Genomic DNA, 57,671 nt, shown 5'->3' on the forward strand with positions numbered 1-57,671 from the left:
CAAGATGAGATTTCCCAGTATGTAAGACCCCTTGAAGACGACGAGGTTGATAGGTTGGGGGTGGAAGTGCAGCAATGCATGGAGCTGACCAATACTAATCGGTCGAGGGCTTATCCAAGATTCTAAACACGCGATGATTCGTTTCGGATTCAGTTTTCAGGTGATTGACAGCCTGCACGTTTGGTGATGATGGCGGAGGGGTTCCACACGTACCCATCCCGAACACGACCGTTAAGCCCTCCAGCGCCGATGGTACTTGGACCGCAGGGTCCTGGGAGAGTAGGACGTTGCCAAGCGAAACGTAAGACTAGCCACTCCTTGAGAGTGGCGACTATTCCCTGATAGCTCAGTTGGTAGAGCACTCGACTGTTAATCGAGTTGTCACAGGTTCGAGTCCTGTTCGGGGAGCCATATGGAGAGGTGTCCGAGTTGGCCGAAGGAGCACGATTGGAAATCGTGTAGGCGTCACAAGCGTCTCGAGGGTTCGAATCCCTCTCTCTCCGCCATATGTTTCTTCTAATACTATAAGTAAGGCCCGTTGGTCAAGGGGTTAAGACACCTCCCTTTCACGGAGGTAACAGGGGTTCGAATCCCCTACGGGTCATATCTTTACTGCATTACTCGCAATATTGATTGTACATAGAAGTTGATAAGTTTGACATTAACTTGAAAATAATGATACAATCAGAATTGTGTCCTATGGAGACTTAGCTCAGCTGGGAGAGCATCTGCCTTACAAGCAGAGGGTCGGGGGTTCGATCCCCTCAGTCTCCACCATCTATACTTTCTTTTGACGACGCGGGGTGGAGCAGTCCGGTAGCTCGTCGGGCTCATAACCCGAAGGTCACAGGTTCAAATCCTGTCCCCGCAATAAATGGAACCGTGGTGTAGGGGTTAACATGCCTGCCTGTCACGCAGGAGATCGCGGGTTCAAATCCCGTCGGTTCCGCCATCTTTATCTTGTATCTTCTCGGCTACTGGATTGAATATGAGTAGAGAGTCGACACTGTAGCATGCAATACTAAGGCTCGGTAGCTCAGTCGGTAGAGCAGAGGACTGAAAATCCTCGTGTCGGCGGTTCGATTCCGTCCCGAGCCACCATTTTTATCTTACACTTGCCGGTGTAGCTCAGTTGGTAGAGCAACTGACTTGTAATCAGTAGGTCGGGGGTTCAAATCCTCTCGCCGGCACCATTTTTTCTTTCTTTCATATGGAGGCTTAGCGAAGTGGCCAAACGCAGCAGACTGTAAATCTGTTCTCTCTGAGTTCGGTGGTTCGAATCCATCAGCCTCCACCAGTTTTATAGGGGCATAGTTTAAAGGTAGAACAGCGGTCTCCAAAACCGTTAGTGTGGGTTCAATTCCTGCTGCCCCTGCCATATTTTAATTTATAGTATTTTGGCGGTCGTGGCGAAGGGGTTAACGCATCGGACTGTGACTCCGACATTCGCGGGTTCAATTCCCGTCGATCGCCCTTTTTTTATAGGGGATTAGCCAAGCGGTAAGGCAACGGACTTTGACTCCGTCACGCACAGGTTCGAATCCTGTATCCCCTGCCATTATTTCTATCGTGCGGACGTGGCTCAGCGGTAGAGCATCGCCTTGCCAAGGCGAGGGTCGCGGGTTCGATTCCCGTCGTCCGCTCCATTTCAATTTTATATGGCGCCATAGCCAAGTGGTAAGGCACAGCTCTGCAAAAGCTTTATCCCCAGTTCGAATCTGGGTGGCGCCTCCAGTATTTTATTAAGCGCCCTTAGCTCAGCTGGATAGAGCGTTTGACTACGAATCAAAAGGCCAGGAGTTCGAATCTCTTAGGGCGCGTATCTTTTCAATCATAAGCTCATTAGTTCATGAAGAAGTTCATGTACTAATGAGCTTTTTTGTTATATTGATTTTGTTTGTATATGGATATCATTTTAGTATTGATTGGATTCAAGTGGGATTTGAGTTGTATTGGTTCGTAGCTAGAATGTTCCCATATACTCCCCGTCTAAGGTCTAGGTTAAAATACCATCCCCGGTCCATTTTGCAATGCCATTGTTTTCTTTAGAATGTAGTTATAAGGCAAACGAGTATTGAGGGAGGTGAGTACAGTGAATATCAATCGAAATAGTGTTACAGCTGTCGGGCTGATCGTAATCGGGGCGTTGATTGTATTCGGAAAGTTCTTTCCCGTTTTACATAGTCTGATGGGGCATCTGATCGGATTGCTTTTCCCAATCGCACTGATCGCACTTGGTTATTATGCGCTTCAAAGTGGACGTAAGGTTCTTGGTTCCGTACTGGCAATCATTGGAGCATGTATTCTTTTCTCAAAGCTTTCGTTTCTGATTGGACCGGTTCTCGGTATTGCTCTTGTTGTTGGTGGTATCTATATGCTCAAGAATCGTCATCAAACGTACTAGTCTACAACTTTTTCGTTTGAAAACAGCTAGATACAGATTCAAAACAATAGCTTCCATATTAAAAGTAAATAGGATCATCTATTGCAGATAAGATTGTATATGAAAGATAAGGTCTTTATTTTAGATGAGGTTATCATTTTAGCTGGAGTTATTAGTTTAGATAGATTCATTATTGTAGATAAAGTCATATATAGTATCAAAGTATCAAAGTATCAAAGTATCAAAGGTAAGCTAAGTAGCACCTACAAAATTGCTGGAAAAGGTTTGCTTCAATCATTATCCATTTATGCATTACAGTAAGGGAGGGAGATTGTACCCATGAACATGTTCAAACGTATACGGGATATTACCGTAGCGACTTTAAATGAAAAGCTGGAACAAAGTCAGGACCCGGTTCGCTTGATTGATCAGTTTTTGCTGGATACTCGTCAGGAGATCTCGGAGGCAGAGCAGCTGCACAGCAGTATTTCGCATCATACTCGCCAGCTGAAGCATCATGTGGAAAAAGCATCTGCGATGCGTCAGAAGCGTGAGGAGCAAGCGATGTTGGCTCTGAAAGCGGAAGAGGAAGAACTGGCACGCATGGCTTTACAGGAAAAGGTCATGTATGAGGAAAAGGAAAACCAGTACAATGATCTGTTGGATAAAAATAAAGAAGCACTGAATGAGATCGAATATCAGCTGAATACGCTGAAATCAGAATATCAAATCGTATACAGCAAACGTGAGTATTACCATGCTCGTATGGAAACTCTTCGTTTGCAGCAGCAGATGAATCGTCGTTTTGGAAACGGTGGCGGCAATATGCCTTCCTTCAATCGACTGGAAGATCGCATCTCTGATTGGGAGCTTGAAGCCAAAGCTGTTCGTGACGTACGCCAAATGGACAGCTATCCATCCGGTGGCTCCGATCCTGCTAGTGCGATTGCATTGGACGCTGAGCTGGAGCGCTTGAGACGCAAGCTTGATCAGCAGCGAGAGGAGGGTTGAGTATGCGACCGAAGTTATACCGGTCGAGCAATGACCGGATGTTATCCGGCTTGACGGGCGGGTTGGGGCATTATTTTCAAATCAACCCGACACTGCTGCGGATACTGCTGATTTTGAGTATTCCTTTTACAGGTGGTACGACGGTATTGATCTATCTGATTGCGATCTTTGTAGTACCGAAGGAGCCGCCGATATATCGTCCGTTTGATTTTGGACCAGGTGCGCATGATCCTCGTTTTGAACAGGATCGTTATGCCGGTGAGCGTCATACGTACGGCGGCTACTGGGGGACTTCCCAAAATGCTTATGAGCCGGATATGTACGATGAACCGCATAAAAGCAATACGCGTTATTTTGGGAAAAATCGTCCGCCCTATGAACAGCCGGAGCCAGTCAACAAGGCAACTGCCGATCTGGACTCTATGATGAAAAATATCGAAACCAAAGCACTTCGTAAGGAAGTTGAAGAACTTCGCAAAAAAATTGCTCAATACGAGAAGGGAGAACAATAACATGGGAGTATTTAAAAGACTGAAAGATATGACAAAGGCATCGGTGAATGAAATGCTGGATAAGGTGGAAGATCCGATTGTGATGCTGAACCAGTATCTGCGTGATATGGAAGCTGAGATTCATCAATCTGAGGTAACGGTAGCGAAACAAATGGCGAACGAGCGCCGTATGAAACAGCGTTTGGAAGAAGCAGGTCGCATGGCAGTACAACGTGAAAGCCAAGCAACTGCAGCACTGAAAAGCGGACAGGAAGAAGTGGCACGTCGTCTGCTGGAAGAAAAGCTGTACTTTGATCAGAAGTATGTAGAATACGGTGATATGCATGCACAGGCGAAAGAGCAAGTTGCTGGTTTGATGACACAGCTGCATGAAATGAAAGACGAATTCTATAAAATGCGTAATAAACGCAATGAGCTGGTATCCCGTGCTCAAATGGCAAAAGCGAAAAAACAAATGGCTAAAGTTAGCTCTGTTGATTCCTTGAACCGCGGTAGCGCATCGCTTGGATTCAGCCGTATGGAAGAGAAAATTATGCAAATGGAAGCTGAAGCAGATGTACTTCGCGCTCCTTACAATGGTTCGGGTTACAATACCCCGTACATCAGCGCGGAACAGGCTGAAAAGCAACTGAAAGTAGATGAGCAGCTGAATCTGCTGAAAAGCAAACTAGCAGGTCCTTCTACACCGAAAACCATCGAATCCAGTGCACGACCAGCTGACGAATCGACTCATTAATTCTCGGATGGAATATTGGGACGTCATATGAGTTCAGAACAACCGTCAACAATTTGCAAGGTAATATGAGTTCAAGACGCTGTCATAATATGATATAGTTAGTTAGGTTAAGCCATACAGCGTGTGTGTGATGCATGCAGTATGGCTTTTCCACTACTTGCCTAGGATGGGCGGTAAAGGAGGGGTGACATGAACAGAAAAAGAGATGCGATTGCGGTAGTGTTGATCGGATTAGGGATGTTGATTTTGCTAGGACCATTTTTTGGATTTTTTACGATTGTCGCTCTTCTTTTGCTGCTGATCGGGGTATTTGGATTGCGTAGAGGCAAAATGAAGCAGGGTTATATTTGTCTGTCGATTGGAACAGGTCTGCTATTGCTGGATCATTTGGCATTGGTGCTAGGCATCGTACTGATCTCACTGGGATGGTTTTATTTCCGGGCAAATAAGGCGCACCGTGGGCAGAAGCATCATGCGAAGCAGAACTTTATTAATACGTCGCAGCACAATCGTGATCCATGGCTTATGCGTAGTAGTAGTTCGTGGCATGCGATTGGCGATATTGATTACGATCTATCGCTGGCGATGGCAGAAGATGCGGAGACGGTATTGTATTTTCAGGGGATCATTGGTGATCTTGATTTTACAATTCCAGAGGAGTATGGTGTGGAGATTGAGGCGCATGTGCTATTTGGGCAGATTGGATTTGATCCAGATCGGCGTTCGGGTATAGAACGTAGACAGGGGATTATGAACCGAGTGCAGTGGACATCGGCGAACTATGGCAGCAGTGTACAGCGGGTGAAGCTGGTTGTATTTTATGTGGCGGGTGACTTGAATATTCGCTTGTCGGCATAAGCAGTCTATAGTCGAAGTGAGTTTGGAGTGAAAGTAAGACGTTATCATTCATCCGTTGTATGCGTCTTATTATAGATAGGATAAAGTTTGAGTTTGCCAGAGATGGCTGAGTTGTAAACGTAGACCTGTACTGTACATGTACATCGGATATTCATGTGGCGATGCTAGAGTATAGGTCCGTATGCGATCCATGGAAAGTTGTGGCAAGATGCAATTAAGCCGATGCCGGGACGGAGGGATACATAGATGACAAAACGAAAATCTGCTGACATGATTGTTCGCAGTATGAGTGAAGGGGTGCTATTGGCAGTCCTTTTATTGATTGTAGTAATGTATGTGTTATATACGTCCGGGCATCTGGATATGGAGGATTCGTGGGAAGCATGGTTGCGAACGAGCATTGCGCTATGTATTCCGGTGATGGTGATCGGGGCGTTGTTTGGATTGTATCATTCGCTGCGACTCAAGATGCGCATTGATAAACTGCGAGAGACGCTGCTGATGTGGGAAAAGGGAAGCTGGTCGCAAACGGCGCCAGAATGGGGTAGCGATGAGTGGACGCGGCTCGGAGAGCAGATGGATCGCATCGGTAAAAAGTGGGGCGATCAGATTTCCAGTTTACAGCGTTTATCTACCAATAATGCACAGCTTGCCGAACAGGCGCGGGTGTCAGCGATTATTGAGGAGCGGCAGCGGCTGGCACGCGAGCTTCATGATGCGGTGTCTCAGCAGCTGTTTGCTATTTCGATGACAGCAACTGCGGTTGGTCGTACGTTTGACAAGGACCCGGATCGGGCGAAGCGGCAGGTGCAGCTGATTGAAGAAATGTCATCAGTAGCGCAATCAGAGATGCGGGCGTTGCTGCTGCATTTACGACCGGTGTACTTGGAAGGAAAACGATTGTATCAAGGGATCAGCGAGCTGGTACAGGAGCTGCAAACGAAGATTCCGATGGATATTGTGCTAGATATGGATGAGGAGCTCCGACTCGTCAAAGGGGTGGAAAATCATTTGTTCCGTATTGTGCAGGAAGCATTATCCAATACGCTTCGGCATTCCAAAGCGAACCGAATGGAGATTCGGATTGTGCAAAAGGTGGACGCAGTGCGGGTAACGCTGCGCGACGATGGTGTAGGCTTTGAGCTGGATGATACGAAGCAGACGTCCTATGGGCTGTCTACGATGCGTGAGCGTGTGAATGAGGTAGGTGGTACGATTCAATATATTACGGCACCGGGCAAAGGAACACGGATTGAGATTGTTGTGCCGATCGTGACATTACACACAGAAGAAAGCGGGTGGGCATAATAAGATGGATAACAGTGAACTGATCAAGGTGCTGCTGGTGGATGATCATGAGATGGTGCGTATCGGTCTGGCAGCAGTGCTCGATACGGAGGACGGAATCGAGGTTGTTGGCGAGGCGAGCAACGGCAATGACGGTATACGCTTGGCACAGGAGTACCATCCAGACGTTGTGCTAATGGATCTAGTGATGGATGGGATGGACGGGATCGAAGCAACACGTAAGGTACTAGAAATCAATCCGAACTGTAAGGTGATCGTGCTGACCAGCTATCTGGACGATGAGAAAATGTATCCGGTGATCGAGGCGGGTGCCTTTAGTTATTTGCTCAAAACATCGCGTGCGAGTGAAATTGCTGATGCGATTCGTGCAGCGGTGCGTGGTCAATCGGTACTGGAATCGCAAGTGGCTTCCAAAATGATGAGCCGTTTTCGTGAGCCAGCTGAACGTGCATTGCATGAACAGTTGACCGAGCGGGAGATGGATGTACTGCGTCTATTGGCGCAAGGAAAGTCCAATCAGGATATTGCCGATGATCTGATTATCGGGATCAAAACGGTGAAATTCCATGTGACCAATCTGCTCGCCAAGCTAGGGGTAGAGGATCGAACGCAGGCAGCGATTTATGCGTATAAAAATGGACTGGCGGAATGATGTAAGTAACAACGATGGATCATTCATATTTATATAATAGAAAACCGGCACTGTGTAGTTGCCGGTTTTTTGCTATATGAGATGATAAATGGCGTAAACGGTATCAATTTTAATTTTAACAGGTATAAGTACTTTTGATAGGTGGTCAGATGGTATAGAATCGGGTAATTATGGTAAAATACGATTGCCCAAGCATTGCGTATACAGAGCCATATATAGCGCTGTAGCGGAAGAGTTGGGCTGACCAGCTTATTCTCTGGAAATGGATGATGAGATTACTGGTTACAATGGCATCATGAGCACCACATCATTGTCGTGATTTTTGTACAGTACAGCAGCACCTTGTTCATTCTGCGGTAAAACAAAAATTTACATAGAAAGTGGAGGAGCCATGACGGACAATCAAACTTTGGAATCATTGCAGGCGCCTAGCGCAGTATTTTTCATTTTCGGAGCTACCGGTGATCTGGCGAGTCGTAAATTATTTCCGGCGATCTACAGTTTGTATCGTGAAGGTAAGTTGGCGGAGGATTTTGCTGTTATTGGAGTGGCGCGTCGTCCGCGTACAAATGAGGAATTCCGCGTGAATGTGCGGGATTCGATTGATGAGTTTTGCCGATATAAAGTGCGGCAGGATGAGGATTGGGATAACTTTGCGCAGCATTTTGAATATAAATCATTAGATATTAATAATGTAGACGGGTTCCGCGAGCTGAATCAGCAGACGGAAGCATTGGAAAGCAAATTCAGCATTCCGGGCAATCGTCTATTCTTCTTGGCATTGGCACCGGAGCTGTTCGGCAGCGTATCGACCAATCTGCGGGATGGTGGAATGCTGGATGCGGATGGCTGGAACCGGTTGGTGATCGAGAAGCCGTTTGGTTATGATCTGGAATCGGCACGTAAGCTGAACGGTGAGATTACAGAAGTATTTAAAGAGGATGAGATTTTCCGTATTGACCATTATCTCGGTAAAGAGATGGTGCAGAATATTGAGGTGATACGCTTCGGTAATGCGTTCTTTGAGCCGCTGTGGAACAATCAGCATATTGCCAATGTGCAGATTACGCTGAGTGAAACGGTCGGAGTAGAGGAGCGCGGCGGGTATTACGATCATTCCGGTGCCTTGCGCGATATGGGTCAAAACCATATGCTGCAAATGCTAGCGATGATCGCAATGGAGCCGCCAAGTCGTCTGATGGCAGAAGATATTCACGATGAAAAGGTGAAAGTGCTACGTTCCCTGCGACCGTATCTGAATCCAGAGGAAGTTGACAAAAACGTCGTTCGCGCTCAGTATACTGCTGGCGAGTCCAAAGGCAAAGCATTGCCGGGTTATCGGGAAGAGGATAAAGTAGATCCAAACTCGACGACAGAGACGTATTTTGCAGCGCGTCTGTTTGTGGATAGCTTCCGCTGGGCGGGGGTACCGTTCTATATTCGTACAGGGAAACGTCTGCCGGTGAAAACGACAGAGATCATCGTCGAGTTCAAGCGGACACCGACCAATGTATATCTCGGTCAGCGTCATAATCTAGAGCCGAATCTGCTCGTAATTCGAGTGAATCCGATGGAAGGCATTTATGTCAAAATCAATGCCAAAAAGCCCGGCTCTGACTCCGAAATCCAGCCGCTGGCGATGGAATTCTGCCAAAGCTGCATGATCGGCATCAATTCGCCGGAAGCGTATGAGCGTCTGCTGGAGGATGCAGCACAAGGCGATTCCACCTACTTTACCCGTTGGGATGAAGTAGCGGCGGCGTGGAGCTTTATCGATCATATCGACAATGCGTGGAAACAGCATCCAGAGGATGTCAAATCATACCCTGCTGGTTCGTGGGGACCTATGGAGACCCATCAGCTGTTGGAGCAGGATGGCTTCCACTGGTGGCCGGTCAACGGTCAGGATGAGGACGATGTGGTTTGGGTAGCGAACAGTCGGTAAAAGAGGATGGACACTGCTCGCCGCATCACGTACAATAAATACAGCGATTTTTAACGATAAAACACTCTTGTGATTGCCATTCATAAGAGTGTTTTTGCTGTGGATATGTTACAATGAGAGCAGTCTATTTAAGCGATGAAGGGAAAATGAACATGAGTAAAACGATAGATACAGAATTGCAGCGTGAAGTCGATAAACGCAGAACGTTTGCAATTATTTCTCACCCGGATGCGGGTAAAACAACACTGACGGAAAAGCTGCTGTTATTCGGGGGCGCGATTCGTCTTGCAGGTACGGTCAAAGCGCGTAAAGCGAGCAAGCACGCGACCAGTGACTGGATGGAAATTGAGAAGCAGCGCGGAATCTCGGTTACGTCTTCCGTGATGCAGTTTGACTATAATGGACACCGGATTAATATTTTGGATACGCCGGGTCACCAAGATTTCAGTGAAGATACGTATCGTACGCTGACTGCTGCTGATGCGGCTGTCATGCTGATCGACGTGGCAAAGGGTGTCGAGGCGCAAACGATCAAGCTGTTCAAAGTCTGTGCGCAGCGTGGTATTCCGATCTTTACCTTTATTAATAAACTCGACCGTGAAGGTCAAAGCCCGTTCGACCTGATGGAAGAATTGGAGCAGGTACTGGGTATTCGCTCGGTTCCGATGAACTGGCCGATCGGTATGGGACGCGAATTGTGCGGCGTATACGACCGGATGAAAACGCAGGTGGAGCTGTTCCAAGGCGACGACCATTCCACGATTGAAGTACGCAAAGTGGAAGATTACCGCGATCCGCTGATCAAGGAAATGGCAGGCGAGTTTCTGTATGAGCAGCTGAGCCAAGATATTGAGCTGCTGGACGTAGCAGGTGATCCATTTGACTACGAAAAAGTGATGCGCGGCGAATTGACGCCGATCTTCTTCGGTAGTGCGATCAATAACTTTGGACTACAGACATTCCTTGAAAACTTCTTGGAGTTGGCACCAAAACCAGAACCGCGTCGTAGCACAGAGGGTCTGATCGAGCCAACAAATGAGAAGTTCAGTGGATATGTATTCAAAATCCAAGCCAACATGAACCCGGCTCACCGCGACCGCATCGCGTTCCTGCGTATTGTGTCTGGTAAGTTTCAGCGCGGTATGAGCGTGAAGCACGTTCGTGTCGGCAAAGATATTAAACTGGCGCAGCCGCAGCAATTTTTGGCACAGGATCGGGATATTGTCGAGGATGCGTATCCGGGCGATATTATCGGTTTGTTCGATCCGGGCATTTTCCGCATCGGCGATTCACTGAGTCAGGGCGGTAGCATTACGTTCGACGAGCTGCCAACCTTCTCGCCGGAGATCTTTGCTAAAGTGACAGCGAAAAATGCACTGAAATATAAACAGTACCAAAAAGGTCTGGATCAACTGACTGAGGAAGGTACCATTCAAGTCTTCAACGCAGTCAGCTTTGACGATATTATTCTCGGTGTTGTTGGTCAGCTGCAATTTGAAGTATTCGAATATCGGATGAAAAATGAGTATGGTGTAGATGTGCAATTGCAGCGCATGCCGTTCCAATTTGCCCGTTGGATCGTAGCGGACAATCTGGACCCATCCAAATTCCGCATCAACTCCACGCTGGTGAAGGACAAAAAAGGAAACTACGTTGTTCTGTTTGAAAACGAGTATGCGATGAGAACGGCGATGGAGAAAAATCCAGATGCGCAGTTCCTGCAAACTGCACCGTAAACGGTTGGCTGTCTGTACAATATGGAAATGTAGAAGTAGCATGTAAAACGTAAATCAAGCGAGTCTCTTATAAGTAGTTGTTTTGTTGAAACAAAGTACTCTACATGTAGAGAGCATTCTTTTGGAATATGAGGGATACAATACAATCGCAGATTGTCTGGCAGCATGCAGCAGTGCACTGGCCTGCCGGGCAATCTGCTTTTTATTTTGAACAATGGTGGAGGTACAATATGGGCAGAAAGCAATATGCCGTCATCGGAATCGGACGCTTCGGTTCCAGTATTGCCAAAACGCTGAGCGAAATGGGCTTCGACGTACTAGCGATTGATTCAGACGAACATCGTGTACAGGAAGTATCAGCGATTGTCACACAGGCAGTAGTGGCAGATTCGACAGATGAAGAAGCGCTGCGTGCTATTGGGCTACGTAACTTTGACGTAGTGGTTGTGGCGATTGGGGAGGACATCCAGTCGAGTATCCTGACGACCCTGATCCTCAAGGAAATGGAGATTCCGACGATTCTCGTCAAGGCGCAAAACGATCTGCATGCCAAAGTCGTGCAGCGGATTGGCGCCGACAAAGTGATTTTCCCAGAGCGCGATATGGGTGTGCGGGTCGCGCATCATCTGACCTCGCCAAATGTGCTGGACTATATCGAGCTGTCTGACGACTACAGCATCGTAGAGATGCTTGCATCCGAAGCGATGGTCGGTCAGAACCTGATCGAACTGAATATCCGTGCGCGCTATAGCTGCAACGTAATGGCGATCAAGCGCAACAATCATATGAATATTGCACCCGCACCACAGGAGCGTCTGGAAAAAGACGACATCCTCGTCATCGTCGGACAGAAACACGATCTCATCAAAATGGAAATGGATATGGAGAGCTAAATGGAGATACTATCAACCCAAAATGCCCGTGTGAAGGAATGGGCGCAACTGCTGGAAAAGAAGCACCGCGACAAGCAGGAGAAATTTATTATCGAAGGCATTCATCTGGTCAGCGAAGCGCTACGTAGTGACTGGGATATTCAATATATTGTGTATGATACGGAAAAAGGCATTCCGGCGGAGCTGAAGGAAGACATCTCTGCTTACTCCGGCGGCGCCCAGTATGTGGCGGTATCGCAAGCGGTGCTGGAGAAATGCACCGATACGAAGACCCCACAGCCAGTGTTTGCGATTGTGTATAAGCGCAATGCACTGTTATCGACGTTGCTGGCGGATGCGCAGGGTATTGTAATGGTGCTGGATGGTGTGCAGGACCCCGGGAATGTAGGTACGATCATTCGCAGCGCGGACGCATCTGGAGCGAAGGGGATTGTACTGGGGAAAGGCTGTGCCGATCTGTATAATCCGAAGACGATCCGTTCGACGATGGGTTCGCTGTTTCATTTGCCGGTGTTGGAGAGTGATCTGACAGAAGTATTGCCAGCGGCGAGGGAGCAAGGTGCACGGTTGATTAGTACATCGCTGCAAGGAAGTACGTCGTGTTATGAGTATGACTTCCGTAGTGGAGCTTGGATTGTGATCGGGAACGAGGGAAAAGGGATTTCCGAGCAGATGGCGGCGCTGGTGGAGGAGCATGTGCTGATTCCGATGCAGGGGCAGGCGGAGTCGCTGAATGCGGCGATGGCTTCGACGGTGTTGTTGTTTGAGGCGATGCGGCAGCGGGGAGTTTGAGATTTTTAGTTGTGATCGATTAGATGTGTAGAAGTAGATATGTATACACTGGAGAAATGAGCATGATAATATGCTTGTTTCTTCAGGTATAGACATCAAATTTCTTTTAATGCGAAATAGGTGGGTTTTATAATGAGAAAATGGATAGAGGTAGTTTTCTTTATAGTGTGTATATGTGTTTGGTACATAGTTGGGAAGTATCTGCTGTTTGCTCATATTCAACTGTCTTCAATGTTGTATCAAAGTATGCTGGAAGTTGTGTATTTGTTTGTTGGTATGATTGTATCTTTGGTAGCTGTGAGCTGGATAAGTAGGAAAAATAAGATAATGAATAAAAATCCATCTGAGAGGGCAGATGACAATGGGAGATATTAAATTATTTCGATTAGTTGATAACGGAGTTGAAGAATTAATTGGATATACTATTGCTGTAGAAAAGTCCTTGCAAACTTTGATGGAGTGTAATTTGGAAGCCCTAATCGGTGTACGTTTCTTGGCATCAGAATATTCCACTGGAAAGCGGCATGGTGGGCGTATAGATACACTGGGACTTGACGAAAATAACTCTCCTGTCATTATTGAATATAAAAGAGCAACGAATGAGAATGTGATTAATCAAGGATTATATTATTTAGATTGGTTGATGGATCATCAGGCAGAATTTAAGTTGCTTGTTATGGATCGGTTAGGTGTAGAAGTATCTAAGGATATCGATTGGATTGCTCCACGCTTATTGTGCATAGCTGGCGGATTTACTAAATATGATGAGCATGCGGTGCAACAGATCAATCGTAATATTGAGTTGTATACATATAAAAAATATGGAGAAGAGCTATTGATGCTAGATTTAGTAAATGCTACAACAGCAAATGCTTCTATTGAACGTGATATGAGTATGGAGTCGAGAGCAATATATAAAACGGTATCTGATTACCTTTTGCAGGCTAGTCCTGAGTTAGTGGATTGGTTTGAAGAATTAAAGGCTTACATGATAGCGCTTGGCGACGATGTACAAGTCAATACGTTGAAATATTATGTTGCTTTTAAAAGAATCAAGAATTTTGCATGTGTTGAAATCCATCCGCAGACCAAAAGGATTAGTGTATACTTGAAAGTTAATCCAGACTCGATTGAACTGGAGAGTGGATTTACTAGAGATGTTCGTAAAATTGGACACTTTGGTACTGGAGATTTGGAAGTCACGATTGGAAATTTGGAACAACTTGAAAAGACTAAGAAGTTGATACAGCAGAGTTATGAATTAAGTTGAAAATGATTTATAAATAGGAAGTGGCTCTTCAGATAGGATTGTCTGTATAGAGCTACTTTTTTTATAATTTAAATGAATAGGTTAATATAAATATATTAATGTAGATTTATTTGTAAAGCGTGCAGTATGTCACGATAAAGTTAAGAATAAAATAATGAATATAAACTTTTAATTATAGGAGAATACCAATGACCTTACCAATAGAACTCCAAAATATTTTCCTTCACAGACAAAAATCATATAAAATGGTTCTCATCCTCGTACTGATCGACGAAATGCGTGCCACCCGAGAACGCGAAGTATCCATGACGCGGATCAAAGAGCGTTTTTTGGAATATTTTCAGAAGCGGGAAGCACGGAGTATGCCTGTAGATGCGCCGCCGTCGCGGATTGCGTTTCGGTGGGCGGATATGCCGGTGAAGCGGGTGCAGTATGTGGTGGATACGCCGATTGATGCGTTGTCGTCGATTCTGGACTATCCTAGCTCCGGCTACACGATCGGTTTCAAGCCGGAGCTATACAGTCAGCTGAATCCGGCGGTATTGGATGAATTGTACCACTATACCCTCGACGAGCTGGATACGTACTATGCTCCACCACAGTCAGACTTTTCACTGCGGGAGGATTTGCTCAACATCATCGGCAACTATCTGCTTGCCAAGCAGCAGCCATTAACGGGGCATCCGCTGGCGAAGTATGTGCGGAGGGAGATTCCGCAGCATTTACGTTCGCTACCATTTGTGCATAATCATTTTAAGGTGCAGGGATCGGTAGGCAGTGGTAGTAATTGGGCGACGATTCCTTGGATTGCGGTGATGTATCCGCAGTTGACGGATACGATTCAGCGTGGGGTGTATGTGGCGTATTTGTTTTCGGCGGATATGAAGCGGTTGTATTTGACGTTGAACCAAGGGTTGAATGAAGCACGCAGCCATTTGGGGCGCAGTGAGAGTCATACGTACTTACAGGAGCGGGCGCAAGTCATTCGGGAGAAGTTGCCAGCAGGGCGGATGAAGCTAGCGGACGATATTGATCTGGGTGACGGACGGCTAGGGGATGATTACCAGACGTCGACGATTGCTTATTTTGCATATGATACGGAGCGTTTGCCGGACAATGAACAGTTGGTAACGGATCTGTGGGATGCGATGGATAGTTATATGTTCTACATTGAGAGTACGGCGATTACGCCGAATACGGTATGGACGACGCAGGTACCGGATGATGATAGCGGTGAGGTGTATACGCCACGACTGCGTGACCGGGATGTATCTGGGGTGTTGGAACAAGTGCATGAGCATATTGCAGCAAATGGTTTTTATTTTCCAGAGCGGCTTACGTATAACTTCTATTTGTCGCTGAAAACGCGACCTTTTGTTATTTTGGCGGGAATCTCTGGCACGGGAAAGACGCGGCTGGTGCGGCTATTTGCGGAAGCGGTTGGAGCGACGACGGAGAATGGACAGTTTACGCTGATTCCGGTGCGTCCAGATTGGAGTGATCCAGCGGAGTTGATTGGATATCGCGATCTGTCGGGTATGTTTCAGCCGGGACCATTGACGTTGGTCATTCGTGAGGCTTCGCGTCCAGAGAATCGGAAGAAGCCTTATTTTGTATGTCTGGATGAGATGAATCTGGCACGAGTGGAGCATTATTTTAGCGATATGATGAGCTTGCTGGAAACGCAGAAATGGCGGCAGGAGAGTGAACATCTGTATTCTTCGCTGGAGCGGTGGCAGGAGTATGTGTACAGCGAGGACAATGCTAATGCTAGCGGGACGCATGCAGGTCGTGCGGATTCGGGTGCTGGTGTAGCAGGTCATATTAGTATGGATGCGCAGCGAAACCGGAAAGCGCGCATAGGAGATGGACAGGATACAACTAAACGTTCCGGGTTGACAGATGGGCAATCTGGGCGCGTTTCTGATGATGGGTCTGGGTTGGCAGATGGGCAATCTGGGCGTGCTTCTGATGATGAACCTAGGTTGACGGATGAACATCATGGGAATGGGGATGATCCGAGGTCTGGTTCAAACTTGGGAGATGAGCGTCATGAGCGTATGAATACGGATCGTTCTGGTTATGTGGATGAGGCAAATGGTGAGACGGAGCAAGGCTCGGTTCATATGAGCAATCGCAATGGACAGCCATCGCGTAATACCAGTCCGACAGCTGGAAACCGAAACCGTACCGATGGTGCAAGGCAACAGCCATCTGCTCCTACCAAAGGTGAGCGTCGAATTGTCACTGATCCGCTGATTGCTGCTGGGATGCTGCAATTGGAGGAAGACCGCGTGATGTACGGGCATCTGGGTATCCCAGACAATGTGTATATTGTCGGTACGGTAAATATGGACGAGACGACGTACCCGTTTAGCAAGCGGGTATTGGATCGGGCGAATACGATTGAGTTTCACCATATTGATCTGATGCAGCTGCCGGACGACACGGTAAATGATGGGCAAACGGTAGAAGTGGTGCCTGTGGAGCAAGGCTTTTTGCGTAGTGATTACTTGCAATTGAAGGATGCCATTGGGGAGTACCGCGAACTGGTAGTACGTACGACGGAGCGGTTGGTACAGGTAAATGCAGTGCTGGAACGTATTCATGCGCATGTAGGTTACCGGATTCGGGATGCGATCTGCTTTTATGCGGTATATAATGAGCGCTTTGGGCTGATGTCTGAGGAAGAGGCGTTCGATCTGCAATTGCTGCAAAAGATTTTGCCGCGTATTCAGGGGAGTCAAATGGCAGTGCGTCGGGCATTGGTGCGTCTGCTGGAATGGTGTCTGAAGGGCAATGTGCGTGTACCGTCGCCGCTGGAGGATGATGAGAATTTCTGGGACAGCTGGGAAGCGGGGAATACGCCACCGGAAGCGGATTATCCAGAGAGTGCGCGTAAGCTGGTGTATATGATTCGTCGATTGGACGAGGATGGGTTTACGTCGTATTGGGTACATTGATGAATTGCGTTTGAAAATATACATGTTAAAGGGGGTGTAATGATGAATCCAGAACAAACGGTGCGGCTGCTGGAAGTGGGAACGAGTATCGGGAATCTGTACATTGAGGGGCGACCGTATCACCCGGCGGTGGAGACGCTGGAATTGCATCGGGAGCAGGGGAAATGGATTGATGCCCATCTAAAATGTGTATCGCTATCGTCGGATGTGCAGGTGCATTATGTCTATGTGTTTTCGCCGCTGGAAGGTCGGTTGGTGGAGTGGAATGCGCATACGCCGGTATGGCCATGCTTTTATGAGCAGCAGAATTATGAATTTGTGTATGAAAAGGCAGATGGAATCAAGCAGCGTGTTCACTTTTACCATGCGAATCGGTATTTGCGGGAAGCGGTTAGTGAAAAGGGGAGTCGGCTACTGTCGGGGCTGCTGAACTTTCGCAATGAAGTGGGCTTCAGCGAATTAGAGCTGCGTGCGGGTGGGGAGCGGTTGCTTTCGCTCGAATTGGAAGTATTTCCGTCCAAAATTGACTACCGTGACGATTATGCCATGCTGCTACAGGATGTGAATCGGCAGGTGTACAATCTAAGCTTTGATTTTCTGAAACGAACGTATCAATCGGTGTCGCTGCGTCATAGTGAGCGGCAGAGTTTGACGGAGTTTTTCTCAATTATCTCGCATTTGTTTGAACAGATGGAGCGGGCGATGGAGCGGATTGGCAGGCAGCCCCATCACCGAATGGAGAAGGAATTGGAGATGCGTAAGGCAGCACTTGCAAAGCGTCCGGGTCGCCGGAATAGCGATTATCTCGCCAAGCATCCGCAGTATTTGGAGAACGTAAATGCTGGCAGAATAGTGAAGGATGACAGGGCGGCACAGGATGGGAGAAGAGTAGAGGGCGGCAGAGATCTACAAGACCATCGTGGCATTCGTAGCAGTCATCCGATTACTCCTGCACGCGGTACGATCCAGATCGGCAGCGAAGCGTATCGTCCGACACGGCTGCTCGATACGGTCAAGCATCTGTCATATGATACGGCGGAGAATCGCTTATTGCGCTGGATGCTGGAACGAATCATGGGCAAGCTGGTGCAGCTGCGAGATCAGTATGTACAGCTTAGTAAACCCGGCAATTTCCGCAGTCGCAGCTATGACGAGCATTTTGCCATGCAGGTGAATCAGATGATTCGACGGATGGAGCAGATGCTAGGTGCGGAATGGTTGCAGACACTGACCCCGATGCGTAGCATGAGCATTAGTCTGGTGATGCAGATGGCGCCGGGGTATCGGGAGATGTATCGGTACTATTTAACTTTGCTGAAAGGGCTGTCGATTCAGAGCGATGTACTGCGATTATCAATGAAAGAAATCTCCGAGCTGTATGAATATTGGTGCTTCCTCAAGCTTAACGAGCTGATGGCGAACAAATACCAGTTGGTGCAGCAGGATGTGATCCGGCTCAATCATGCGGGATTGTTCGTGACACTGGATACAGGAAAGCAGTCGCGTATGCAGTATCGTCATCCACGCACAGGCGAAACCTTCGTATTGTACTATAATCGTTCGTCACAGCAGCGCTGGTCCCCAACACTTGCCCAGCGACCGGATAATGTGCTGTCCTTACGCAAATGGGATGCAGGATTGGAAAAGGAGTACAATTTTATTTTCGATGCTAAGTATAAGCTGGATGTAGCGGAGCAAGGATCGGAGTATCATCGGCGGTATGGATTGCCGGGACCGCAGGAGGACGATATAAATACAATGCACCGGTATCGGGATGCGATTGTGCATCTGGCAGAAGAGCAGTCTGCCGAAGAGCATCGTTTGCGATATGAGCGTAGTATGTACGGTGCGTATGTGCTGTTTCCGTATGGAAATGAGCAGCAGTATACGCAGCATCACTTCTATAAAAGTGTGCGTAAAATCAATGTCGGTGCCTTACCATTTCTACCCAATGCGACGTCGCTGGTTGAGCAATTTCTGGATGAACTGATTGCGGACAGCCCAGAACAGGCATACGAGCGGGCAACGGTGCCGCAGCGGACGGACGAATATTATACGGATAAGATGCAGCAGCGTCAGCGTAATATGCTGGTCGGATCAGTGCGCGGACAAGAGCAGGTGGAGCTAGCGTTAGAGCACCGATTTTATCATGTACCGCTGCGAAATCTAGGCGATGCACAGCAGGTGACGTCCGTGGAATATGTAGCGATGTATCAATCGAAGCGGGTATTTGGTGCAGAGCAGGCGGGGATTCATTATTATGGACGTGTGACAGGCTGGCAGATTATGCCGCGCGGGCAGATTGCCGAATTACCGCGTAACGAGCGCCGAGACGGGCAGCTGTATGTAAAATTTACTGTGGAAACGTGGCAGCAGTTGGAACGAGCCATTGTGCCGGGTGGACAGGGGATTTATACGCTGCTGTATACGAGCAAGTATATGTTCGACCGTGCGCAGGAGTTAGCGGAGCTACGGCTGAACGATGAACAGCAGCTTCGTGAATGGCGGGAGAAGCGTCGTCAAGGTCGTGTAAAAGTGACGTTGGATCAGCATTATGTGGATCAGGCGGAGCAGGTACTGGATATTACGGTGCAGCCGTCCACAGAGCAGAAGTGATGTACGCTGTGTTATGACCTACCATCATTGAAAAGACGCAATCATCGAAAGATAGATTCAGCATGAGTTTGAACGATTCGTGACAGATGCTTCGTATTAGCAGCTTGGGTAGCCCATTTATGTCTATATGTTGTAACCACAATGTCCTTAACGCGTAATAAAGGTAATTCAATAGTATCTTTATGGGCGGTGGAGGGATTAGATGAAGCATTTTTTGGGAAAAGGGCGTATCATTCGCTGGATTGAGGTTATTGTCGTCTGGATCGTGTTGGCACGAATCTTTGGCGTGATGTCGCATATGGCATTTTTCGGAATTGGTCTGATGGCGCAGCTACTCATGTACCAGATGTATGAGCAGCAAAAAGAAAGCAAGGGCGATACGCGGGTGAAGCGCTTTTGGTTAGCAGGCTTGACCGGATTGGTAACACTAGCGAGCGCAGTGAATGCGTTCTGGGCAGAGTATGATGCGTGGTGGTTCAAGACATTTATGGTGCTGTTCTGGTTGTTTTGCAGCTATGGAGCCTTGCGTATGTACCGGGAAACGAGCAAGCTGTCTACGGGTAAAGGGAAGGCAGCTATTGGACGAGCAAAGTAATCAAAGTAATGGTCTTGGGCGACTATAGGCTGCGCAGTGATACCACACTCTCGTATAATCCAATACATTGGCTAAATAGAAAAAAACGATACCTTACTCTCCTATGATCTAATAAATTTGCTAAATAAAATAACATAAGTGTATTCCAAACCGGCTGTATATAAGCCGGTTTTTTCATGTGTTTTGCGACAGCGACAGAGGAGTTGGATGGGAGTGTGGTGTATTCTTTCGTTTGTAGAACGTAGATTGTGCCTTGCGTAGCATCCAAGCTGTGAACTATGAAGCCGTGGAACATAATGTATAGACGAATTAAGTACGTTACCTATCTCTACCGTCAGCTATCTGCGAATAGAGAGCTGGCTATGTTAAAATAAATACACCTAATGCCGCCAGAGAAGCGGAACAGAATACAAGGAAGGAGTGAAACGGTATGAATATCGTATATACGATCCTGCAGGGGGTCGGGATGATCTTTATCGTTATCGCTATTTTTGTGATCATTACGTTGATCCATCTATGGAGGCGCAAAAATAATCGGTAATCACTGCCCAACCTATCGGGACATTTTGATCCATCAGCCACTGAGTTAGCTTTATCGGATACAAAGATAGCTTATCAGCCCTCTTGAAAAGTGTGAAAACGCGTTGTAAAGTGCTATATCATCTATGATTCCCTCTTCCCATCTTCTGGAACTTTATATTCATTTTATGGTAAAAATATATTAAATTGGTTATAGAATGGATATACTGACGAAGGTAACACAAGGTACTGCATTATCACCCGTTACCCATCAGCGAAGTATAGCAATAACGTCAGTTTGCAAGATGGATCAAACGGGAAAACCATGCAAAGGGGAATGGGAATCATGTGGAGGCACAACGTAAAAAAATGGACAGCAGGAGCGGCAACGATGGTGCTTGCTTTCTCACTTACAGCAGGCTCATGGTCAGCACCGGCGTATGCGGCAACAACACCAGTTCAGCAGCATGGACAATTAAAAATTTCGAGCGGTAAGCTGGTGGATGCCAGTGGCAAAGTCGTACAGCTGCGTGGAGTCAGCTCGCATGGAATACAATGGTATGGCGATTATGTAAACAAGGATACGATGAAATGGTTGCGCGATGACTGGGGCATCTCGGTATTTCGGGTAGCCATGTATACAGCGGAAAACGGATACATTTCCAATCCGGCATTGGCAAACAAGGTCAAAGAAGCCGTTGCAGCGGCGAAGGATCTGGGCGTGTATATTATCATCGACTGGCATATTCTGTCGGATAACGATCCGAATATTTACAAAACACAGGCAAAAAGCTTTTTCAGTGAGATGGCGGGATCTTACGGCAATCTGCCCAATGTGATCTATGAAATTGCCAATGAGCCGAACGGCAATGTGAATTGGAATAATCAGATTCGTCCGTACGCGCTGGATGTCACACAAAGTATCCGTGCCAAAGACCCGGATAATGTGATCATTGTCGGTACAGGCACATGGAGTCAGGATATTCACGATGCGGCTGACAACCAATTGCCAGATGCCAATACGATGTATGCGCTACATTTCTACGCGGGTACGCATGGACAATCGCTGCGTGATCGGATCGATTATGCGCGTGGCAAAGGGGCGGCTATTTTCGTTACTGAATGGGGTACGAGTGATGCGTCTGGTAACGGCGGACCGTTTCTGACCGAATCGAAGACGTGGCTCGACTTCCTCAATAGCCGCAATATTAGCTGGGTAAACTGGTCGCTGTCAGATAAAGGAGAAGCCTCCGCTGCGCTGACATCGGGAGCCAGTACAACTGGCGGCTGGACCGATGCCAATCTGACGACTTCCGGCAAATTTGTGCGACAGCAGATCAAGGCAGGTAGCACTAGTACAAGCGGAAGTACAACAACGCCGGGAACGGACAATGGCGGTGGAACCACGACACCTGATCCGAGTACAGGCGGAGGCAGTACAACGCCAACCCAGCCGGACACACCTTCCACGGGTACAGGTTCACTATCCCTGCAATTCCGCAGTGGCGACAACAATCCATCTGACAATGCGATCCGCCCAGTGTTCAATATTCAAAATACCGGGAGTGCGGCGGTCAAGCTGAGTGATGTGAAGGTACGGTATTATTTTAATAATGATGGCAAATCCGGTGACCAGACGTATATCGACTGGGCGAGCGTTGGCGCATCCAATGTGAGCGCGGCATCCAAAGCATGGAGTGGTAACGCGCTGGCAAATCGGTATGTAGAATTCTCGTTTGGCAGCGGAGCGGGTAGCATTCCAGCGGGCGGACAAAGTGGAGAAGTACAGGCACGCATTCATCCGTCGGACTGGAGCAACTTTGACGAGACAAACGATTACTCGTACAACAATGGAAGTACGTCATTTGCCAAATGGAACAAGGTAACGGTGTATCAGCAGGGTAAGCTGGTATGGGGGACGGAGCCGAAGTGATGGAGTATTGCGGGATGACCGTGAGAATCCGATTATTTTGAAAATGAGCAATGAGCAATGATAGCTTTAAAAAAGAGTATGTGCTGATGATGACACATACTCTTTTTTGGCTATAATGATTACGAAAGGTACGAATACATAGGCAGGTGATAGTGATGCAAGAGAATCTACAACGATTAATACATGCTGTGAACAACGGCAAAATGAGAGGTTATGAAGATTATCTCGATCTTCCTGCGTCTTCTGACAAATCTATGGCTACGTCCAAACAATGGATACAGTATGCGATCCAGAAAAGAAAGGAGCGGTACATAGCGTATTATTTTCAGATTGATGTCAATGACTTGTCTATTTATGAAGATGTGGCAATCGAAGAACAAAATGAATATAGCCAGTTGAAGGAAGCGCTGGAATATCTGGTTGAGAAAGGTGCCGATCTAACCAAATTCGCTCCGTTTAAAGGGCAGCGTCCTTTTTAAGATAGAAGTAATACGAAGAAGATTTTATGAGAATATCGTCTATTATTGATCCTCAAATAAAATCGTAATCGAAAAGTATACATAAATGAAAAAAGGCATATACCGTATCATAAGGTATATGCCTTTGTATTCAACTATGATGGATCAAGCCATTATCTCATCCAACATATCTCACTTCACGAACACACTATCTTCCACTGCAACTGACTCAAAAGCTCTGACCTGAGGTGAGTTTGCCGTTCCAGAAGTATAGATAGTTATGCGGGTAAATCCATTGCTCATACACCAATCCAGCGGACTGATAGGTATTGCGGTCGGAAGGCATTCCCCAAGACAGAACCACTTGCTGTGGCGTCATGCCCGCAGATACGCGGTTGTTGCTAATGCTGTTCCATACGGCTTCGCTCCATTTGTATACCGAGCGCGGATTGGTGCCGAACAGGCAGCTGCTGAGCATTTTGCTAACATCGTAGTTGGTATGCAGCGTAACGGCGACTTTGTTGCCATTGGCTTTGCGCAATACCACACTGATCTTGTTATCGTCGCTAATCTGGAAAGAAACAAAGGTTAGTTTTTCCAGATGCTTGAGTCCGGTTCCATTAAACTCACGATTGTCGAACCAGACATTTTTGCCACGCAGAATATTCTGCATTTGCGTTAACGAAGCATCCAATACAAAATCAAACGCTTCGTAGTTGGAGTTTGTATGAATCTCCTCACCGCCAGAATTGCGAGCAGTCACATAAAAGATAGTGCTACTTGGATCGTAATAAACGTTGGTGATCCAGTATGCTCCATTTTCATGAGCAGGGTACATTTTCTGACCGATCAGTGGTCCCATACCTGAGGGAAGCTGACTGATGTTGGTGAGAATTTTGGAGGATTCGGCTTTGCCCTCGTCGGTTGTCCAGAGGAACAGCGCATATGCGCTGGACGCGTATTTGCCATCCAGATCGCTAATAGATAGCAGAGTTTTGTACTGTACATACGTTGTGCCATTGTACGCAAAGGAATTGGTATTGTTGATAGTGACATTACCGCGGCTACCGGTCAAACTAAGCGGGCTGCCGTAGTTGATGGTGATGCCCGGAATACGGGTGATTGTTTTGACTGGGATGTACAGGGTATTGCTGTTCATAAACTGGACTTTCTGGGTGGGCGGTACAATTTGCAGCTCGCCATTGATATAAAGCGAGACAGAGCTGTATGTATTGCCTTTGGTTGAAGCTGCGTTGACGGACAATGCTAGACCGGTGGACAGAACGAGCAGCAATGCGACTGCACATACTAGTTTGACCAGCGGATGAACCGATAAACGTGCGGACATGGAATGTTCCCCTTTTCTCTATAATCTCTCTATGGAATGGCAGGAAAATCAAAGTAAGTGATTCACCTTCCATTCCTAATATCGGAAAATATGTTGAGATCATGAAGATGAGAACGCCTACTGAATAGAATGTTCATGTCCGGTCGTCCGGTTCTTAGCATAGTTGGGGAGTATTCATGACGGCATAAGAATCCACTTCTTCCATGCTGAGAATTACAGTGCTGCCGTACGTAGTGCAGCGCTGATCATCGACGGAACGACGGAGCCGTGATTTTCATCAGCATATTCACGAAAGCGTACATGCAGTCCGTACTCATGCAGCGGCTGTAATCGTTCTGCTAACGCTGCGGCATGTTGCAGCATATGAAAAGGCGGCGTATTTTCCAGTGCACCCAGCGCGATGAATAGATGATGTTCCTCGTTCGCATTCTTGATATATTCAGTGAAAATCTGTTCTTCCTCGGCAATGAGCGGCTGTCCCCAATGCAGCGAAGGGCTAGCAGCGACATAATTCCGAAACGATTGCGGCGCAGTGAACAGCGTATGCAGGGTGAACAATCCACCAAAGGAATGACCCAGCAGCGTCTGACGATCCACGTCCACTAGCTGGCGTCGTTCCACCTCTGGCTTCAATACCTCCTGAATAAATCGCAAAAATTCATCTGCTCCGCCATGTAGAGCCCACGGCTGACCATCGCGGGAAGGAGGCAGATGCTCTGCGGGAACAGGCAGGGTATAGTCGTAATGACGCTCCGGTGAATTGGGCAATTCAGATGGATAGCCGATGCCAATAATGATAGAGGCGATCACATCCGTTTTCTGCGTACGTCGCGATTGGGCTCGTTCAGCTGCCAGTAATGGAGCGAAGATGGCATGACCATCCAATGTGTAGATGATCGGGTAGCCTCTTTCAGTTGGTGGCAGATCAGGAATGGACATCAGAATGCGATACTTGCGACCAGTAGCAGAGGTGAGATCGAATTGAGTCGTTCCACGTAAACAAAATTCACTTTCTGGTGCTTGAGGATGTGCGGCGATCTGTTGGCTATGGGGAAACGATGAGTTCATAAGTATTCTCCTTGTCTATAGATGGAAATGAGAGGGACGCTGTGTAGTAGAGCAAAGGATTGGATACAGCTTCTTGTACGTTTTGCCTTGATCATACAAATTTGTCGCTTTGCCGACCATGCACAATATTCCGTGTGATTCATGGACAAATGTTGAAAAAAGAGTCGTATTCGTTGACGTGCTGGGTTGGAACGGGGTAGAGTGAGGAAGTATATTGAGAATTATTATCATTTGATTATATTGTAGATGAGCTATGGATTCTGTATGAGCAATATAGTAAGGAAGATATTGTTTATTATAAAAAATGAATGGCGGTTGTATAGCGAGATGAATCTTCTCGTATGTGCCATCCATATCGATAGACTGCCCGGCTATTGCATCAATGACCAGATCAACATAGAGGAGAGATACGCCATGAATACTATTGCGGAATGGAAACGGAACAATCCTTCATCGTCAGCAACAACATCGCAGACATCATCTGTGCCACAACCGCTGTACGGCTCCATATTGTCAGCGCTGGACACGCTGAGCTTTCGACTGCGTAATGTGGAGAAGGTACGCAAAACCGGTGACTTTCATCTACCACAGCAATATGCGTCCAGTCATACCCTGCTGATCATTGCCGAGGGTGAAGGTATTCTGACACGGGAGCAGGAACGGCTGCGGGTGCAAGGGCAAAGTGTACACTGGTTCGTACCGGGTAGCACGTTGGGACTACGCTCGTCTGGTCGTAAAGGGATGAGTGTATATTTGCTCCGTTTTGACTGTTATGTGGAGCACGGGCAGGAGTTGAAGCTGCTAGGTTTGTCGGCATATACGGCGATGTCTGCTGGTGAACATTCATATGAAAAGCACGATCATGGCGGTTATCCGATCGCTGGTTCATGGCTGTTACCAATATGTCAGTCGATCCATGAGCAATGGATGAGCGGTGAGCATGGAAGTCGTACGCGTGCAGTCAGTTTGTTTTTGCAATTGTTGTGCGATCTACGAGAGCAGGAACATGTGCCAGAAGGCGATGCTAGTGTGCAGCTGCAACGGACGCGCGCGTATATTGAGCAGCATTATCGGGAACCGTTGACGCTGGAGCAGCTTGCCGAGATGGCGGGACTCAGCCGGAATTATTATGTCAGTCTGTTCAAAAAGCATTACGGGGAAAGTGTCGTTCACTATATGACCCGTCTGCGTATGGAGCAGGCGCGCCGCCTGATGGCGAATCCTGAGCTGCGACTGCGCGATATTGCGCATGAGGTTGGGTATCATGATGAGTTTTATTTTAGCCGTAAATTCAAGCAGGAAACAGGCATCACGCCATCTGCCTATATCCGCAATCGGACCCGCAAAATCGCTTCCTACGATCCGATCATTACAGGGTATCTACTGGCACTGGATGTTATTCCATACGCCGCACCGCTTCATCCGAAATGGACGGCTCATGATGAAAAGCGGCATGCTGCCGATATTCCGGTTCATTTGAAGGTACAGCGTGCAACCATGCAATGGGAGAGCAATCTTGCTATATTGCGGCGCTGTCATCCAGAGCTGATTATCGCACCAGAACACATTTCACCAGAAGAAAAGCAGCATTTGCAGCAAATCGCCGAGGTGCATTATATCGACTGCGCCAGCCCTATGTGGAAGCAGCAGCTGCGGGAATTGGGGCATAAGCTAGGGCAGGATGCAGAGGCGGAAAGCTGGCTGGCGCAATATGATCAGCAATGTGGTCAGGTGCTTGAGAAGATGAGAGCAGGCAAGGCAGCAGCGAAAACAAGGCTGGATCAAGCCGAGGTAGTGGGAGAGCAGCAACAAGGAATGAAAGAGAACCAAGCAGTAATACGAGAGAAGCAACAAGGAGTACAAAACAACCAAGAAGGAATAAAAGGGAAACAACTCGTATCTGGAAATGCCAACGCCATACAAAGCAATATCGCGCCAGCGTATGAGCAAGGGGAGACGGTTGTTTTTGTCCGATATTGGAAAGGGAATTTCTATTCGTGTTATTCATGTGAAGCCGCCCATATGCTGCGTAATGATCTGCATGTACATCTGGCTCGCTTGCTGCCACAGCATATGGCGGATCATGAGATCAATCGGAGAGATGAGGCAGAGGATAAGAGGAATGAGAGAGACGATTGGGAGGATGAAAATACGCCGATCCCCTCTTCTATGCTGGCAACGGTTGATCCCGACCGCTTGTTGTTGCTCATTTGTCAGGAAAGTCAGACGCTACAACAGTGGAAGGAGCTAGAGACGCAGCCAGAATGGTTGAATTTGCGTGCGGTGCAGCGAGATCAAGTGCATGTACTGCATTCTGATCCGTGGCGTGACCGTTCGCCGGAAGCGTACAAACGAATGGTGGACGATGCAGGCAATATCTTTTGCGGATCCCGTTGATCTATCCATGTTGATCTATAAATGAAAGAAGCAGCAACCCGCGCCATTCATCCATAAGCCATCGTTGCAGCAGATATTGAGGGAAGGGCATAAGCTGTTACAGGTTGCAGACGTGCGGAAGCATTGGGCAAGCGATAGGGCATGGAGCATATTCAGGTGGTTAGACTGAACATCGTCCATGCCTTTTGCGAATATTGTCCATGTTCGGATAACGGTATCCATACTATCATTTTATTGAGAATGATTATCAAGTGGGATGGATATCGAAAGGGGAGCCATATTGTGATGAATAGACAAACCAAGACGGCAGGAGGGGAGCGCAATGTTTTGCGTTCCTGTACTGCCATTTGTATACTGGCGTTAACGATGGTACTGTCATCTGCCTGTGGCAATAGTAATAACGCTACCAGCAGTGAAGGTACAGGCGGTACATCATCTGCAAGCGGTGCAACAAACAACTCTGTACAGGGCGAACAGCAAACGATCACCTATCTGGGCAAAGAATACACTGTTCCTGCCAAAGCAGAGCGTATCGTAATTACCGGTTCCATGGAAGCGATGGAGGATGCGCTGATGCTGGATGTGCATCCGACAGGGGCGATTACGTATCGGGGCAGTTTCCCAGAAAAATTCGCTTCCATTACCGATCAGGCAAAATCAATCGGGGAGAAAACAGAGCCGAACTTTGAGACGATTTTGTCGTTGAAGCCGGATGTGATTCTTGGTACGACCAAATTCGATGCGCCTGTGATGGAGCAGCTGAACAAGATTGCACCAACGATTGCGGTATCGCATATTTCGGATAATTGGAAGGATAACCTGAAGCTGATGGGTCAGCTGACTGGTAAGCAGGAGCAGGCGGAAACTGCCATTTCTCAATACGATCAGGATGTGAAAACAGCTCAAAGCGAACTAGGTGCCAAATTGAAGGACAAAACGGTACTGGCGGTACGTATCCGTCAGGGCGCAGTCTGTGTCTATCCGTCGAATGTATTCGTCAATGCAGCGCTGTACGAGGATCTGGGGCTGAAGGTACCAGATATTATCCAGCAAGCGAAAGCGCAGCAGGAAATCTCTGTCGAACAGCTGGCACAGGTGAATCCAGATGATCTGTTTATTCAGTTCTCTGAGGATGAGAATGCCGATACGCCGAATGCACTGCAAGACCTGCAAAACAATCCGATTCTGAGCAAAATGAAAGCATTTCAGAACGGTCATGTGTATGTGAACGTAATTGATCCATTGTCCGAAGGCGGTCCGGCATGGAGCCGTGACCAATTCGTGCAGGCAGCTGTGAAGGAATTGTCCAAATAATGAGTATATTCACTGGCGGAATCCGAAGCTGGCTTCCGCTGCTGTTCATCGTGGGCGTACCGGTTTCGGCTACGCTCACGATTGCTATATCCATCCTGTATGGAGCCAACGATATCGATCTGTCGACAGTGGTGCAGGCGCTGTTTCATTTCGATGAAAATGATATCACGCACCAGATCATCGTGCATTCGCGGCTGCCGCGTGCACTTGGTGCGCTATGTATTGGCGCTTTTCTAGCGGTATCGGGAGCGATCATGCAGGGCATGACTCGTAACTACCTCGCTTCGCCATCGATTATGGGTGTGTCGGATGGCTCGGTGATGGCGATTACGTTATGTATGATTATGCTGCCCGGTGCAACGTCGTTAACGATGGTTGTTTACTCGCTGGTTGGCTCGGCGATTGGGGCGGGGATTGTATTTGGACTGGCGTGGCTACTGCCCAATGGTACGTCGCCCGTACGGATGGCAATTCTAGGTACGATCATCGGTACCTTTCTGAGCGGCGTGGCGGAAGCAGCGGCAACGTATTTTCAGGTGTCGCAATCGGTTAGCTTCTGGTATAACGCTAGGCTCAACCAAATTGATCCGATGATGCTGAAGCTGATTCTTCCATTCGCACTAGTAGGCTTGTTGATGGCGCTGATGCTCGCACGGTATATTACAGTGCTGTCGATGGGCGACGAGATTGCCGCTGGGCTTGGACAACGAACAACTGTGATTAAGGCATTGTCGATGCTGGCAGTTGTGATTCTGACTGGCTGCTCAGTAGCGTTGGCGGGAAAAATCGCCTTTGTCGGCTTATTAGTGCCGCATACAACGCGTTATCTGGTCGGCACGGATTACCGCAAAGTCATACCGTGCGCTGCTTGGCTGGGTGGACTATTTCTCTGCTGGTGCGATTTGATCAGCCGCTGGCTGAATGCGCCGTTCGAGACACCAATAGGTGTCGTCACCGCGCTGTTCGGTGTTCCGTTCTTCCTGTATCTGATTCGTCGGAAAGGAGGCAAAGCACATGAAGCTTCCTGAAGCGGAGATGTTCCCAATTCATCGGCGCATTTGGTTAGTCGCGCCATTACTGCTGTTGATTACGCTTGCTGTCGTGTATATCAGCGTCACCAACGGCACATTCGATATGACCGTTGGCGATGTGGTTCGCACACTGCTGCGTATCGATGCCACTCGCGAGTATGATCTGGTTGTATTCGATTTTCGACTACCGCGTATTGTACTGGCGCTACTAACTGGCTTCGGGCTAGGCATGGCAGGGGCGGTAATTCAAGGCGTTACCCGCAATGGTCTTGCTGATCCAGGGATGCTAGGGATTAACGCTGGTGCGAGTATGGCGGTTGTGCTGTTTATGCTAGTATTTAGCCAGACACTGAATCTGACTGGCTGGCTCGCTTACATGGCAATGCCATTGTTCGGTCTGGCTGGCGGAATGCTGGCAGTAGCGATTATTTTCTGGCTGGCTCGTAGCAATGGGAGATTGGACCCGCAGCAGCTGATTCTAGTCGGAATCGCGGTCAGCGCAGGCTTTGCAGCGATTACGCTGTATCTGTCGCTCAAAATGAATCCGAATGATTTTGAGGCGGCAGCAGTCTGGTTGGCAGGTAGTCTGCATCATGCGAATTGGCGTTATATTGGTGCTATGCTACCATGGTTGCTGCTGATCAGCCCGTATCTATGGTGGAAAGGAAACGTGTTAGATGTATTGCAACTGCATGACGAGACCACGCTCAGTCTAGGATTGGATCTTGGTCGGCAGCGTCGTAAGCTGGTATTGGCGGCGGTCGGTCTGGTGGCGGCGTGCATTTCGGTATCCGGCGGGGTTGGCTTTGTCGGTCTGATCGCTCCGCATATTGCACGGCGGCTGGTCGGTCTGCGTCATCGTCACTTGTTGCCCATTTCCGGTCTGATCGGCATGCTGATGGTATCGCTCGGCGATCTGATCGGCAAAACGATATTCGCTCCCGCTCAATTGGCAGCAGGTATCGTTATTTCGTTGATTGGAGTACCGTACTTCATCTATTTGTTATTCCGCAGTCGGATGTGAGTAATAGAAGGTTGAACAAGAGAATAGAGGATTAAATAGATAGAGGGGATATGCCTGTACACGATATGGGCGCATCTCCTTTTTCTTTTGTCTCTTTGGATTTACATTAGAAGCGGTACATACAAGGGAAGCGGTAAAGGTGAGAAAAAGCGTATAGGCAGCAAGTGTGGATATTAGGCACAGATATTCAATATTCAGACAGCATTGACTATCATGACGTTATCCGCTAGCATGGATAAAATCAAGTTGACTGATGAGTCAATCGGGAGGTACGACATGCCAGAGCGAAATACCACACATACCAATGGAGAAAGAAGGCAGGAGCTACTCGATATTGCCGTCGAGTTGTTTGCGCGGAACGGGTATCATCAGACCAAAGTGTCGGATATTGTGCGGCAGGCGGGAGTCGCGCAGGGGACATTTTATTGGTATTTTAAAAGCAAAGAAGCGATTGCGCTGGAGATTATCGCTAATGGGCGTGAGGAGATTGCACATGTGATCTCGCAGGGATATCGCACGGAGTCCGGTTCGGTGGTGGATATGGTGCAGGCATCCCAGCACTTACTGCAAAATCTATTCCAGTTTGCCAGCGATCATCGTTATCTAATGGAGCTGCTGCTTGGTAGTGGAGCAGCGGATGAAGCGATACGGCAGGCAGCCAATGAAGCACGGATTCAGATGGAGCAGGCATTCCGGCGTAATATTGAGCGTGCGATTGAGCTGGACATGCTGCCGACTGGCATCGATCCAGCCATGCGTGCAGCGATGCTAACCAGTCTGATCGAAGGTATGATCGCCAGATGGTTGTTCGGACCCCAATCTGCTGATTCATCGCTCGCAGACAAAACGCTGGAAGAAATCTCAGCGCAGACGGCGCGCTTTGAGTTTTTCGGATTGCTCGGTATTTGAGTGCTTGAATCGTTGGAAATTGTTGAGTATAGCTAGCAAAAAGACCAGATATACCCTTCTCGTGTAGGAGCAAAGGTATACCTGGTCTTTTTGCTATATTCATGATGAACGTGGATGTGCTATTTCGTATTGCGAACGATCTTAGTCCAGTAGACCAACCATTTGCAAACCGTGCAAAATGCCATCCTGATCCACTGGCTTGGTCACATGGCGTGCTACGGCTTTGGCTTCTGGTTCAGCATTGCCCATCGCGACACTGTTGTAGATTTGCTTGAGCATTTCTACATCGTTCAAGCCGTCGCCGAATGCGTACTGGCGCTCTTTCGGAAAGCCCAGTTTTTCAGTGATCTTGGAAATGCCGTTCGCTTTGGAGCCGCCAGCAGGCAGCACGTCGACCGACATCGGATGCCAGCGGATAAAGTCGAAGTCTTTGAAATCTGCTGCATAATTTTGCTCCGCACCTTCCAGACAGAACAGCAAGCATTGGTACATTTCGCGCTGTTCATAGTATGCCGGATCGTAGGTTGGGAATTTATCTACATGCAGTGTGCTGATGCTGGTAGTAATATATTCATGCTCATCCGGTACATTGGCGCGCATATCGTCGGCATCCATGTACACGATTGGATTTTCATTTTCGATGGCAGCTTGGCTTAATTTCACCAGTGCATCCGGGTTCAGTGGATTGGTGTACAGCACTTCGCCGCGCAGTACCACGTATTGTCCGTTGTAGCTGACGTAAGTGTCGATTTGCAGTTCTTCGCGGATCTTTTCAAACATAAATGGTGCACGTCCCGTAGCAATCGCTACCTCGTGTCCACGTTCACGCAGTTCAAAAATCGCTTGTTTGGTGGAAGCGGGCAGTTCTTTGTTGAAGTCCAGCAGGGTTCCGTCGATATCGAAAAAGATAATACTTTGATTAGACATAAGCAGCTCCTATCCGTCTCTCTGTATTGGTATTGCAGTCTGAATATGCGTCTAGCCTATCTACATATTCGCAGTTCCTTCTATTATACCAGTAGAGACGGGCGTTGTCGTGGAATTGGGCAAGGATGGTGGTTTGGCAGAGGGGTTTGGATTAGTAATCGTAATGAATACAAAAAAAGATACTCTCATTTGGATCAACGAGAGTATCTATAGTGTGCTGCTATTTACTATTTACGCTTTCAGGTTCGGCTTGAAGCCTTCTTCTCTTAAATAATCATCGGCTTCACGGCGCGATTCGAATGCCATGTCGAGGTTGTCGCCTGCGTACAGGCACCACATGTCGTCTTCGTATTTCAGGATCAGCGTATGACCTTCATCGTCGATCCAGTTGCCGCCTGCGGATGAGCTGGATAAGGAGATGACGGGAGTAGAGGAACCAGCGGAGCTTTTACTATCGCTGACATCTTCAGCCGGTGCTTGGCTGGACATCGCTTCAAGCGTAGCATCCAGCAACGTACGCAGCTGCTCCTCCGAATAGTCGCGGATATTTACAAAGCCTTTATCATCGGTTTCGTATTCATCCAGCAGTCCAGCATAGACAAAGCCATTGCCGTTCGGATGAATATGAAATGCTACAATTTTCTTATCAACGGTACTTTCTTCAAAATGAAAATTAACCCGTCCAAGTGATACCTGTTTGCGCTGCAATTGAGGGTACGATTCCAGCAGTTCAAGCTTTTGTTCAAAAGTAAGCATGTGTGCCTCCTGTTAACTGTCAATAGTGGTGATTATACCATATCGGCGGTTGTTTGGGATGGCTTTTCATTAGAGGAATACAAACGGTTGAAGCAATCAACAGAATCGTTAGTTTCTGGACTGCATTTTATTACGATCCACCATTTGTGATATTAGGAAATTTGCTCACGGGCAACAGTTGCTTCCGCTAGACTATGCGAATGGGCGGGAGCCGATTCTACTTTGCGGCGAGACGTCATGTTGAAAAATAGATTCAGCACAATCGCGGACAAGCTGCCCGTAATTGTACCATCGCTGACGATGATACGCAGCGAAGCTGGCAATCCGGCGAACAGCTCTGGCACAACCGTTGCACCGATACCCAGCGAGACGGAGCAGGCAACCACGAGCAGATTGCGTTGATCTTTGAAATCCACCTCGGTTAGCATACGGATACCGGAGGCGATAACCATCCCGAACAGGACGACGGTCGCACCACCGAGTACGGCAGGTGGGATGATCGTTGCCAGCGCAGCGATTTTCGGAACCAAACCAAGCACCATGAGGATACCGGATGCCATGAAGATGACGTTACGCGTTTTGACACGGGATAGTTCGACCAGACCGACATTTTGTGCAAAGGTGTTATACGGAAACGCATTGAACAATCCGCCCAGCATGATCGCAATACCTTCTGTACGATAGCCGCGCGTCATATCCTGCGGCGTCAGCTTTTGGTCGCATACACGACCGAGGGCAAGGAATACACCTGTCGATTCGACGATAATGACCATGCAGACGATAATCATGGTGAGGATCGGAGCGATTTTGAACTCTGGTAGTCCGAAAGCAAAAAATTGCGGCAGATGGAACCAAGATGCTTCCATAACAGCAGTCAAATTCACTTTACCAAGCAATGCAGCAGCCAGTGTACCAACGATAATACCGATCAGTACGGATAGCGAACGCATAAAGCCGGTGAAAAAGCGATTAATCAGCAGAATGAGTGCCAGTACACCGAATGACAGCAGGAAGTTTTGCAAGCTGCCAAAGTCATCGTTGTTCGCACCGCCTGCCATATTGCGAATACCTGTTGGAACAAGGGACAGCCCAATGACCGTCACTACTGTTCCCGTTACAACCGGTGGGAATAGCTTAATAATTTTACCAAAAAATCCAGCGAATACAGCGACAAATAATCCAGCAGCGATAATCGCTCCATACACAGATGCTAATCCGTACTGATTGCCGATTCCGATCATCGGCGTAATCGCGACAAAGGAGCTTCCCAGCATGACTGGCAATCCAATGCCGAGGTATTTTGTTTTCCATGCTTGCAGCAGGGTAGCGATTCCGCAAGTTAGTAGGTCGATGGCGACCAAATAGGAGAGCTGCTCTGTCGTCAGATTCAATGCACGCCCGACAAGTAGTGGTACTAGAATGGCTCCGGCATACATAGCAAGTACATGCTGCAATCCAAGCGAAAAGATTTTACCGCCGCTTACTTTGTTTTCCATATCGAACGCCCCTTTGAATGTAAGTATATTCTCGTATATACATGCTTATGTCAGGAAAACTATCTGTTTGAGCTGTTATTAGTGTTATCATAGGCGTGTATCGATGCTTTGAAGAGTGTTATTCTTAACATTTGTAAAAAAATATAATTAAAAGTTCGGATTTTATGCAGAAAGATGATTTTCATGTAAATTAATATTACATAGTAGATCAATATGAGTTTTTCAAGTGCAGAGAATAGAGGGGGAGCGCGAGCAAGGAGTATGTCAACGCATCTGAATATCTGTATCTAACGATCTGTACATGTGAACAATCTGCGTACAAGATGCGATATCATCGCTGAAACAGACGGGTATTTAAACAGTTCCATCTGATTTTTGAACACGTGAACATGTAGAGAATTCTATAATAAAGAGGCAATCCAATTGTGTAAGCGTTATCAAAACTACGAATGAATAGGGAGTGAATAACGTGATCAAAAAGCAGTATGCATGGATGCCTCGCTTGCTGACCGTTGCGTTGGGTCTTGCTTTAGTCGTACCAGCTGGTGGTGTGACAGCTGCCGATTCGGCTAGTAATGCAGCATGGTCTGCCAATCATGATGGACAAGGCAAGCAACAGAAGGTACAGCTGGAATATCTGGATCGTGGACTGGTTGCTGCTCATACGGTAGATGGTAATTTTCTCAGCTGGCGGCTACTTGGCAATGAAGTAAAGGGTTATTCGAATACAGGGCTGACGGGGACGGATTTTGCTGTGTATCGGAATGGAACGTTTGTGGCAGTCGTCAGTGATAGTACCAACTATTTGGATACAAAGGGCAAGGTGCAGGATCGATATCGTTTGCTAGCGATTCCCGCACGTTCGCATCCATCCGTCACTGCTACCGAATCCTTGTATGACGATACCGCAGGTGCAGCGCGATCCTCGTCTGCTGAGGTCACTTCCGCTACATATGGCATCTCGTCCTCTGATCATAGTCAAACCGTTGAACAGACAGCGACAGCACATGGCATCTCTGTTGCCAGTCTGCTCAAGCCGGATAACAATAAGCTTAGTGCACCAGTATCGGTTTGGAATGACACGTATTACGATCTTCCATTGCAAAAGCCAGCCGATGGCGTCACTCCGGCAGGCGAAGCGTACAGTTATTCCGCTAACGATATGAGTGTGGGGGATGTAGATGGCGATGGGGAATACGAATATTTTGTAAAATGGTATCCGTCTAATGCGAAGGATGTGTCGCAGAAGGGCTACACTGGCAATACGTACATTGATGCGTATCGATTGGATGGGACGCTGTTATACCGGATTGATCTCGGCGTGAATATTCGTTCTGGCGCGCACTATACTCAGTTTCTCGTATACGATTTTGACGGTGATGGCAAAGTCGAGATGATGATGAAAACCGCACCGGGTACAAAGATCACTCGTTATGGAGCGCGCGGCAATGTCGTGTCAGAACGATACATTTCACTGCCCAAAGAAGATCGGCAGGCAGGATACGCCAATACGGATGATTACCGCATGAGCAGCGAGGATTATTACAATCATGTGGTGCAGATGTTCCAAGACTGGAGTGAGCATCCTGAGGTGAAAAATGGTCATTGGCCGAAGACACTGGAAGAGGCGTTTGGCATCGCGCCGAAGTATTCGTATCCATTATCGCTGAATGATGCGAAGGCGTTGGCGGACTATTTTATCGACGTGTATGCACCGTCGCGCAGCACACGTAACGATCTGCGTGATTTTGAAGGCTTTATCGTGCGTGGACCGGAATATTTAACTGTATTTGAAGGGCGTACAGGGAAAGAGGAGCAGACCGTGCATTATGAACCAGAGCGATATGACGATGGGTTGATGTGGGGTGATTATGCGATGAGCCGGATCGAGCCGGGCAACCGAGTGGATCGTTTTTTGGCGACCGTCGCCTATGTGAATGGCAAAACGCCGTCCGCAGTGTTTGCCCGTGGATATTATACGCGCGCCGCGCTCGTATCTTATAGCTGGGACGGCAAAAAGCTGAGCAAGGACTGGACCGCCGACACGGGCTGGGCGCTCATGACCAATCCATTCAACGACGGCCCACATGGACGCGACGGTACCGATCCGAATCTGGGACCGCTTGCTGGACAAGGGGCGCATTCCTTGTCTGCCGCCGATGTGGACGGAGACGGCAAGGACGAGATTGTATACGGCTCCGGTACCGTCGATCACGATGGTACCCTGCTATACAGCTCCAAGGATGTGATGCCAGCAGGCAGTGCCATTCCGGGTCAGATTGCCAAGTTGGGACACGGCGATGCCCTGCATGTAGCAGACATTGATCCGAACCGACCGGGATTGGAAATCTATATGGTACATGAAGCAGCAACCTACGCACCGTATGGTTATGCGCTGCGTGATGCAGCAACTGGCAAAGTCATCTATGGCGCGTACACTGGTAAGGATACCGGTCGCGGCATGGTCGGCGATATTGATCCATCCCGTCCGGGTCTGGAAACATGGGCAACCAATCTGCGCACCGCTGATGGCACCCTCATCGGCAAAAGCTATCCGGGTACTAATATGAATATCAAATGGAGCCCACAGCTGACGACGCAAATCATCGACGGTTCACAGGATGTGACGCCAACCATTCAAGATTGGCAAAAGGGCACTGTACTGGTTGCCAATGGTACACTGTCCAATAACGGCACCAAAGGTAACCCTTCCCTCGTCGCAGACATTTTCGGCGATTGGCGTGAGGAATTGCTGCTGCGTACAGCAGATAGTTCAGCGATCCGCATCTATCTCAGCACAGAACTAACCAACCATAAGCTGTACACACTGATGCACGATGTACAGTATCGTACCGGTATTGCACGTCAGAATACGACGTATAACCAGCCAAGCTATACCAGTTTCTACTTTGCTTCGGATATGGACTGGTCGAAGGTGCCGATCCCGAATAATACCACATTAGGTCGAGACAAATAACCAATAACAGGATTGCAGCAATAGAACTCACTTGCTGCAATCCTGTTTCATCTAATCATGTCTTCTATATATAAAAGCCAATTATCAAAGTCGATTATCAAAGCCGATGTAAATCCAAGGTAGCCCTACCATTTGCTCTCCATAGAAATGGTGGGGCTACTTATGCGTGAGTAAGCCTTTCCATAGCTTGCATATTTTGCTTATAATGAAACGATAGCTTGATCCATAGACTGATAGATGATCTATGGATCATTCTCATCAAGATCATTGTTGCTACGTGACGTGGATGTCAGCGAGAAACCATCTATATTTATAGGAAAAGGGGTCTGTACCTATGACGAACAGGAAGCATACGGAGCCAGAAACGGAGTCCTCCGCACCGATGAACACAGTCGAACGTCATTCCACATCATCTTCACAGCCACCATCTGAACCTGCACATCCTGCTACGACCAAATACGAATACCGTACACTCCATGCACTCCCTGAGGCGGACATGCTCCAGCGGATTGCGACGCTGCACGAATCTATATTTTCAGGCAAGGGAGACGTTGGACTTATTCAGAAAATACATAACAATGTCACCATACCAGATATCAAGGAATTGCTGACCATTGTGGCACTAGATGGAGAGGAAGTCATCGGCTACAAAATTGGCTATCCATTAATGGAGGATCAGAATACATTCTATAGCTGGCTAGGCGGTGTCGATCCCCATTACCGTAAGCAAGGCATCGCATCCATACTCATGGACACACAGCACCAGCATCTGCGACAAGCCGGATACCACAAAGTCCAGACAAAAACGATGAATCGCTGGCGCAATATGCTGTTGCTGAATATTCAGTACGGCTTCGATATTGTGGATACATTTACCGATGCGCAAGGGTCTTTCAAGATTGTGCTAGAGAAGGATCTGCTATAAGTTCTAAGGACATAGGCGACTATGTTAATACTGCTTACTATGTAGATGCCTGAAAGAGCTGAACAACAATCTAGCATCGATCCAGCGCCGTAGGAAGGTAGCAAGCAAAGAATAAGATATATAATCATAAAAGGCAGATCAGTTAGTGCTGATCTGCCTTTTTCAGTTCATGTAGAATGGTAATAATACATTGTGTTATCGGCACGTAAAAGGTTTTAATCAGTGGTTTTCTTGATACAAAAGCTTAACTTGTTCATTAGGTTGTTTCTAAGCACGGAACGGAGAAAAGGAAATAAGGGAAAAGGAACGACTTTGGAGTCGCGAGAATCTACATGCAATCCTAATCCGTAGATTCTCGTGACTCCACCTGAGTTCCATTCCCTTATTCCTTTTCGGAGTGCTTGTTGCTCAAGCACCCCAACCATTCACAATTTCAAACCAGCAAGCAATGAACACTTACCAGCCTACGCGAATAATCAATCCTTTCGGATCACCAACCTCAAGATAAGCCGCCTGCTGATTATAATCATCATAAGCAAACCCATACGCCAGTCCGCCAATACTATGATCATGCCAGAACTTCGCATAATAATTCGCCGGAGCCGCTTTGTAATAGGCAGCTACATTATTCCAATCCGCTTGGTTCCCATACACATGTCGGTTAATCGCCGAGCAAATGCCCGGTGATTCCTGCAATGCTCCATTACAGAGCAGAATCTCCTGCGTCGTATAATTCGCATACCCAGCAAAATAATTCGCATTCGCACCGCCCGCTTTGAACGAGCCATGAATCGGTGCTACGATGCGGTAAGGCGCTTGTACATCTGCCAGCCCTTTGAAGGCAGTTGGCACTTCGCTCTTATACTTGCTGAAAATACTTGCCCGTGTTTCCGATTCCTGTTCACCCACTGTGCGGTCATAGTTGCCTGCACGGTTCACCAGACGGTGTTGCAGTGGGAAGCCGAATCCATCTACACGCGTAGTATTGCCGTGATACCCGGAATCATTCACCGTAAACTCGACAAAATCAAAATACACATTTAGGTTCGGGTCGGACGGATTGTTAATATCCGGTCCAGCGAAGCCGTCATTGTATGTTTTGATATAACATGGCGAACCGACGCAGATGAACATGCGACCGGAATCCATTTTCGGCAGACTCACCCATTCTTTCTGAGCGATGGTGCTGTAGATGTTGGCGTAATTGACACCGTTTTTGGTCAGATGACCAGAAGCGTCATTCAGCGCGGCAGAGATCGGACGTAGCTCGCCGGAGCTAGTCAGATAACTCCACTGCTTGGTTGCTGGATTGATACCGAGGATGCCCCAGTAAACCTGACTGTCTGAATAAGCACCGTTTGTCGCATTCAGTAGCTTGAAAGTCATCACACCGCTACCAGTTGGCGCTGGGATGGATGAAGCGGAAATAGAACCTACCGAAGGGGCAGCAGCCGAGACGTTGCTAGTCAGACCCGGCGATGCAAAACCTGCAATCACCAGTGCTGCCAGCAGCACACATTTACCAATCCAATGAAACATCAAATTCCTCCTTTTTTGTATACGCTTTCATATTGCGATTTTATTATACATTATATGTAATTTATTTAAAATTATAGAATTTGGAATGGTGATCTTGATCGGTATGTCCGCTATATACGACCACTCACGTTATTTGAGAAGAAAAGGGAAGCCAACCAAATCAAAGTCTCTATAGCAGCAGACCACGGTTTGGACAGATTCATCATATTCAGTTCATACGGAATTATAACCGTGCATTCCAGATCAGAAAATCCACATCTTCCGTAGCAACGATCACTTCCGCCCTAATCATCGCCATATGCGACGTGCCTTGCAAGCCCAATACCATTAGATATATACGGTACCGCTGATAGAATCATCATATATAGTAGAATGTTCCCTACGATGCCTCTTGTTTGCGCTCTTAAAACACGAGGTCTAATAAAAAGTGATTTTGCGTCAGCAAAATATCTTACCTATTCACTATCTACTATCCTCAATCCCACAATCATGACTTCTATAGAAGAAACATGACTCTCCATCCTGACTACCAAGTATCCTTTTCACAAAATCAATATCCGTTCTCCCGAAATGATTGTTTTCACATCCATCATTTCAGCAAATGATCCTGAATCCGCTCTCAAATGGCGGTGCATTCACATATCTGAAATACACGCCTCGACGCAAAGATGACATCAAGAAATAAAAAAGATTGTTGCAAGCTTTTTCAATTATGAACTTTCTTCAAATGCAGCAATTTTCATTTGCTTTTTTGGGTCGGAAGCAGTAAAGTTTTATACTTGAGTGTCCAAAATTGTTATGGTTCTGACCGTGTTTCTTGTTCTGGAAATGATAGACAAAACGCTGGAAGGAACAAACCATATATAGTATGTCAAGTAGTTTATTTTTTTGACGACATACCGGCAGTCACAGCCGTGCATAGATGCCTGATAGTTCTTGTTTTTAAAGGGAAAAGTGCTGTAAATCTTCACTTCGGCACTTACGTTTCGTACTTTCGTACGCTATTGACAACACAATATATAGGGTATACACTCAAAAACATCTCCCATATATTGATGAACGGATGTTTTAGGGGACCATATATGGGTAATGCATTGTAAGAGCGACTGGCACAGTGGGGAATCAGCCATTCAGCGGTTGTTACCGGTGATGAGGAAGCTGAGCTGTACAGTACACCCATACTACATATTGAGTTGAAAAGGAGATGTCATCCCATGCTGATTGCGTACGATTCTAAAACGGGCAATGTACGGCGGTTTATCGGAAAATTGAAACATACATCAGTGCAGGCGGTACAGATTGAAGAAGCGCTGCAACTGAATGAACCTTTTGTATTGATCACCTATACGACTGGCTTCGGTCAGGTCCCGGAACGGGTGACTCATTTTCTGGAGAAAAACCACAACCGTATGCTCGGCGTAGCAGCGAGCGGTAATCGCAACTGGGGCGACAACTTTGGTAAAAGCGCTGATCTGATCTCGGCACTATACAACGTTCCCGTCGTATACAAATTTGAACTGTCCGGCACGACAGGAGATGCACAACGATTCGTACAGGAGGTAGAGAAAATTGCGGCATATTGAATTGAACAACCTATTGATGCAACGCGACGACAGCGGTTTTTTCCGTTTGGATAAAGATAAAGAAGCGGTTCTGGAATATATGAAGGAAGTTGACGAGAAGAGCATGAGCTTCGCGGACACAACGTCCAAAGTACGCTACATGATCGACAACGACTATTATGAGGATATGTACCTCCACTATGGTGCACAAGATGTTGAAGAGGTGTATGAGATTACACACAGCTACAACTTCCAATTTCCTTCCTATATGGCAGCCTCCAAATTCTACAAAGACTATGCAGTGAAAACGAACGACCGTGCGCAATATCTGGAGCATTATGCAGATCGCGTCGCTGTTGTAGCACTGCATCTGGGTCGCGGTAATGCCGAGAATGCGAAGACGCTGGCACGTTCCATGATGGAGCAGCGTCTGCAACCGGCAACCCCGACATTCCTGAATGCTGGTAAGAGTCGTCGCGGTGAGATGGTATCGTGCTTCCTGTTGGAAATGGACGATTCCCTCAATTCCATCAACTATGTACTGAACACCTGTATGCAGCTGTCCAAAATTGGCGGCGGCGTAGCGGTGAACCTCTCCAAGCTGCGTGGACGCGGCGAGCCGATCAAAGGCGTGGAAGGTGCAGCCAAAGGCATTATGCCAGTACTGAAGCTGATGGAGGATGCATTCTCTTATGCCGATCAAATGGGTCAACGTAAAGGCTCTGGCGCCGCATACTACAACATTTTCGGCTGGGACATCCTAGAGTTCCTTGACAGCAAAAAGATCAATGCCGACGAGCGTACGCGTCTGAAAACTCTGTCCATCGGTCTGATCGTGCCTAACCGTTTCTACAAACTGGCAGCGGAAAACGAACTGCTGCACGTATTCGCTCCATACAGTGTATACAAAGCCTATGGCAAACATCTGGACGATATGAACATCGACGAGATGTACGATACGCTGCTGGCAGATGATCGTGTGAAAAAGAAAGTCATCATGAGCGCACGCGACATGCTGACTAAGATTGCAAGCATTCAGCTGGAATCCGGCTATCCTTATATTATGAACAAAAGTAACGCTAACAAATTCCATGCACTGAACAGTATCGGTTCGGTGAAAATGTCCAACCTGTGCACCGAGATTTTCCAATTGCAGGAGACAACAGAAATTACCGATTATGGCGTGGAAGACATCATCCGCCGCGATATTAGCTGTAACCTCGGTTCCCTGAATATCGTGAACGTGATGGAGCTAGGCAAAATCCGCGAATCCGTGCATGAAGGCATCATGGGTCTGACATCTGTCAGCGATATGACCAACATCGCGAATGCACCGGGCGTAGCCAAAGCGAACCGTGAGATGCACTCTGTCGGTCTGGGCGTTATGAACCTGCACGGCTATCTGGCGAAAAACAAAATCGCTTACGAAAGCGACGAGGCAAAAGACTTTGTTCGTACATTCTTCATGATGATGAATTTCTATTCATTGGAGAAAAGTATGGAAATCGCGCGCGAAGCGGGCAAAACGTTCATGGACTTCGATAAATCCGACTACGCAAGCGGCGTATATTTTGACCGTTACCTGTCTACCGACTATCGTCCAACGACAGCGCGCGTACAACAACTGTTCGGCAGCATGACCATTCCTACACCAGCAGACTGGCAAAACCTGAAAGCTGATGTGATGAAGAACGGTCTGTACCATGCGTACCGTTTGGCGATTGCGCCGACAGCAAGCATTTCGTACATCCAAAACGCGACTTCCAGCGTTATGCCAATCGTTGAACAAATCGAGACTCGTACGTATGCGAACTCGACCACTTACTATCCAATGCCATACATGCAGCAAGATAACTTCTTCTACTACAAATCCGCATACCAAATGGATCAGTTCAAAGTACTGGATCTGATTGCGGAGATTCAACAGCATGTGGATCAAGGTATTTCTACCGTTCTGCACGTGAGCAGTGATGTAACAACACGCCAACTGGCACGTTACTATCTGTATGCTGCACACAAAGGTCTGAAATCCCTGTACTACACACGCACTAAGCGTCTGACTGTAGAAGAGTGCATCAGCTGCTCGATCTAATATACGAATAACTAAGCCGTCGACATGATGTGCATGAGACAATGGGCATCATGCCGATAGAAAGTGTGCAATCATGATTCAAGGTATCTTTGAAACGCATATCAATGTTAGTGATGTAGAGGTATCCGCTCGGTTTTATGAGCAACTGCCGGGCGTTACCTTACTGCATCGTGATGAGCAACGCAAGAGCCGTTTTTACTGGATTGGTCAGCCGGGTACATCCATGCTGGGCATTCGGCAAGATTATCCGTCTCCGCTTGTACAGCGACAGCATTTTGCGTTTACAACGAGTCTGGATTCCTTGCGTACGGCTGCATCAGAACTGGCAAAGCTAGGCATCGTTACCGAGAATTTTCATGGCGATGTGGTTGAGCGTGCCGATGATTTGATCGTATTTCCATTTATGCCGGCGGTATCGATCTATTTTACAGATCCCGACGGTCATTCCCTCGAACTTCTTGCCATGCTGCCGCATTCGGCACAACCGGATCAGCCGCTGATGACATGGAAAGAGTGGGAACAACGGCAACAAGCCTGAACAGGCAATACAGTATGAATGAAATATCAACACAGCCTGCAAAAGTTACTTCTCACGGGCGTACACCGTCCGGGCTTCTTTTGCATGCTGTCCTTTTATGAGTTCAAGCATGATTTTAGATTTTGCTGGATGTTTGAAGCCAGCCATACGAAAGGGGCATACTACCGATGAGTGAGCCAATCAAAGCGGTAAACTGGAACCGTCCAGACGACGATTTCACAATGATGTTCTGGAATCAGAATATTATGCAGTTCTGGACGGATGACGAGATTCCGCTGTCCGACGATAAAATGTCTTGGATTCAGCTGAGTGACGCTGAACGCGAAACGTACATGAAGGTACTAGGCGGTCTGACTCTGCTGGATACGATTCAAGGCGGCATTGGTATGCCACAAATTATGGAGCATGTGGACGGGCTGCAACGCAAAGCCGTACTGGGCTTTATGGCGATGATGGAGCAAATTCACGCCAAATCGTACAGCAGTATCTTCACCACATTGTCCTCCACTGAGGAAATCGATAACATTTTCAAATGGGTCGAAGATCATCCGCGTCTGCAACGCAAAGCGGAAACGATCCGTCAGTACTACAACAGTATCAACTCGCCAAAAGAGCTGTTCTTGGCGATGGCTGCATCCGTACTACTGGAAAGCTATCTGTTCTACAGCGGCTTCTTCTATCCGCTCTATCTGGCAGGTCAAGGCAAAATGACTTGCAGCGGCGAAATCATCGACCTGATCCTGCGCGATGAAAGTATCCACGGCGTATACGTGGGTGTACTGGCACAGGAGATCTACAGCGAGCTGAGCGAAGACGAGCAAAAAGATGCATACGAGACGCTGGAAGGGCTGTTCCGTTATCTGCATGAGAACGAGGAAGGCTACACAGCGGAAGTGTATGACCATATCGGTCTGACTGCAGAAGTGAATGTATTCCTGCGTTACAATGCGAACAAAGCGTTTATGAATCTGGGCTTTGATCCGCTGTTCCCAGACGAGGAAGTGAACCCAATCGTCTTCAACGGAATCAGTACGCACACGAAGCAGCATGACTTTTTCTCCAAAAAAGGAAATGGCTACGTACGCGCGATCAACGTAGAGCGCCTGACCGACGACGATTTCAAATTCGAGTTCTAATTCACACCGGACTAACCGGAAAGTGAACCATCGCATCTAAACAAACCATCACCGCCAGCCGATATATAAAAAGCCGGTTACAGAGAAAAGGCGTATCGATAAATAGAGAGATAAAAAAGAGATATACAAAGGTTTATGTTACAAAAGGGGATTCAGAGAAGGCTGTTTTGCCGCGTAGGGGTACGCTGGCGAAGCAGCCTTCTTACGTTGGGAAAACCCTTTGTATGTCTTACCAATTAGGGATCGAACGTACCAGATACCCTGTGCAATATCCAATATAAGTAAAAATTCATATTGTTGCCTGTGATGACTTGTGCCATACTAAAGGCAAATTCATTTGGAACGCACAGGAGGATGATCGTCATGTACAGAGTCGTCGTCGTAGATGACGAAGCGATGATGTTAGAAGGATGGCAGACGATGGTGGAATGGGGACAATACGGGTTTGAGCTATGCGGTATGGCAACCGATGGGCAGGAAGGGCTGGATATCGTGCAGCAGCTTCAACCGGATCTTTTGATTACTGATATTGCTATGCCTGTTCTGGATGGAATCGGTCTGATCAAAGCGCTGCGTCTACAAAACGAGCGTAATATACGCACTGTTATTGTAAGCGGTTACTCTGATTTTGCGTATGCACGTCAGGCGCTTCAATATGAAGTGGATCATTACATAATCAAACCGATTATCAGCGAGGAGATTCATGATATGCTGAAGCAGCTCAAGCAGTCACTGGATGAGGATGCCCAGTGCCAGCAGCAGCTTCATCTGGATAATGAATTGGCAGCGGCAGCAGCGATTGCCAGACTGCTACGTGGCGAGGAACGAGAGATTCCATCATCCATTACGGAATTGCTCGGCATGACAACAGCATCAAAATGCTGGCTGATTGCGACAGCGAATGACGATGAATCCTCCGAGCAGCCTATGCGGCAATTAAGCACAGCATATCGAGCTGCCGCTTGCCAAGCATGGACGTTCCAAACTAGCCCTTGCCGCACCCACCTGCTGCTAATTACAACGAACAGAAACGATGAATGGGTGGAGAACATGTTGCATCAGGAGCTGGAAGTGATGAATAATGCGCCTGCTGTATGGTATTGCAGCGCCAGCTCCGTACGACTAGATGAGCTACCGCTGTTGTATGCGCAGCTAGCCGAATTGAAGCAGCAGCGAGCAGATCATACCCAAATTGTTAGGTATGGTTCGCAATCGTATCATTCGGACAATAAGGCAGTTTGCCGATTGGAAGATATACGACGCTGTGCAGCTCATTTGCTCAAGCTGATCGAGCAGGGAAGCTTTCGCCAGCTGGAACAATTTATCACCAGTTTGCCGGATCGTTATGAAGGGCGCGAACTACCCGTTGGTCCGCTGCGCATCCTGATTCGACATCTATTGGGCGAGCTGCTGCGTACCCTTCAGACGACCCATCATCCAGAAGCTACAGACGGCAAACGATGGCTAAACCAGCTACTGGATGTACAGCCTGCGGAGAAGAACAGTTGGAATCTAGATACGTTAAAACGACTCTGCATCAATGCCGGGCAGCTGCTACAGCAGACGACCATGCCTTCGGCAAGTGGAACCACAGCGATTATCGGTCAGGCAGAGCGACATATCCGCGATCATTTTCGTGAGAAGCTGCAATTGCAGCAGCTTGCTCGCCAATTTAACCTGAATGCCGTCTATTTTGGACAGCAATTCAAACGCGCGACTGGGCATAGCTTTAACGATTATGTACATCTACTACGGATTGAGGAAGCGAAAAAGCTACTGCGTCGCACAGATATGAAGGTGGCGGATATTGCTGACTGTCTTGGTTATCATGATAGTGATTATTTTAGCGCTAAATTTAAAGCGCTTACAAATGAACTGCCTTCCACTTACAAATCCAGACGGCAGGGGTGAACAAACAGCATGAACCATTTTGGAGATCGACCTCGCCGTAAAGGGACGAATAGTAAGCGGAAATGGCGCTTACGGATGGCACTGCCCGGTGTTCATCGGGTGAACGATATACCGCTACGATATAAGTTTTTGCTGATCTATTTGCTCTGTGTGCTGCTGCCGATTGTGGCGATTAATTTATTCTTTTATCAGCGCAATTCGGAAGATATTCAAATTAGAGAGCAGGAAAATGTACGCAAATCGATGGATCGTGCCTCCGGTGAGCTACTTGGCATGATTGACGAGGCAATTGCGCTCAATCATTCCATTCGGATGGACGACTCCATTTATCGTTCGTTGGATCGCTCGTACGCTTCGCCTTCTGCTTATTATGACGAATATTACGGCTTTTTGCGGGACAAGCTAACCCGCTATATGTCGGCGAACATTACCGAGGTTCGCATTTATACGGACAATCATACGATCCAGACGGGCGCCAACTATCATGTAATGAATCGGGTGGCGCTAGATGCGCAGCCTTGGTTAGCACGTCTGAAAAGCAGCCGTAGCAATATTACGGTGAGCGCGTATCAGGAAATTAACGGATTCAGCCCGGGCAAACGCATCAGCATCGTCAGCAAAATGAATACGTATCCGTCGTATGCCCGATACGATAAATATTCGCGGGTCGATCTGTCGATGAGCAAAATCTACAGTGTGCTCAATCGGGAACAGGGCAGTTTGCAGCTACGGCTGGTAGATAATCAGGATCGTGTGGTTGCGGCAAGCGGTGAGGATACCCGCATTGGAACGGCTTTGTATGCCAATCCGCATGAGGTGCTGGATTCGGCGCATTCAGGCTATACCATTCAGCGAAGTCTGGGTGATTTTAATTATGTCAAAGGCTGGACGCTGATCGGTACTGCCGATACGCGTCGTCTGGATAGTTTGCTAGATGAAGCGCATCGTTCGATCTTATGGCTGGCAATCTTCAGCACTGTGATTCCATCGCTGCTCATTTTTATAATTCTGCGCTCGTATCATTATCGAGTCAAAAAGCTGTCTGTCCATATGGAGCATATCCGGCATGAGCGATTTGAGCCGATTGATATTCAGGAAGGAAACGATGAGGTCGGTGAATTGATTCGCACCTTTAACGTGATGACAGAGCGTATCGCGTCGCTCATCAATGATGTATACAAGCTGGAAATTCGGCAAAAAAGCGTAGAACTGGAGCAGGTGCGTACGGAATTATCGATGCTACAAAGTCAGGTCAATCCGCATTTTCTATTTAATACGCTCAATGCGTTGCTTGTTGTGTGTACGAAGAATGGCTATACCGAGGTGACAGGAATTATCAAAAATTTGTCGTTGATGATGCGGCAGCTGCTTAGTCGTGCAGATGGATTGGTCACATTGGAGGAGGAATTGCAGTTTACGCTGATGTACTTGCAGATTGAGAAGTTTCGGTTCGGCGATTTATTTGAATATACGCTTCATATCGATCCAGCAGCAAGACAGCAGCGTATTCCGCGCATGAGCATTCAACCACTAGCGGAAAATGCTTGCAAGCATGGTCTACAGGCGCGTAAAAGTGGGCGCTGCATCGACATTGTGGCAAAGCTGAATGATAGTGGATTGCAGGTGATGGTGAACGACAATGGTGTTGGCATGCCAGCCGAACGGTTGGATCAGCTGCTGGAATGTTTGCATAAGGATGACGGTATGGAAGGGCATATCGGTATTCGCAATGTGTATCGTAGGCTGGAATTGTTTTATGACCACGAAGCCGAGTTTGTAATTCACAGTGACCCAGAACACGGTACACAGGCAGGATTTCGTATCCCGCATACACAGCTGCATGCGCAAGGAAGCCTATGGAATAGAGAGTCTGGATAGGAGGTCGTGATATGCACACGGTATTGTTGGTGGATGATGAGCCATTTGCATTGGAAGGCTTGGAACTGATGATCGATTGGCAGAGCTGCGGCTTTCAGGTGGAGGGCAGCTGCACGAACGGGGAGGAAGCGATTCGTTATTTGCAGCAATCGACGCCTGATCTGATCGTGACGGATATTCGAATGCCGCTGATGGACGGTCTGGAATTGATTCGGGAAACGCGCCGTCTTGGCAACCAATCCAGCATGTTTGTCATCACGAGCGGGTATCATGATTTTGAATATGCGCGTCAGGCGATGCAGTTGGGCGTATCGCATTATCTTTTAAAACCTGTTATTGGTCCTGAAGTGGACGAGATGCTGGTGGCGGTTGGGCGGCAACTAGAGGAACGCTCATGGCGACAGCTGATTCGTCAAACAGCGAACCAATATGCGCTACGTCAGCAGTTTACCTTGCTGCTATCCAGAGAATATGCTGCTGTTGAGATGGAAACGGAGCTATCGATGGTTCAAGAGTGGAGCGATAGACACTCTATGCCTCATTGGAGCTATCTACACATTCGTACAGATGCCGAAAGCGCTGGACAAGTGCGTACGCTCGTATCCCAGTTTGCTGCTACAGAGCATGCGTGCCATTTGGTGGATGATCCGCAGGATGCCGATCTGTTCGGGCTGGTCAAAGGCTGGTCGTCCAAGGAACCGAAGCAAGTCGAAGAACTGACGGAGCGGCTTCGTCATCGTTTTGGCGAAGCGTTGTCCGACTCGGTTCGTCTGGCTATGGGCAGTATGGTTACCGATATTGCACAGCTGCATCAATCATGGTGCAGTGCCAACCATTATGCTGGCTTGCTATTTTTTGATGATGTGCATACTGTGCATGAGCGAGAGCATGAGGATCAGTCTATGTCTTTTACAAAAGAAGCGCTCTCTGCTGTCACCCTTATTGTGGAGCTGATTGAGAATGGGGATACAGAGCGACTGCAAGCGGAGCTGGATAGTCAATTTGAACGGTTTCGAGAGGAACGAACCGTGCCGGAGCTGGTCAGTATCTTTGTAACGGAAGCGATTCTTCGCTGCGTGGCACTGCATACCGAGCTGGGCGGCGAGGAGCAGCAGGTACTAGCGGCGGGCGAGTTGGAGCATATTACGTGTCCTCATTGTCGACTGGGAGAGATTCAGCAGCGCCTGACTGACTTTTGCCTGCGCTGTCAGCGTGAAATCGGGCTGTTGCAGGAAGCGCAGACGGGCGGGGTACAGGCGCGAGTGGCTGACTTTTTGCGGCAGCATTATACCGAGGGTTGGACCGTGCGTGAACTGGCTGAGAAATTTTATGTTCATCCTGTGTATCTTGGACAATCATTTACACGTCGTTATGGGGTGAGCATTCTGGATTTTGTGCATAATCTGCGAATTGTCGAGGCGGAGCGTTTGCTGCTGGATGGTAGCTTGACCTTTTGTGCTATTGCGGAGCAGATTGGGTATCGAAGCTATTCGCATTTTCTAAAGCAGTTTGAAAAGCGGACTGGCTGCAAGCCCGGCGATTATTGCCGTCTGCATGGCAGTGAGACGGTACGAGAAGAACCCTAACGCTTCCAAAGCTGCAACAGCACGAATAGAATAAAACAGCACAATGTAGCACAAACAGAATAACAACGGCTAAGACACGGGAAGTTAACCGACAGCGCCATAGCAGGTGGATCGTTCGTTATGGGATGAGAAGGAGCAGGATACGTTCTGCCTTTTCGATACACGAACGATCAGGTGGTCATCGGTTTGCTTCCTTGTTTTGTGCTGTCGTATCGCAAACCCCTAAAATTTCAGGGGGTCACATCTTAAATTTGATTATTTTGTAAGCGTATACAATAAATCATAATAAATACAGCAATGATATTTCATGATGAGGGGGAATAGATCATGAGGAAATTGAAACGACGGACGCTATGGAGCTCCATTTCACTAGCGTTGGCTTGCAGCATGGCACTAGCAGGCTGTAGCGGGGACAAGTCGGCAAGCGACGGTTCCGGTCCATTTACGATTACGGCTTTTATTAGCACGCCGAATCAGGCACCTGCGGCAGATAATCGGATTTATCGCCAAATTCAGGATGAGCTGGGCGTCAAGTTGGACATGGAATTTCTAGTAGGCGATTTGCAGCAAAAGCTAGGCGTAATGATTGCAGGCGGAGAATACCCTGACCTGATTACCGCCGATCCAAAGCTGGTATCTGCGGGAGCCGTGATTCCATTGGAGGATCTAATCGAGCAGAATGCACCCAATTTGAAAAAGCATTATGCCAAGTATTGGAACCGGATGAAGGATGCCAGTGATGGTCATATTTATTGGCTGCCCAACTACGGTGCTTATCAAGGTGAATATCAGGTCAACAATTACTCCGGTCCAGCCTTCTGGCTGCAAAAGGATGTACTGAAGGAAGCTGGCTATCCAACGCCAAAAACGTTGGACGAATATATGAAAATCATTCGCGATTATGCGCAAAAGCATCCGACCATTGATGGACAGCCGACGATTGGCTTTACTACATTGGCGTCCGACTGGCGCACCTTCCCACTCTTCAATCCACCGGAGCATTTGACCGGTCACCCGAATGAGGGCGGCGTTGTGGTCGATAACGGCGTGGCACAGGTATTTGCCGATAAGGATATATCCAAGCGATATTACAAAGAATTGAATGGTTTGTACAATGACAATCTGATGGACAAGGAAGCCTTTGTACAGAATTATGATCAGTATTTGGCGAAAATCTCTAGCGGTCGTGTGCTCGGTATGTTCGATCAGCATTGGAACTTCGAGCCTGCTGAGACTACGCTAGTATCCCAGCAGAAAAATGGCAAAACATATGTGGGCTTCCCACTGGTATACGATACGAGCATCAAGGACCACTATCTGGATCGACCCGTAATCAACCTGAACAACGGCTTCGGCATCAGCGTGAATGCCAAGGACCCCGTCAAAATTATTAAGTTTCTAGATGCGCTCATGGATGATAAGTATCAGAAGCTGCTGTCTTGGGGCGAAAAAGACGTCGATTACAAGGTCGACGACAAGGGCAAATTCTATCGTACCGCTGAGCAGCGTAAGCAGCAGGAAGACCCAACTTGGAAGCTATCCAACCGCGCAGAAGCCTTTTATGGAGCGGCTCCTAAGTTTCAGGGAACGTACAGTGATGGCAATGCCAGCGATCCCGGCAGTCAGCCGGATGAGTTCTACGCTTCACTGAAGACGGAGGATCGCGAGCTGCTGGATGCGTATGGCTTCAAAACATGGACAGACTTCTTCTCACCTGCTCCTGAAAATGCCGTCTACTATCCTGCATGGCAAATTGATCTGATCGACGGCTCGGACGCCTCCATTGCGAACAAGCAAATGACAGATACGTCGCTCAAATATTTGCCGCAGGCGATTATGGCGAGCAAGGATCAGTTTGACAGTGTATGGCAGCAATATGTCGATGCGTACAAAAATATCAACATCAAGGCATACGAGGATCGCATCAACGAGCAAATTCAGTGGCGGATCAAAAATTGGTCGACCGAATAATCAAGGATCAACGGCGGACAGCCAATCAGCCTGCATGATGCGGGCAGATGGGCTGTTTGCCACCAATTCACGGCAGTGATCAACAGTCATGCCGGAAAGGACGTGGAGCATGACCGATTATCCGAAAAGCATCCGGGCGAAAGGAGAGAAGTTACGTTCTGCCACTGTGCCGAAGGAGAGCCTGTGGCGACGTATGCGCGGGCAAAAGCAGCTGATGTGGATGTCGCTGCCGATTGTATTGTATGTACTCGTCTTCTCGTATTATCCCATCTGGGGCTGGACGATGGCGTTTCAAAATTACAAGCCAGCTCGTGACTTTTTGGATCAGGAATGGGTGGGGCTGAAACATTTTCAATTTCTGTTCAGTGATGCGACCTTTTTGACTGTACTGCGCAATACGCTGGCGATGAGCGTGATCAATATGGTGCTAGGTTTTGCTACAGCGATCGTCTTCGCCATTTTGCTGAACGAGATCAAGCAGCGCTTTTTTAAACGGGCAATTCAGACCATTTCATATTTGCCGCATTTTCTATCGTGGATTATTGTAACAGGTATCGTTGCAAGCTCCTTATCAGTAGAGGGTGGTATCGTCAATATCGTACTGATGAAGCTGGGGTTCATCAGCCAACCGATCATGTGGCTCAGTATTCCAGAATACTTCTGGGGCATTGTCGGCGCTTCGCATGTCTGGAAAGAAGTGGGCTGGAACGCCATCATTTATTTGGCAGCCATTACTTCGATTGATCCGTCCTTGTACGAAGCAGCAGAGATTGACGGTGCTAATCGGTATCAGAAAATGCTGTATGTCACACTGCCCGGCATCAAGTCGATTGTAATCATCCTGATGATTATGAATATCGGCTGGATTTTGGAAGCAGGCTTTGAGGTGCAATATTTGCTCGGTAACGGTATCGTGGTGGACTGGTCACAGACCATCGACATTTTCGTATTGAAATACGGTCTTCAGGTGGGGAACTATTCTCTTGCTACCGCAGCCGGTATTTTTAAAACGATTGTCAGTATTGCACTCATATTTGCAGCCAATACCATCGCCAAGCGCTTTGGCGAAGACCGGCTGATTTAGGGAGGGACGGAGATGAAAAGCAAGTCGCCACAGCTGGAGCCGATTGTATTTCATACGTTCAATGCGGTGCTGATGATCCTGATTGCGATTGTCACGCTGTATCCATTTATGAATACGCTGGCAATATCACTCAATGCCGGTAATGATACGATTCGGGGCGGCATTTATTTATGGCCGCGCGAATGGACGTGGCAAAATTACCGTGCTGTCTTTGCAGGTGGCACGATCTTTAACGCCTTTCTGATTTCGGTAGCGAGAACAGTCATTGCCACCGTGGTCAGTCTATTCTTAACATCGATGCTTGCCTATACACTCAGCCGCAAAGAATATGTATTTCGCAAATCGATTACGATCATTGTCGTCATGACCATGTATTTCAATGCTGGTCTGATTCCGTATTATTTTCTGATTCGGGATCTGCATCTTCTGAATAATTTCCTCGTGTATATTATTCCGGGGCTGGTCAGTGCCTTCAACATGATCGTCATCCGCACGTATATTCAGACATTGCCGGAAGGCTTGATCGAATCCGCCAAAATTGACGGTGCTGGTGATTTCCGAACCTTTATATCGATCATCTTACCGCTCTGTCAGCCGGTGCTGGCTACGGTAGCATTGTTCATTGCGGTAGGGCAGTGGAACTCTTGGTTTGATACGTTTTTATTTGCTTCATCCAAGCAGGAATTGAGCACATTGCAATTTGAATTGATGAAGCTGCTGTCCTCTTCGATGAATTCCAATAGCAGTGCTGCCGTATCGAACGGAGCAGATCCGAATGCGCTACAGAGCATGGTCACGCCGGTATCGATCCGTGCAGCGATTACGATTGTTGCCTCGTTGCCGATCCTGATCGTTTATCCGTTTTTGCAAAAGTACTTTGTCCATGGATTACAGCTGGGCAGTGTGAAGGAATAACAATCTTAGCTACAAAGGAGCGAAGCCGTCATGAAAACGTCATCCGCGCAATCGACAGGGCTTGCCGCTACGTTTGGGCAGCAATTCGATATTGGAGCGGCAGTCAGTGCGTATACGATCCACAGTCAGCGTGAATTGCTAACACAGCAGTACAACAGTCTGACCGCCGAAAACGAAATGAAGCCTATTCTCTTACAGCCAGAGCAAGGGCGGTATACCTTTGATGATGCCGATGCCATCGCGAATTTTGCCCGTAATCATGGGATGAAGCTGCGTGGTCATACGTTGGTCTGGCATAATCAGACGCCTGATTGGATCTTTGCCGACGGCGATGGCAAAGCGGATCGGGCGACGCTGCTGCACCGATTGCGAGAGCATATGCAGACCGTGATGAAGCGGTATGAGGATATTATTTACTGCTGGGATGTGGTGAATGAAGCAATCAGCGATGAAGAGGGAGAGTATTTGCGGCAGACGCCGTGGCTGGAAGGGATCGGTGAGGATTATATCGCAGAGGCGTTCCGATTGGCGCATGAGGTTGATCCGCGTGCGCTGCTCTTTTATAACGATTATAACGAGTCTCATCCGGTCAAGCGTGATAAGATTTGTCGTCTAGTGCGCGGGCTGCTGGAAGATGGCGTACCTATACATGGCATTGGCTTGCAGGCGCATTGGAATATCCATGATCCGTCGCTGGATCATATTCGCGCCGCCATTGAAACGTATGCTTCGCTCGGCTTGCAGCTGCAAATTACCGAAATGGATGTATCCGTATTTGCACATGACGACCGACGTACCGATTTGCAAGCGCCGACCGAGGAAATGCTGGAGCAGCAGGCGCTACGCTACGGCGAGTTTTTCCGAGTGTTTCGTGAATATGCCGATGTGATTACTAGCGTGACATTCTGGGGAGCCGCCGACGATTATACATGGCTGGATCATTTTCCGGTTCGAGGTCGTCGCAATTGGCCCCTGCTGTTCGATGAACAGCATCAGCCGAAGCGGGCGTTGGAAGAAGTCATGCGCGGATAAGCAGCAACGCTAGTATGGCTGGTTTTTCGACCCAGATGGTATGATTCATCTGCGAGAACGATCAATACTCAGTCAGCTTGTTGCATCCAGCGCTCCATAATCACATACGATTTGCCGCCTTTTTGAAACGTGTTCGTTGTGGGTTGAAGCCCAAACGTTTCATAAAAGGCGGTTTTTTCTGTTCGCGCATTGCAATACAGACGGGATACGCCAAGACGCGCTGCTTCCTGTACGATGTAATCTAGCAGGCGACTACCATATCCATTGCCTTGATGCGATGTCCGAGTGGCGAATTTGCGAAATTGGGCTTCGCTGCCCTGCACAAACAGGGAAATGACCGATACGGGTTGATCATGATCGTCGTCAATAAACAAACCGTAATGTGTACCGGCATCATCATCTGCCAGCTTCACATAATCCAGCTCGCGGTCGGGCCACATCACTTCATGCCGCAGCTGCCATACCTGTTCAACAGGCACAATTGCAATACGAATAGATGAGGAATGTAGAGAATGCTGCATGTGAAAACTCCTTTCTGTACAACGAATATATGGAGTATATAACGGTCAAGCATTCCTTACAACATCCATTTGATGGAAAAAATAGATTGACATATACAATCAACTGTACTAATAATAGTAATACAGTTAATACAGTGAAAGGAGGCAGAGTATGTTTGAACTGGATATACGTAGCCGCAAGCCGATTTACGAACAGCTGATGGACAAGATCAAGGAGCTGATCGTATACGGTGTACTCAAGCCGGATGAGCAGCTGCCGTCCGTGCGTTCACTGTCCGCCCAACTGACGGTGAATCCGAATACGATTCAAAAGGCGTACCGGGAACTGGAGCGGGAAGGCTATATTTATTCGCAGGCAGGCAAAGGCAGCTTTGTCTCGCCGTCTCAGCATCAGCCTAATGCGGCGCAGATGGCAGAGATGAAGGAACGACTGTTGAAGCTGTTTGCCGAAGCGATCTATCTGGGATTTACCGAATCGGATATGGAGAAGCTGTACAAGCAAGCGATGGAAGAACAAGGGAGGGAGCAGGATGATTGAGATTCGTGACATTGGT

At 47.8% G+C, this 57,671-nt stretch carries 44 protein-coding genes, 15 tRNA genes and 2 rRNA genes (1 of these 61 running past the window's edge); 54 read left to right on the forward strand and 7 right to left on the reverse strand.

The genetic code is table 11. The features are described from left to right. The 34 genes from ABXR35_RS00005 to ABXR35_RS00170 form a co-directional block, all read left to right on the forward strand. Positions 1-118, forward strand: a 23S ribosomal RNA gene (locus ABXR35_RS00005); the annotation flags it as partial. A 61-nt stretch (positions 119-179) separates the two neighbouring features. Next, a 5S ribosomal RNA gene (rrf, locus tag ABXR35_RS00010) occupies positions 180-296 on the forward strand. A gap of 39 nt (positions 297-335) precedes the next feature. Then, positions 336-411: transfer RNA gene (locus tag ABXR35_RS00015), tRNA-Asn, on the forward strand. Positions 412-414: 3 nt separating this feature from the next. Continuing rightward, positions 415-506, forward strand: a tRNA-Ser gene (locus ABXR35_RS00020). A gap of 26 nt (positions 507-532) precedes the next feature. After that, a tRNA-Glu gene (locus tag ABXR35_RS00025) sits at positions 533-604 on the forward strand. A gap of 97 nt (positions 605-701) precedes the next feature. Further along, positions 702-777: transfer RNA gene (locus ABXR35_RS00030), tRNA-Val, on the forward strand. A gap of 20 nt (positions 778-797) precedes the next feature. After that, positions 798-871 (forward strand) — tRNA-Met (locus ABXR35_RS00035). Positions 872-876: 5 nt separating this feature from the next. After that, positions 877-952: transfer RNA gene (locus ABXR35_RS00040), tRNA-Asp, on the forward strand. 73 nt (positions 953-1,025) lie between these two features. After that, positions 1,026-1,101, forward strand: a tRNA-Phe gene (locus ABXR35_RS00045). Positions 1,102-1,117: 16 nt separating this feature from the next. After that, a tRNA-Thr gene (locus tag ABXR35_RS00050) sits at positions 1,118-1,193 on the forward strand. 19 nt (positions 1,194-1,212) lie between these two features. After that, a tRNA-Tyr gene (locus tag ABXR35_RS00055) sits at positions 1,213-1,297 on the forward strand. A gap of 7 nt (positions 1,298-1,304) precedes the next feature. Continuing rightward, positions 1,305-1,378 (forward strand) — tRNA-Trp (locus ABXR35_RS00060). A gap of 22 nt (positions 1,379-1,400) precedes the next feature. After that, a tRNA-His gene (locus ABXR35_RS00065) sits at positions 1,401-1,473 on the forward strand. Positions 1,474-1,483: 10 nt separating this feature from the next. Continuing rightward, a tRNA-Gln gene (locus tag ABXR35_RS00070) sits at positions 1,484-1,558 on the forward strand. A 13-nt stretch (positions 1,559-1,571) separates the two neighbouring features. Further along, a tRNA-Gly gene (locus ABXR35_RS00075) sits at positions 1,572-1,646 on the forward strand. Between the two features lie 14 nt (positions 1,647-1,660). Next, a tRNA-Cys gene (locus tag ABXR35_RS00080) sits at positions 1,661-1,734 on the forward strand. Between the two features lie 12 nt (positions 1,735-1,746). Continuing rightward, positions 1,747-1,820, forward strand: a tRNA-Arg gene (locus ABXR35_RS00085). Positions 1,821-2,092: 272 nt separating this feature from the next. Continuing rightward, positions 2,093-2,404, forward strand: coding sequence for a hypothetical protein (locus ABXR35_RS00090; RefSeq protein WP_367053745.1), 312 nt, complete (start codon positions 2,093-2,095; stop codon positions 2,402-2,404). A gap of 318 nt (positions 2,405-2,722) precedes the next feature. Continuing rightward, the gene (locus ABXR35_RS00095) at positions 2,723-3,394 is read left to right on the forward strand and encodes a PspA/IM30 family protein (protein ID WP_367053748.1); all 672 of its coding nucleotides are present in this window, start codon (positions 2,723-2,725) and stop codon (positions 3,392-3,394) included. A gap of 2 nt (positions 3,395-3,396) precedes the next feature. Further along, positions 3,397-3,906: a PspC domain-containing protein gene (locus tag ABXR35_RS00100; protein WP_367053751.1), complete on the forward strand. Its 510-nt coding sequence runs from the start codon at positions 3,397-3,399 to the stop codon at positions 3,904-3,906. Between the two features lies 1 nt (position 3,907). Continuing rightward, complete coding sequence (locus ABXR35_RS00105; protein WP_367053753.1) at positions 3,908-4,642, forward strand: PspA/IM30 family protein; 735 nt, start codon at positions 3,908-3,910, stop codon at positions 4,640-4,642. Between the two features lie 189 nt (positions 4,643-4,831). Next, positions 4,832-5,500, forward strand: coding sequence for a cell wall-active antibiotics response protein LiaF (gene liaF, locus ABXR35_RS00110; protein ID WP_367053755.1), 669 nt, complete (start codon positions 4,832-4,834; stop codon positions 5,498-5,500). Between the two features lie 246 nt (positions 5,501-5,746). After that, positions 5,747-6,808: a sensor histidine kinase gene (locus ABXR35_RS00115; protein ID WP_367053758.1), complete on the forward strand. Its 1,062-nt coding sequence runs from the start codon at positions 5,747-5,749 to the stop codon at positions 6,806-6,808. Positions 6,809-6,812: 4 nt separating this feature from the next. Continuing rightward, positions 6,813-7,460 carry a response regulator gene (locus ABXR35_RS00120; RefSeq protein ID WP_367053761.1) on the forward strand — a complete coding sequence of 216 codons (648 nt, stop codon included), beginning with the start codon at positions 6,813-6,815 and terminating at the stop codon, positions 7,458-7,460. 391 nt (positions 7,461-7,851) lie between these two features. Further along, positions 7,852-9,405, forward strand: a complete 1,554-nt coding sequence (gene zwf, locus ABXR35_RS00125) for a glucose-6-phosphate dehydrogenase (protein WP_367053764.1) — start codon at positions 7,852-7,854, stop codon at positions 9,403-9,405. Positions 9,406-9,557: 152 nt separating this feature from the next. Beyond that, complete coding sequence (locus ABXR35_RS00130) at positions 9,558-11,141, forward strand: peptide chain release factor 3 (RefSeq protein ID WP_367053767.1); 1,584 nt, start codon at positions 9,558-9,560, stop codon at positions 11,139-11,141. 230 nt (positions 11,142-11,371) lie between these two features. Then, entirely contained in the window at positions 11,372-12,034 is a 663-nt protein-coding gene (locus tag ABXR35_RS00135) for a potassium channel family protein (protein WP_367053770.1), read from the forward strand. After that, entirely contained in the window at positions 12,035-12,826 is a 792-nt protein-coding gene (locus tag ABXR35_RS00140; RefSeq protein ID WP_367053773.1) for a TrmH family RNA methyltransferase, read from the forward strand. A gap of 361 nt (positions 12,827-13,187) precedes the next feature. Further along, positions 13,188-14,096: a DUF5655 domain-containing protein gene (locus ABXR35_RS00145; RefSeq protein ID WP_367053776.1), complete on the forward strand. Its 909-nt coding sequence runs from the start codon at positions 13,188-13,190 to the stop codon at positions 14,094-14,096. 188 nt (positions 14,097-14,284) lie between these two features. After that, the gene (locus ABXR35_RS00150; protein ID WP_367053778.1) at positions 14,285-17,059 is read left to right on the forward strand and encodes an MrcB family domain-containing protein; all 2,775 of its coding nucleotides are present in this window, start codon (positions 14,285-14,287) and stop codon (positions 17,057-17,059) included. Positions 17,060-17,098: 39 nt separating this feature from the next. Continuing rightward, positions 17,099-19,675 carry a DUF2357 domain-containing protein gene (locus ABXR35_RS00155; protein WP_367053780.1) on the forward strand — a complete coding sequence of 859 codons (2,577 nt, stop codon included), beginning with the start codon at positions 17,099-17,101 and terminating at the stop codon, positions 19,673-19,675. A 202-nt stretch (positions 19,676-19,877) separates the two neighbouring features. Beyond that, on the forward strand, positions 19,878-20,270 hold the full coding sequence (locus tag ABXR35_RS00160; RefSeq protein ID WP_367053783.1) for a hypothetical protein: 393 nt from the start codon (positions 19,878-19,880) through the stop codon (positions 20,268-20,270). 865 nt (positions 20,271-21,135) lie between these two features. Then, positions 21,136-22,722 (forward strand): cellulase family glycosylhydrolase, encoded by a 1,587-nt coding sequence (locus tag ABXR35_RS00165; RefSeq protein WP_367053786.1) that lies wholly within the window; start codon positions 21,136-21,138, stop codon positions 22,720-22,722. Positions 22,723-22,877: 155 nt separating this feature from the next. Then, a complete protein-coding gene (locus ABXR35_RS00170) occupies positions 22,878-23,201 on the forward strand; it encodes a hypothetical protein (protein ID WP_367053788.1) in 324 nt (107 codons plus the stop codon). Positions 23,202-23,409: 208 nt separating this feature from the next. On the opposite strand, the gene ABXR35_RS00175 is transcribed toward ABXR35_RS00170, so the two are convergent. Further along, the gene (locus ABXR35_RS00175) at positions 23,410-24,528 is read right to left on the reverse strand and encodes a hypothetical protein (protein ID WP_367053791.1); all 1,119 of its coding nucleotides are present in this window, start codon (positions 24,526-24,528) and stop codon (positions 23,410-23,412) included. A 213-nt stretch (positions 24,529-24,741) separates the two neighbouring features. Then, a complete protein-coding gene (locus ABXR35_RS00180; RefSeq protein WP_367053794.1) occupies positions 24,742-25,596 on the reverse strand; it encodes an alpha/beta hydrolase in 855 nt (284 codons plus the stop codon). 414 nt (positions 25,597-26,010) lie between these two features. Here ABXR35_RS00180 and ABXR35_RS00185 point away from each other — a divergent pair, with 414 nt between their 5' ends. The 5 genes from ABXR35_RS00185 (at position 26,011) to ABXR35_RS00205 (ending at position 32,271) form a co-directional block, all read left to right on the forward strand. Then, entirely contained in the window at positions 26,011-27,993 is a 1,983-nt protein-coding gene (locus tag ABXR35_RS00185) for an AraC family transcriptional regulator (protein ID WP_367053797.1), read from the forward strand. A 285-nt stretch (positions 27,994-28,278) separates the two neighbouring features. Beyond that, entirely contained in the window at positions 28,279-29,307 is a 1,029-nt protein-coding gene (locus ABXR35_RS00190; RefSeq protein ID WP_367061010.1) for an ABC transporter substrate-binding protein, read from the forward strand. Then, the gene (locus ABXR35_RS00195; protein ID WP_367053800.1) at positions 29,307-30,335 is read left to right on the forward strand and encodes a FecCD family ABC transporter permease; all 1,029 of its coding nucleotides are present in this window, start codon (positions 29,307-29,309) and stop codon (positions 30,333-30,335) included. The genes ABXR35_RS00190 and ABXR35_RS00195 overlap by 1 nt, the downstream gene beginning before the upstream one ends. A gap of 7 nt (positions 30,336-30,342) precedes the next feature. Next, the gene (locus ABXR35_RS00200) at positions 30,343-31,362 is read left to right on the forward strand and encodes a FecCD family ABC transporter permease (protein ID WP_367061013.1); all 1,020 of its coding nucleotides are present in this window, start codon (positions 30,343-30,345) and stop codon (positions 31,360-31,362) included. Positions 31,363-31,638: 276 nt separating this feature from the next. Beyond that, positions 31,639-32,271, forward strand: coding sequence for a TetR/AcrR family transcriptional regulator (locus tag ABXR35_RS00205; RefSeq protein ID WP_367053803.1), 633 nt, complete (start codon positions 31,639-31,641; stop codon positions 32,269-32,271). Between the two features lie 141 nt (positions 32,272-32,412). Here the strand turns inward: ABXR35_RS00205 and ABXR35_RS00210 are convergent, their stop codons facing one another. The 3 genes from ABXR35_RS00210 to ABXR35_RS00220 form a co-directional block, all read right to left on the reverse strand. Then, the gene (locus ABXR35_RS00210; protein ID WP_367053806.1) at positions 32,413-33,198 is read right to left on the reverse strand and encodes a Cof-type HAD-IIB family hydrolase; all 786 of its coding nucleotides are present in this window, start codon (positions 33,196-33,198) and stop codon (positions 32,413-32,415) included. A 231-nt stretch (positions 33,199-33,429) separates the two neighbouring features. Next, complete coding sequence (locus ABXR35_RS00215; RefSeq protein WP_367053809.1) at positions 33,430-33,954, reverse strand: hypothetical protein; 525 nt, start codon at positions 33,952-33,954, stop codon at positions 33,430-33,432. Positions 33,955-34,106: 152 nt separating this feature from the next. Beyond that, complete coding sequence (locus tag ABXR35_RS00220; protein WP_367053812.1) at positions 34,107-35,450, reverse strand: nucleobase:cation symporter-2 family protein; 1,344 nt, start codon at positions 35,448-35,450, stop codon at positions 34,107-34,109. A 493-nt stretch (positions 35,451-35,943) separates the two neighbouring features. Between ABXR35_RS00220 and ABXR35_RS00225 the strand changes: the two genes are divergently transcribed. Together ABXR35_RS00225 and ABXR35_RS00230 are read left to right on the forward strand one after the other, a co-directional pair. Then, a complete protein-coding gene (locus ABXR35_RS00225; RefSeq protein WP_436669339.1) occupies positions 35,944-38,427 on the forward strand; it encodes a rhamnogalacturonan lyase in 2,484 nt (827 codons plus the stop codon). 334 nt (positions 38,428-38,761) lie between these two features. Continuing rightward, positions 38,762-39,352, forward strand: a complete 591-nt coding sequence (locus tag ABXR35_RS00230; RefSeq protein WP_367053818.1) for a GNAT family N-acetyltransferase — start codon at positions 38,762-38,764, stop codon at positions 39,350-39,352. A 456-nt stretch (positions 39,353-39,808) separates the two neighbouring features. Here ABXR35_RS00230 and ABXR35_RS00235 read toward each other — a convergent pair whose 3' ends face one another. Further along, positions 39,809-40,891, reverse strand: coding sequence for a glycoside hydrolase family 64 protein (locus ABXR35_RS00235; protein WP_367053821.1), 1,083 nt, complete (start codon positions 40,889-40,891; stop codon positions 39,809-39,811). A 1,214-nt stretch (positions 40,892-42,105) separates the two neighbouring features. On the opposite strand from ABXR35_RS00235, the gene nrdI reads away from it, so the two are divergent. The 11 genes from nrdI (at position 42,106) to ABXR35_RS00290 (ending at position 56,596) form a co-directional block, all read left to right on the forward strand. Further along, a complete protein-coding gene (gene nrdI, locus ABXR35_RS00240; RefSeq protein WP_367053824.1) occupies positions 42,106-42,474 on the forward strand; it encodes a class Ib ribonucleoside-diphosphate reductase assembly flavoprotein NrdI in 369 nt (122 codons plus the stop codon). Next, positions 42,461-44,545, forward strand: coding sequence for a class 1b ribonucleoside-diphosphate reductase subunit alpha (gene nrdE, locus ABXR35_RS00245; RefSeq protein ID WP_367053827.1), 2,085 nt, complete (start codon positions 42,461-42,463; stop codon positions 44,543-44,545). The genes nrdI and nrdE overlap by 14 nt, the downstream gene beginning before the upstream one ends. Positions 44,546-44,618: 73 nt before the next feature. Continuing rightward, a complete protein-coding gene (locus ABXR35_RS00250; RefSeq protein ID WP_367053830.1) occupies positions 44,619-45,083 on the forward strand; it encodes a VOC family protein in 465 nt (154 codons plus the stop codon). Between the two features lie 167 nt (positions 45,084-45,250). Continuing rightward, complete coding sequence (nrdF, locus tag ABXR35_RS00255; protein WP_367053832.1) at positions 45,251-46,219, forward strand: class 1b ribonucleoside-diphosphate reductase subunit beta; 969 nt, start codon at positions 45,251-45,253, stop codon at positions 46,217-46,219. 363 nt (positions 46,220-46,582) lie between these two features. Then, positions 46,583-48,130, forward strand: a complete 1,548-nt coding sequence (locus tag ABXR35_RS00260; protein WP_367053834.1) for a response regulator — start codon at positions 46,583-46,585, stop codon at positions 48,128-48,130. A 9-nt stretch (positions 48,131-48,139) separates the two neighbouring features. After that, entirely contained in the window at positions 48,140-50,008 is a 1,869-nt protein-coding gene (locus ABXR35_RS00265; protein ID WP_367053837.1) for a sensor histidine kinase, read from the forward strand. An 11-nt stretch (positions 50,009-50,019) separates the two neighbouring features. Next, complete coding sequence (locus ABXR35_RS00270) at positions 50,020-51,594, forward strand: response regulator transcription factor (protein WP_367053839.1); 1,575 nt, start codon at positions 50,020-50,022, stop codon at positions 51,592-51,594. A 327-nt stretch (positions 51,595-51,921) separates the two neighbouring features. Then, on the forward strand, positions 51,922-53,565 hold the full coding sequence (locus tag ABXR35_RS00275; protein ID WP_367053841.1) for an ABC transporter substrate-binding protein: 1,644 nt from the start codon (positions 51,922-51,924) through the stop codon (positions 53,563-53,565). A 109-nt stretch (positions 53,566-53,674) separates the two neighbouring features. Further along, positions 53,675-54,649 carry an ABC transporter permease gene (locus ABXR35_RS00280; RefSeq protein WP_367053844.1) on the forward strand — a complete coding sequence of 325 codons (975 nt, stop codon included), beginning with the start codon at positions 53,675-53,677 and terminating at the stop codon, positions 54,647-54,649. 12 nt (positions 54,650-54,661) lie between these two features. After that, on the forward strand, positions 54,662-55,564 hold the full coding sequence (locus ABXR35_RS00285) for a carbohydrate ABC transporter permease (protein ID WP_367053846.1): 903 nt from the start codon (positions 54,662-54,664) through the stop codon (positions 55,562-55,564). Positions 55,565-55,594: 30 nt separating this feature from the next. Beyond that, entirely contained in the window at positions 55,595-56,596 is a 1,002-nt protein-coding gene (locus tag ABXR35_RS00290; protein WP_367053848.1) for an endo-1,4-beta-xylanase, read from the forward strand. A gap of 68 nt (positions 56,597-56,664) precedes the next feature. On the opposite strand, the gene ABXR35_RS00295 is transcribed toward ABXR35_RS00290, so the two are convergent. Continuing rightward, positions 56,665-57,117, reverse strand: a complete 453-nt coding sequence (locus tag ABXR35_RS00295; protein ID WP_367053851.1) for a GNAT family N-acetyltransferase — start codon at positions 57,115-57,117, stop codon at positions 56,665-56,667. Positions 57,118-57,268: 151 nt separating this feature from the next. Between ABXR35_RS00295 and ABXR35_RS00300 the strand changes: the two genes are divergently transcribed. Together ABXR35_RS00300 and ABXR35_RS00305 are read left to right on the forward strand one after the other, a co-directional pair. Then, complete coding sequence (locus tag ABXR35_RS00300; RefSeq protein ID WP_367053853.1) at positions 57,269-57,655, forward strand: GntR family transcriptional regulator; 387 nt, start codon at positions 57,269-57,271, stop codon at positions 57,653-57,655. Beyond that, positions 57,648-57,671: the 5' end (the start) of an ABC transporter ATP-binding protein gene (locus ABXR35_RS00305; RefSeq protein WP_367053856.1), read on the forward strand. The gene runs 882 nt beyond the window's last position; only the first 24 of its 906 coding nucleotides appear in the window; its start codon is at positions 57,648-57,650; its stop codon lies off the right edge, out of view. The genes ABXR35_RS00300 and ABXR35_RS00305 overlap by 8 nt, the downstream gene beginning before the upstream one ends.

Origin of the sequence: Paenibacillus sp. JQZ6Y-1, assembly GCF_040719145.1 — a bacterium.
GTDB lineage: Bacteria > Bacillota > Bacilli > Paenibacillales > Paenibacillaceae > Saccharibacillus > Saccharibacillus kandeliae.

Bases quoted from the DNA above. Each gene is read 5' to 3' on its own strand.
- ABXR35_RS00290 (WP_367053848.1), top strand. From the start codon at position 55,595: ATGAAAACGTCATCCGCGCAATCGACAGGGCTTGCCGCTACGTTTGGG.
- zwf (WP_367053764.1), top strand. From the start codon at position 7,852: ATGACGGACAATCAAACTTTGGAATCATTGCAGGCGCCTAGCGCAGTA.
- ABXR35_RS00275 (WP_367053841.1), top strand. From the start codon at position 51,922: ATGAGGAAATTGAAACGACGGACGCTATGGAGCTCCATTTCACTAGCG.
- ABXR35_RS00165 (WP_367053786.1), top strand. From the start codon at position 21,136: ATGTGGAGGCACAACGTAAAAAAATGGACAGCAGGAGCGGCAACGATG.
- ABXR35_RS00175 (WP_367053791.1), bottom strand. From the start codon at position 24,528: ATGTCCGCACGTTTATCGGTTCATCCGCTGGTCAAACTAGTATGTGCA.
- ABXR35_RS00140 (WP_367053773.1), top strand. From the start codon at position 12,035: ATGGAGATACTATCAACCCAAAATGCCCGTGTGAAGGAATGGGCGCAA.
- ABXR35_RS00200 (WP_367061013.1), top strand. From the start codon at position 30,343: ATGTTCCCAATTCATCGGCGCATTTGGTTAGTCGCGCCATTACTGCTG.
- ABXR35_RS00160 (WP_367053783.1), top strand. From the start codon at position 19,878: ATGAAGCATTTTTTGGGAAAAGGGCGTATCATTCGCTGGATTGAGGTT.
- ABXR35_RS00220 (WP_367053812.1), bottom strand. From the start codon at position 35,450: ATGGAAAACAAAGTAAGCGGCGGTAAAATCTTTTCGCTTGGATTGCAG.
- ABXR35_RS00300 (WP_367053853.1), top strand. From the start codon at position 57,269: ATGTTTGAACTGGATATACGTAGCCGCAAGCCGATTTACGAACAGCTG.
- ABXR35_RS00130 (WP_367053767.1), top strand. From the start codon at position 9,558: ATGAGTAAAACGATAGATACAGAATTGCAGCGTGAAGTCGATAAACGC.
- ABXR35_RS00225 (WP_436669339.1), top strand. From the start codon at position 35,944: ATGCCTCGCTTGCTGACCGTTGCGTTGGGTCTTGCTTTAGTCGTACCA.
- ABXR35_RS00230 (WP_367053818.1), top strand. From the start codon at position 38,762: ATGACGAACAGGAAGCATACGGAGCCAGAAACGGAGTCCTCCGCACCG.
- ABXR35_RS00265 (WP_367053837.1), top strand. From the start codon at position 48,140: ATGAACCATTTTGGAGATCGACCTCGCCGTAAAGGGACGAATAGTAAG.
- ABXR35_RS00170 (WP_367053788.1), top strand. From the start codon at position 22,878: ATGCAAGAGAATCTACAACGATTAATACATGCTGTGAACAACGGCAAA.
- ABXR35_RS00120 (WP_367053761.1), top strand. From the start codon at position 6,813: ATGGATAACAGTGAACTGATCAAGGTGCTGCTGGTGGATGATCATGAG.
- ABXR35_RS00280 (WP_367053844.1), top strand. From the start codon at position 53,675: ATGACCGATTATCCGAAAAGCATCCGGGCGAAAGGAGAGAAGTTACGT.
- liaF (WP_367053755.1), top strand. From the start codon at position 4,832: ATGAACAGAAAAAGAGATGCGATTGCGGTAGTGTTGATCGGATTAGGG.
- ABXR35_RS00115 (WP_367053758.1), top strand. From the start codon at position 5,747: ATGACAAAACGAAAATCTGCTGACATGATTGTTCGCAGTATGAGTGAA.
- ABXR35_RS00100 (WP_367053751.1), top strand. From the start codon at position 3,397: ATGCGACCGAAGTTATACCGGTCGAGCAATGACCGGATGTTATCCGGC.
- ABXR35_RS00180 (WP_367053794.1), bottom strand. From the start codon at position 25,596: ATGAACTCATCGTTTCCCCATAGCCAACAGATCGCCGCACATCCTCAA.
- nrdF (WP_367053832.1), top strand. From the start codon at position 45,251: ATGAGTGAGCCAATCAAAGCGGTAAACTGGAACCGTCCAGACGACGAT.
- ABXR35_RS00145 (WP_367053776.1), top strand. From the start codon at position 13,188: ATGGGAGATATTAAATTATTTCGATTAGTTGATAACGGAGTTGAAGAA.
- ABXR35_RS00215 (WP_367053809.1), bottom strand. From the start codon at position 33,954: ATGCTTACTTTTGAACAAAAGCTTGAACTGCTGGAATCGTACCCTCAA.
- ABXR35_RS00195 (WP_367053800.1), top strand. From the start codon at position 29,307: ATGAGTATATTCACTGGCGGAATCCGAAGCTGGCTTCCGCTGCTGTTC.
- ABXR35_RS00295 (WP_367053851.1), bottom strand. From the start codon at position 57,117: ATGCAGCATTCTCTACATTCCTCATCTATTCGTATTGCAATTGTGCCT.
- ABXR35_RS00155 (WP_367053780.1), top strand. From the start codon at position 17,099: ATGATGAATCCAGAACAAACGGTGCGGCTGCTGGAAGTGGGAACGAGT.
- ABXR35_RS00095 (WP_367053748.1), top strand. From the start codon at position 2,723: ATGAACATGTTCAAACGTATACGGGATATTACCGTAGCGACTTTAAAT.
- ABXR35_RS00250 (WP_367053830.1), top strand. From the start codon at position 44,619: ATGATTCAAGGTATCTTTGAAACGCATATCAATGTTAGTGATGTAGAG.
- ABXR35_RS00235 (WP_367053821.1), bottom strand. From the start codon at position 40,891: ATGTTTCATTGGATTGGTAAATGTGTGCTGCTGGCAGCACTGGTGATT.
- ABXR35_RS00260 (WP_367053834.1), top strand. From the start codon at position 46,583: ATGTACAGAGTCGTCGTCGTAGATGACGAAGCGATGATGTTAGAAGGA.
- ABXR35_RS00285 (WP_367053846.1), top strand. From the start codon at position 54,662: ATGAAAAGCAAGTCGCCACAGCTGGAGCCGATTGTATTTCATACGTTC.
- ABXR35_RS00150 (WP_367053778.1), top strand. From the start codon at position 14,285: ATGACCTTACCAATAGAACTCCAAAATATTTTCCTTCACAGACAAAAA.
- nrdI (WP_367053824.1), top strand. From the start codon at position 42,106: ATGCTGATTGCGTACGATTCTAAAACGGGCAATGTACGGCGGTTTATC.
- ABXR35_RS00135 (WP_367053770.1), top strand. From the start codon at position 11,372: ATGGGCAGAAAGCAATATGCCGTCATCGGAATCGGACGCTTCGGTTCC.
- ABXR35_RS00185 (WP_367053797.1), top strand. From the start codon at position 26,011: ATGAATACTATTGCGGAATGGAAACGGAACAATCCTTCATCGTCAGCA.
- ABXR35_RS00190 (WP_367061010.1), top strand. From the start codon at position 28,279: ATGAATAGACAAACCAAGACGGCAGGAGGGGAGCGCAATGTTTTGCGT.
- ABXR35_RS00210 (WP_367053806.1), bottom strand. From the start codon at position 33,198: ATGTCTAATCAAAGTATTATCTTTTTCGATATCGACGGAACCCTGCTG.
- ABXR35_RS00105 (WP_367053753.1), top strand. From the start codon at position 3,908: ATGGGAGTATTTAAAAGACTGAAAGATATGACAAAGGCATCGGTGAAT.
- ABXR35_RS00270 (WP_367053839.1), top strand. From the start codon at position 50,020: ATGCACACGGTATTGTTGGTGGATGATGAGCCATTTGCATTGGAAGGC.
- ABXR35_RS00205 (WP_367053803.1), top strand. From the start codon at position 31,639: ATGCCAGAGCGAAATACCACACATACCAATGGAGAAAGAAGGCAGGAG.